Genomic DNA, 56,133 nt, shown 5'->3' with positions numbered 1-56,133 from the left:
ATGCGGGCGACGAGCTCCTGCGGCTTGAACGGCTTGGTGATGTAGTCGTCCGCGCCGGACTCGAGCCCGAGGACCACGTCGACGGTGTCCGTCTTCGCGGTGAGCATGACGATCGGCACGGTCGAGGTCTCGCGGATCGCCCGGCAGATGTCGATGCCGTTGATGCCCGGGAGCATCAGGTCGAGCAGGATCAGGTCCGGGTCCTCACGCTCGAAGGCGGGCACGGCCTCGGAGCCGTCCATGACGGCCACGGGGTCGAAACCCTCGCCCTCGAGCACGAGCGTGAGCATCTCGGAGATGGCCGGGTCGTCATCGACGACGAGGATCTTCGGCACGGTGAGCCACTCCCTGCTGTCTGGGGCCGCCGGCGGGCCGTGACGGGCCCTCCGGTGCGGCGCGCGGATAAGTCTGTGTTTGCGCTGATGGTCCGCGCCGCCGGGCGCTCGGTCAGCCCAGGCCCGCGGCGGCGAGGATCTTCGCCGGATCCGACGTTACCAGCCAGGGCCCGCCCCACCGGCGATCGGCGAGGCGCAGGTAGGCCTGCCACGTGCGCTCCTGCAACCCGGAGTCGCGCTCATAGCGGTCCCGGGTGCGCGAGGCGTCGGCGGCCTCCCGGCCGCGGGCCCGCTCGGCGGCGGTGGCCGGGTCGGTGTCCAGCAGGACGGTCAGGTCCGGCCGCGGCAGGCCGAGGCGGGAGAACTCGAGGTCCTCGACCCAGTCGACCACCGCCTCGTCGCCGGTGCGCGCCCAGGAGTAGGCGGCGTTGGAGGCGACGTAGCGGTCGCAGATGAGCACGCCGCCGGCGGCGGTCGCGGCCGGGGCGGTGCCGGCGGCGGTCGCGGTCGGGGCGGTGCCGGCGGCGGGGTGCCCCGACGCCGCGCGGAGCCGGTCGAGGGCGCCGTGGCGGTCCAGCGCGAACAGCGTGGCCATCGCGTAGGCGGAGTCGGTCAGGTCCCCCATCCGCCCGTGCAGGGCCTCGGCGGCCAGCTGGGCGTGCACGGACTCCCCGTAGCGGGGGAAGGCGAGCACGTCCGCGCCGGTGGCCTCGACCAGCCCGCGCACGAGCGTGTTCTTGCCGGCCCCGTCGAGGCCCTCGACTGCGATCAGCATCTGCCCGGTCTCCTCCGCGGGATCAGTAGCGGTAGTGCTCGGGCTTGAACGGGCCGGCGACGTCGACGCCGATGTACTCGGCCTGCTCCTTGGTCAGCTCGGTCAGCTCGCCGCCGAGGGCCTCGACGTGGATGCGCGCGACCTTCTCGTCGAGGATCTTCGGCAGGCGGTAGACCTCGTTGCCGTAGTCGTCCGGGTGGGTGAACAGCTCGATCTGGGCGATCGTCTGGTCGGCGAAGGAGTTCGACATCACGAAGCTGGGGTGGCCGGTGGCGTTGCCCAGGTTGAGCAGGCGGCCCATGGACAGCACGATGATCGCGCGGCCGTTGGGCAGGTGGAACTCGTCGACCTGCGGCTTGATGTTGGTGCGGGTGACGTCGTCGCGGTGGATCAGGCTGGCCATGTCGATCTCGTTGTCGAAGTGGCCGATGTTGCCCAGCACCGCGTGGTCCTTCATCTTGAGCATGTCGTCGAAGGAGATGATGCCCAGGTTGCCGGTGGCGGTGACGACGATGTCGGCCTCGGCGATGGCGTCCTCGACGGTGACCACGGGGAAGCCCTCCATCAGGGCCTGCAGGGCGTTGATCGGGTCGGCCTCGGTGACCTTCACGCGCGCACCCTGGCCCTTCATGGCCTCGGCGCAGCCCTTGCCCACGTCGCCGTAGCCGCAGATGAGCACGTTCTTGCCGCCGATGAGCATGTCGGTGGCGCGGTTGATGCCGTCGATGAGGCTGTGGCGGGTGCCGTACTTGTTGTCGAACTTGCTCTTGGTGACGGCGTCGTTGACGTTCATCGCCGGGAAGGGCAGCAGGTTCTCCTGCGCGAAGTGGTAGAGGCGGTGCACGCCGGTGGTGGTCTCCTCGGTGACGCCGCGGATCTCGGCGGCGGCCCGGCGCCAGCGCTCGCCGTCCTTCTCCAGGGCGCCGCGCAGCATGTCCTTGAAGGCGATCTCCTCGTCGGAGTCGGTGGCGTCGGCCGGCGGCACGGCGCCGGCCTGCTCGAACTCGACGCCCTTGATCACGGCCATGGTCGCGTCGCCGCCGTCGTCGAGAATCATGTTCGGCTCCACGCCGTCACCCCAGGTGAAGACGTTGAGCAGGCAGTCCCAGTACTCCTCGAGGGTCTCGCCCTTCCAGGCGAAGACGGGCGCGCCCTGCGGGTCCTCCGGGGTGCCCTCGCCGACGACGACGGCGGCGGCCGCGGCGTCGTCGGTGGAGAAGATGTTGCAGGAGGCCCAGCGGACCTCGGCGCCGAGCTCGAGGAGGGTCTCGATGAGCACGGCGGTCTGCACGGTCATGTGGATCGAGCCGGCGATCCGGGCGCCGGCGAGCGGCTTCTCCTGGCCGTACTCCTCGCGCAGGGCCATCAGGCCGGGCATCTCGTGCTCGGCCAGACGGATCTGGTGGCGGCCGGCCTCGGCGAGCGAGATGTCGGCGATCTTGTAGTCACTGACCGTGGTCATCAGGCGGTTCAACTCCTCGGGATTCGTTCGGGGTGTTCAGGCTTCCCCCAACCATAACCCCGCCCCCGGTCGCCCGCCCGTGCCCGGCGTGCGGCGGCGTCCGTCGACGCGCCGCCGCCGTGGCGGATCGGCGGCCGGCGCGGCCGGTCGGTGCGCCGCGCGGCCGTCGCTGCCGGTCGGTGCGCCGCGCGGCCGTCGCTGCCGGTCGGTGCGCCGCGCGGCCGGAGGGTCAGCGGATCAGCTGAGCGCCTCGAGGTAGACCTCGAGGTCCTCCTCGACCTCGGCGGCCTCGAGCACCGCACCGGCGGCCTCGGAGAGCTCCTCGGAGTCGGTGCCGATCAGGCGGCGGATGAAGGGGTGCTCGTCGGCGATCGCCCCGGCCGAGAACGGCGCGCCGGCCCAGATGGCGGCGACCGTGGCCGCGGCCCGGCCGTTGATGATCTCCTCCTCGGAGGCCTCCTCGGACCCCGCGAGCACGCAGGCGTCCCGGACGGCCTCCACGACCTCGTCGTCGTCGAGGTCGTTCAGCTCATCGAGGAACTCCTCGTTGACGTCGTCTCCGAGAATCTTCACGTCCCAGGCACCCATGGGGCCCCACCTCTCCGGTCGATGCCCGCCGGGGAGGCGCAAGCATAGCGTCTACCCCTTGCCCCGACGGCGATTTCTGATATGTTCGTTACCACGTTGTGACCTTAGGCGGTCACAAGAGAACCCGGAGCGTCCGGCGGCGCACCGCCGCCGGGGAGCTCGAGGCCCTGTACAAGGCCCGTTATACCTGGAGACAATGGGAAGCGAAAGTGGTGCGTCTGTGAGAGGCGAGACGAAGAAGGTGATCACCTTCATCGGACTGGGCATCGTCGCCGCCTTGGCCGTCGGCCTGCTCGTCTGGCAGTTCAACACGCCGTTCTCCAACAGCTCCGCCGAATCCGGCTACGACACCACCAACGGGCACCTGACCGCCGCCAGCGAAGAGGTGCGCGACGAGGACGAGCCCACCGAGGCCGAGTCCGGCGCCGACACCGAGGGCGGCCAGACCGCCCACGCCGAGGCCGAGCACCAGCCCGTCGCCCCGACCAACGACCCGCTGCTGCCCCCGCACGCGGTCTCCCCGGACCGGGGCGCCCAGGCCGCCGTCCCGACGCGCTACTACCGCCCGACCAACGTCGAGGAGCCGACGCGCGCGCCGCAGAGCGGCCCCGTCGGCACCGTCGCCGAGCCGACCCCGAGCACGGCGACCCCGACCCCGCAGTCCACCCCGGCCTCCCCCTCGACCTCGCTGAACCCGGGCTCCGGCCAGGACCAGGGCGACATGGGCATCCACCGCACCGAGCAGCCGGCCGAGCCGACGGGCGAGACCTCCGGGCCGGGCGACATGCCGGATCCGGTGCCGTCCTGGTCGGCGCCGACCGAGGGCCTGGACTCGATGGATTTCCCGCGCATCGACGAGTGGTCCCTGCCCCCGCAGCGCTGACCCCCTCCTCCGGAGCTCCGCCCCGGGACAGCCCCCGCAGGCGACCAGGCAATTGAGACGTGAGAAGGGGCGCGGCCGAAGCCGCGCCCCTTTCTGCTGCGCTGAGCCGCGCCGTCGTCTCCGACGACGGACTAGCAGCGCACCCAGACCAGCTGGCCGGGGCCGGTGACGGTGACCTCCGGGTCCTCGGCGGCCAGCCACAGCGCGTCGCCGGCGCTGAGCTTCTTGTCCGCGACCTCGAGGTGGCCGTTGGTGCACAGCAGGATCGCCGGGGCGTCCTGGTCGATGCGCCAGCCGTCGGCCGGCGGGTGGCCGACGGTGATGACGAAGTCGGACACCGGCACCGGGTAGTCCACGGAGCCGGCCGGGCCCTCCTCGCTGGGCACGGGCACCACGCGCGGGTCGGCCAGCGGGGTGAAGTCGAGGACGCGCACCAGCTCGGGGACGTCGACGTACTTGGAGGTCAGTCCGCCGCGCAGCACGTTGTCGGAGTTGGCCTGGATCTCCACGCCCATGCCCTGCACGTAGGCGTGCAGCTGCCCGGCGTCGAGGTAGATGGCCTCGCCGGGGCGCAGGGTGACGTGGTTGAGCAGCAGGGCACCGAGGACGCCGACGTCGCCGGGGTAGCGCTGGTTGAGATCGACGACGGTGCGCAGCACGTCGCCGATCCAGTCGTCCCGCCTGCCGCGCACACGGGCCCTGGCGACGATCGCGTCGATGAGCTCGCGGCGGGTCTCGCCCGGGATGGTGATCCAGGTGGTGAACAGCCCGCGCAGGTCGGTCTCACCGTCCGGGCCCGGGTCCAGCATGGTCAGGTAGCGGTCGCACTCGGGGCAGTCGAGCTCGGCGAAGAGCTCGCGGGTGGCCTCGACGGGGCGGAAGCCGGCCATCGCGCGGAACTCGGTCAGCGCGATCATGATCTCCGGCTTGTGGTGCGCGTCGCGGTAGTTGCGGTTCGGCGCGTCGACGGGCACCCCGGCCGCGTTCTCCCGGGCGAAGCCGGCCTCGGCCTGCTCCGGCGAGGGGTGGGCCTGCAGGGACAGCGGCTGGTCGGCGGCGAGGATCTTGACCAGGAAGGGCAGCTGACCGTCGTGGGCGTCGGCCACGCGCCCGCCGAGCGTGGCGCGCGGGTCGGCGGCCACCGCGGCGTCGAGAAGCGTCCCGGAGCCCGCCAGTTCAGACGGCGAGGCGGGGTGCGCGCCGTACCAGAGCTCGGCCTCGGGGCGCTCGGAGGGCACCTGCCGGCCACAGAGCGCGGGCAGCAGCGTGCGCGAACCCCACGGGTACGCACGGATGGTTCCGTTGAGCAGATCCATTGTGTACTCGATTACCTCCGGTGGAACGCGGTGGCGGCGAAACCGCGGGTGATCAGGCGCAGAGCGCGCGCCGCCGGGCCCGCGGCCGCGTCCTCGGGCGCGTCCTGGGCCACGGCGTCGGGCAGGCCGGCTTCTTCGGCCGCCCATACGACGACCCTCAAAGGTATCACCCCGTCGTCGCCGTCGATCAGCGGGTCGTGGAAGATGTCGCGCACCGGGGCGGTGGCGGCCAGCTCGGCGGGACCGGCCACGCCCGAGTAGACGCCGCGGGCGGACCACAGCGCGGCGACCACGCCGGCGACGGCGCGGCCGGTGCGGTCGAGGCCGGTGTGCATCACGCGGTGGCCCTCGACGGCGGCGGCCAGGTTGCGGGCGGGGTTGACCACCTCGTCGCGCTCGGGCACGAGCGACTGCAGCTCCTCGTCGACGAGGTCCGCGGTCATGGTCAGCGCCTCGGCCACGGGCGCGGCGTCGCGGTACAGCAGCTCGAGCACGGTGTGCACGGTGCCGAAGGCGCGCGCGGGAGAGTCGCCCGAGGCGCCGGCCGGCGGCTCGAGCACCACGGCCGACTCCGGGGCGTCCTCGATCAGCGGCCCGTCGGCGGGGCCGGCGAGGATGATCGGGCAGCCGCGGCGCGCGGCGACGGCGCAGGACTCCTCCAGGGCGACGACGGCCTCCGGGTCGGGTTCGCCGAGCACGACGACGAGGTCGAGCGGTCCGGCGTAGGCCGGTAGCTCGCGGGTGACCACGACGGGCACCCGCAGCGGGGCGTGCAGGTCCGCGGCCGCGCCCGCACAGCGGGCGGCCAGCTCGTCGGCGGCGACCACGATGACGCTGCGCGGATCGAGTCCGCGCAGGTCCACGCGATGGGCGAGGGTGACCAACGTGCGCACCTGCGCCCCCTCGTAGGCGGCAGGCAGAAACAGCCGCGACTCATCCGCGGCCGGGTCTGGGAGATTCATGGCAACCAGGATAGCGGTGCCGCGTGACAGTACGGTGGGAGATACCGTGGTGCCGGCTGATGAAATCAGCCGCGCACGATGCCGAGGATCTCCTCGACGAGCGCGTCCACCTCGGCGGTGGTCGGCGCCTCGACGTTGAGGCGCAGCAGCGGCTCGGTGTTGCTCGCACGCAGGTTGAACCAGGCCTTCGAGTCCTTCAGGTCCACGGTCACCCCGTCGAGGCGGTCGATGTTCGCGGTGCGGTCGGCGAAGGCCTCGAGCACCGCGTCGGTGGCGGCGGCCTGGTCCTCGACGGTGGAGTTGATCTCGCCGCTGGCCGCGTAGCGGTTGTACTTCTTCATCAGCTCGGACAGCGGCTTGTCCTGCTCGCCGAGCGCCTTGAGCACGTGCAGGGCGGCCAGCAGGCCGGAGTCGGCGTTGAAGAACTCGGTGAAGTAGTAGTGCGCGGAGTGCTCGCCGCCGAAGACGGCGTTCTTCTCGGCCATGGTGGCCTTGATGTACGAGTGGCCCACGCGGGTGCGCACCGGCGTGCCGCCGTTGTCCTCGACCAGCTCGGGCACGGCGCGCGAGGTGATCAGGTTGTGGATGATCGTCGCGCCCGGGTGCTCGGCCAGGTAGTTCTCCGCGATGACGGCGCAGATCGCCGAGGGCGAGACGGCCTCGCCACGCTCGTCGACGACGAAGCAGCGGTCGGCGTCGCCGTCGAAGGCCAGGCCGATGTCGGCGCCCTGCTCGACGACGAAGCGGCGCAGGTCCTCGAGGTTCTTCGGGTCCAGCGGGTTGGCCTCGTGGTTGGGGAAGGTGCCGTCGAGCTCGAAGTAGAGGTCGCGCACGTCCAGCTCGGCGCGGTCGAGCACGGCCGGCACCGTCAACCCGCCCATGCCGTTGGCGGCGTCGACGGCCACGGTCAGGTTGCGGATGCCGTCGAGGTCCACCAGCCCGTTGAGGAAGGCGGAGTAGTCGGCGAGCACGTCGCGCTCGGTGATCTCGCCGGCCCCGCCGTCGAAGGCGGGCACGCCGTTGATGAGGTCCTCGGTGATCACGGCCAGGCCGGAGTCCTGGCTGACCGGGCGGGCGCCGGCCCGGCAGAGCTTGATGCCGTTGTAGCGGGCCGGGTTGTGGCTGGCGGTGAACATCGCACCGGCGCAGTTCAGGGAGCCGGAGGCGAAGTAGAGCTCGTCGGTCGAGGTCAGCCCGAGGAGGATGACGTCGATGCCCTGGGAGGTCGCGCCCTCGGCGAAGGCGCGGGAGAGCTCCGGGGAGGACGGGCGCATGTCGCGGCCGACGGCCAGCGTGGTCTCGCCCTCCTCGCGCAGAATCCGGGCGTAGGAGGCTCCGACGTCGCGGACGAAGTCCTCGTCGATGTCCTCGCCGACGACCCCGCGGACGTCGTAGGCCTTGATCACGGAGGTGACCGCGTCGCGTGTGCGCATCTGCTGCCTTCTTCCTGCTCGCCCGGGCCTACGGTTCCCGGCCCGGGTAACGGTGACGCGCCCCGCGGTGCGGGGCGCTGCTGGGGGAAATGTTACGGCAGCGATGCGGCGGGGACGAACTCCGCTTTCCGACGTCGCGTCGCACGCCGTCGGCGTGCACGTGCGGGTGGGCGGGGGTCAGTGCCGCTCGTCGTCGTCGGCGTCGTCGTCCGGGTCGGGCACGACGTGCAGGTGGGCGCGGCGGCGCGTCTTCTCCTCGGCCACGCGGCGCGAGCGGTGCACCGGGTGGTTGGAGGTGACCGGGTCGAGCGCGGAGTCGTCGGTGTCGGAGGGGTCCTGCGGGGCGACGAGCCCGCTGGTGACCTGGCCGGCCTCGCGGACGGCCTCGGCGAGTGCGGTGATGTCCTCGTCCTCGTCGATCTCGATGTCCTTGACGTGCAGCATCTCCCAGCCGAGCGGGGCGGTGAGGTTGTCCGCGTGGCGGGCGCAGAGGTCCCAGCTGTGCGGCTCGGCGGTGGGCGCGAGCGGGCCGACCACGGCGGTGGACTCGGCGTAGGCGTAGGTCAGCGTGGCCACGGCGGGTCGGCCGCAGCCGGGGCGGGAACAACGTCGGAACTCACTCACGCCGTCAAAGTCTAGACCTGTGGTCGAGATTCCGACACCCCTGGAGTCCCCTGGGACGTTCCGCACCGGGTGGGACGGGGTCGGCTCCGGTCGCGGCACCGCGGGTCCGCGGCCCGCTCCGGCGCCGGGCCGGGCCGTCTACGGCGTGGGTCCCCGGCTCGGCGCGGGCGCCGGGCTAGCGTTGTGACCATGCGTATGAGGGTGCACCGCGACCGTCGCGGACGAGGCGCGCGGGGACCGCTGCTGCCCGCCGGTGTTCCGGCCCACCGCACGCGCCGGCGGCGTTTCGACGTCGCCGTGCTGGCGGCCTACGCCCCGCTGGCGGCGCAGTACCCGGAGGAGCTCGCGGGTCTCGACGTCGCCGTGGACACGGTGCCGCGGATGCGGCTGCGCGCGGACATGACCGTGCTGCCCGACGAGATCGTCGCCGACGGCCCGGTGCCGCTGGGCCGCGTGATCCCCGCGGGCGTGGACTCCACCGGCGCGCCGACGCGGGCACGCATCGTGATCTTCCGAATGCCCGTCGAGGAGCGCTGCTCGACGCCGGCGCAGCGCCAGGAGCTGCTCACGGTGGTGCTCACCGCGCTGGTGGCCAACTACCTGAACCTGGACCCGCGCGACATCGACCCGAACTTCCCCTGGTAGAGCACACAGAGCCCCACCCATGGCGGGTGGCGCCCACTATGGGCGCCGCGTCCGGACAACCTCTGTCGGACATTGCCGTGCCCGCCACTTTCTTGCCGGGCGCTCCCCCGCCGGACATTCCCCTTGCCGGACACTCCCCTACCCGGCCCCGAGACGAAAAAACCGGCCCGAGGGCCGGATGAGGACGCGGTCGGTCACCCGCGGGTGCCGCGGGGCCGCCGTCAGCCGATGTCGCGTTTGAGGCGGCGCCGCTCACGGTCGGAGAGCCCGCCCCAGATGCCGAAGCGCTCGTCGTTCTCGAGTGCGAACTCGAGACACTCGTCACGCACGGCGCACGCCTGACAGATCCTCTTCGCCTCTCGCGTGGAGCCGCCCTTCTCCGGGAAGAAGGCCTCCGGGTCCGTCTGGGCGCACAGTGCCTGGTCCTGCCACTCCTGCTCGACCGCACCGAAGAGGTCGTCGAGGTTGAGGCGGGCGGCCGAGCCGCGGTGGAATGTGGCGTCGTCTGCCATGTTCTCCACGCCACCATCCCTTCTGCCGTTGACGTCTTTGATGTGAAAGGTGCTTACACCGATGAAATTCAACACGGATCACAAGATGTCGTCAACCTGAATCCGACGCTTTCGGGGAGCATTTCCCGAAACCGCACGTCGACCACCACAGAATTCACACGAGTCACACACCTGCCCCGCGGGGGTGGGATTCCGGGGGTAGCACATGTAGTGGTAGGCCAAAAACCTGGCAACTACCCCGGCCGCGACACAGGTCACAGGCAGGTTCCGGGGCCTAGCCGCACGCACCCGCGGAGGGGCCGCGACACGCCGGGCGGACCTCCGGGGCCCGCGTCAGGCGGCAGAGCGGGCGGGGTCCCGGCACGCCGAGCGGGCCTCCGGTCCCCGCGCCAGGCGGCAGAGCGGGCAGGGCCCCGGCACGCCGGGCGGGCCTCCGGTCCCCGCGGCGTCCCCGGTCGGCGACTAGGCGTCCGGGGAGAAGCGCACGCCCGAGTCCGGGATGACCACGCCGGGCCACACGCGCATGCCACCGCGCAGCTCGCAGCGGGCGCCGATCTGCGCGCCGTCGCCGATGACGCAGCCGCTGAGGCGGGCGTTGGCCCCGATGCGCGCGCCCGACGCGATGATGGAGTCCTCCACCACCGCGCCCGGCTCGATGGTCACGCCGTCGAAGACGACCGAGTCGTCGAGGCGGCAGCCCGCACCGATCTCGGTGCCGCGCCCCACGGCGGTGCCGCCGAGCAGGATCACGCCGTCGCGCACGCCGGCGGACTCGTCGACGTAGGACTCACCGGTGTTGCCGCGCAGCAGCGGCGAGGGCGCGATGCCGCGCACCAGGTCCGAGGAGCCGCGCACGAAGTCGTCCGGGCGGCCCATGTCGCGCCAGTAGCTGGAGTCGACGTGGCCGAAGACGCGGCGCCCCTCCTCGAGCAGCTGCGGGAAGGTCTCGCGCTCGACAGAGACCACACGGCCGGCGGGGATCTCGGCGATCACGTCGCGGCGGAAGACGTAGCAGCCGGCGTTGACCTGGTTGGTCGGCGGATCCTCGGTCTTCTCGAGGAACTCGAGCACACGGCCGTCCGGGCCGGTGGGCACGCAGCCGAAGGAGCGCGGGTCGCTCACGCGCACCAGGTGCAGGGTGACGTCGGCCTCGTTGCGCTCGTGGGTGTCCAGCAGCGCGCCGAGGTCGTTGCCGGAGAGGATGTCGCCGTTGAAGACCATCACCGTGTCGTGGCGCAGCTTCTCGTGGACGTTGCGGATGCCGCCGCCGGTGCCGAGCGCCTGCTCCTCGACGACGTACTCGATCTCGAGACCGAAGTCGGAGCCGTCGCCGAAGTAGCTCTCGAAGACCTCCGCCTTGTAGGAGGTGCCCAGCACCACGTGCGTCATGCCGGCGTCGCGGATGCGGGCCAGGAGGTGCTGCAGGAAGGGGAAGCCGGCGGTCGGCAGCATCGGCTTCGGGGTGTTGACCGTCAACGGGCGCAGGCGGGTGCCCTTGCCTCCGACGAGGATGACGGCGTCCGTGTTCTCGGGATGCGGCATGAAAACAGTCTCTTTCATTTCCGTGTCGTGTCGGTCAGGCGCGCCGCGGCCGTCGCGACGCACCGGCGCACCGCGAGCCCGGCGCGCAGGGCCAGCCGCAGCGGGGCCTGCAGCGGTCCCGGGTGGCGGTCGGCCAGGTAGGCGTAGGCGCTGTGGTGGTGCGCCGCGGAGGTGACCGTGCGGTGCGCGTTGGCGGCGTGTCCCTGGTCGTGGACCACGCCCGCGTCCACGCACAGCACCGAGGACCAGCCGGCGCGCGCCAGCCGGTCGCCGAGGTCGACGTCCTCCAGGTACATGAAGTAGCGCTCGTCGAAGCCGCCGATCTGCTCGAGGGCCTCGCGGCGCAGCAGCAGGCAGGATCCGGAGAGCCAGCCGGCGGCCCGCTCCCGGGACATGTCGCTGCCCGCCCGGTAGGCGCGGGTGAACGGGTTGTCCGGCCAGATCCCGGCGAGCACGGCGTGGCCGGCCCCGTGGACCAGGTCCGGCAGCTCGCGCGCCGAGGGGTAGACCGCACCGGCCGGGTCGTGGATGAGCGGACCAATCGCGCCGGCCTCCGGGTGGCGGCGGGCGCACTCGATCATCGCGTCGATTGCACCGGGCTCGAAGACGACGTCCGGGTTGACCACCACGAGAAACTCGGTGTCCACCGTGGCGTCCCCCGCGGTGTCCCCGGCGCCACCGTCTACGGCGCCACCGTCTACGACGTCACCGACTGCGGGGTCACCGGCCCCGGCACCACGGTCCAGGTGCCGCCAGGCGGCGTTGATCGCCGCGCCGTAGCCGATGTTGCCCCCGGTGTCGAGGAACTCGACGTCGTCACGGGCGGCGGCCTCGGCCTGCGGGACCCCGTCGGTGCTGCCGTTGTCGGCGAGCACCGTGCGGGTACCCCGGACCGTGGCTTCGGGCAGCGACTCGAGGAGCGCGCGCAGATGACGCCCCGGCGAATAGGTCACGGTGATCACGGGTACCGGGGCGTGAGCGTTGTCGTTCACGGTCTTCAGAGTCTAGCGGCCACCGCCCGGGCGACCCCGGTCCGCCACTCCGGCAGCTCCAGGTCAGGGGCGAGCACCGACCAGCGCGGCCGCTTAGCCCTGGTGGGGTAACCGGCCGTGTCCACCGGCGAGACCCGGTCCGGGTCGAAGCCGGCGGCCGCGAAGACCTCGCGGGCGAGCAGGTACCAGCTCGTCCAGCCGGCGCCGACACCGTGCAGCACCCGGCCGGCGGTGTCGGTGTCCGTGCCGGCGTGCGCGGCACCCACCGCATCCGCCGCGGCGGCCGCGGCAGCGCCGCCGCCTTCGAGCACGAGCCGCCACAGCGCACGCGCCAGGTCGGGCGCGAAGGTCGGGCTGCCGAACTGGTCGTCGACGACCTTCGGGTCCACTCCCCCGCGCGCCAGGCGCAGCATCGTGGAGACGAAGTCCTTGTGCTCCGGCAGCGTGTCGCCCGAGTAGACCCACGCGGTGCGCACGACCGTCGTCTGCGGGCAGGCCGCCAGCGCGGCGCGCTCCCCGGCCAGCTTCGTGCGCCCGTAGACGGTCTGCGGGCTCGTGGGGTCCCCCGGCAGCAGCGGGCGCGCGCCCGCGGGCACCGCGGCGCCGGAACCGGCGACGCCCTCGGAACCGGCGACGCCCTCGGAACCGGCGACGCCTCCGGGCGCGGCGTCGTCAAGCACGGGGCGGGAACCGGCCGCGTCCGCATGCGCGGCGTCGTCAAGCACGGCGTCGCCGAAGACGTAGTCGGTGGACACGTGCACCAGGCGCGCACCTTCCTCCGCGCAGCGGCGGGCGATGAGCCCGGGCGCGGTGGCGTTGGCGGCCTCGGCCGAGGTGCGCCCCGGCTCCTCCTCGGCGCCGTCGACGTCGGTGAACGCCGCGCAGTTGAGCACCACGTCCGCACCGGCGAGCGCGGGCGAGGCGGCGACGGCGGCGGGGTCGGTGACGTCGAGAAGCGAGCGGTCGGCCCAGACGACGTCGCCGTCGAGCCCCGGCGGACAGGTCAGCGCGAGGCTGCGGCCCAGCTGACCGCGCGCGCCGGTGACGACGACTCTCATGGGCGGAGGCCTCCTTGCAGTACGATGGGTGCACTTGAGCCCGGCGACCGCCCGGGCACCCCCAACAGTACGTCGAAGGAAACCCACCGCAGTGAGTGAGCACTACCGCCAGGTCAGGGCCATCCAGCCGGCCCCGGACTCGGACACCCGCATCCGGCAGGCAGGCCCGGGCGGCCTCAAGGGCGTCATCGCCGTGCTCTCCGTCCTCGTGCTCGTCTTCGCCGGTGTCGGCTATCTCACCGTCGGGCGGCTGGGCAACGAGGTCGCCTCGGCCGGCAACCTCTCCCTCGGCGGCGGCCAGGGCATGAAGAAGGCCCCCGACGGCGCCACCGACATCCTGCTGGTCGGCTCCGACTCGCGCACGGACGCGCAGGGCAACCCGCTGAGCCAGGAGGAGCTGGCCTCGCTCAACGCCGGCGTCGAGGAGGGCGAGCACAACACGGACACCATCATGGTCATCCGCGTGCCCAACGACGGCTCCTCGGCCACGGCCGTGTCCATCCCGCGCGACACCTACGTCAAGGACGACGAGCTGGGCAACATGAAGATCAACGGCGTCTTCGCCGCGCACGCCGCCGAGCGCCGCTCCGAGCTGGAGGCCGAGGGCGCCGACGAGCAGCGCATCGCCCGCGAGGAGCTCGCCGCCGGCCGCGAGGGCCTGGTCACTACCGTCGCCGAGCTGACCGGCATCGAGGTCGACCACTACGCGGAGATCGGCCTGCTCGGCTTCGTCCTGCTCACCGACGCCGTCGGCGGCGTGGACGTCTGCCTCAACGAGCCGGTCCAGGACGAGTTCTCCGGCGCCGACTTCCCCGCCGGCCGCCAGACGCTCGACGGCGTGGAGGCCCTGAAGTTCGTCCGCCAGCGCCACGGCCTGCCCCGCGGCGACCTCGACCGCGTGACCCGCCAGCAGGCCTTCATGGCCTCGATGGTGCAGAAGCTGCTCTCCGCCGGCACCCTGACCAACCCGGGACGCCTCAACGACCTGCGCGGCGCCGTCGAGCGCTCCGTGGTCATCGACGAGGACTGGGACGTGATGAGCTTCGCCGCCCAGCTGTCCAACCTCGCCGGCGGCAACGTCACCTTCACCACCATCCCCGTGACCTCGCTCGACGGCGTGGGCGACTACGGCGAGTCCATCGTCACCGTCGACCCGGACCAGGTGCGCGGCTTCATGGACGACCTCCTCGGCGCCGAGGAGGAGGAGGGACAGCCCGAGGACGGCGGGGACCAGCCGTCCGGCGAGCCCGCCGCCGCGGCCTCCGACGCCGAGCTGCACGTGCTCAACGCCGGGTCCGTCTCCGGGCTGGCCGGCTCGGTCGGCGGCTGGCTCGAGGAGCACGGTTACAACGTCGCCGAGGTCTCCAACGCCCTGGAGGGCATCTACACCGAGTCCCAGGTCGTCACCGGGGACGCCGACAGCGAGGCCGCCAAGGCCGTCGCCGAGGAGCTCGGCGGGCTGCCCGTGACCGTCAACGAGGGCCTGGACGCCGACACGCTGGTCGTGGTCACCCACGACGACTACGCCGGCCCGCAGGGCGAACAGATGGCCGAGGCGCCCAGCGGCGACGGCTCCGTCGGTGAGCCCGGCGCCGACTTCGGCACCGAGCCCGAGGCCTCCCCCGAGATCGACGCCGGCGGCGACGGTCCGCGCTGCGTGAACTGACGCGCCGATTGACGACGTCGCGCCCCACGGCGTGGGCGGTGCCCGGCGGCGTCCTGTGGGCGGCGCCCGCCGCCCGCGGCGCGCGGGCGCGCGCCTACCTACGATCGGGTCCATGGAACTGCTGCGCCACCTCCTCGACGCCGACCCCGCCGGCCCGCGCCTGACCGTCTACGACGAGCACACCGGCGCCCGCCTGGACTTCTCCGCCACCACCCTGGACAACTGGGCGGCCAAGGTCGCCACGATGCTGCTCGAGGAGCTCGACCTCGACGCCGACTCCCGCATCCTCATCGACCTGCCCGTCGGCTGGCAGGCCGCCGCGATCGCCCTCGGCGCGATGGCCGCCGGCGTGGACCACACCCTGGACCCCGGCGCCCCGGCGGCCGACCCCGACGACCTCGACGTCGTCTTCACCTCCCCCGGGCGCGCCGGCGACCACCCCGGCCCCGACCTGGTGCTGGTCACCGACGACCCCTTCGGCCGCGGGGTGGCCGAGACCGGCGGCACCCTGCCGCCCGGCGCGGTCGACTTCGGGCCGACCGTGCGCTTCTACCCCGACGTCTTCCCCGCCCCGACGATGAGCCTGGCCGACCTCGCCGAGACCACCGACATCCCCGCCGGCGCCCGCGTGCTGGCCACCGGCTGGACCGACGACGCCTCCTTCACCCGCCAGGTCCTCGAGCCGCTGGCCGTCGGCGGCTCGACGGTGGTCGTCTCCGGCTTCGCCGAGGCCGCCCGCCTCGACGCGATCGCGGCCGCCGAGAAGGTCACTCTGCGCCTCTGAGGCGGCGCACGCTGCTAGCCTGAGTTCCCATGGCACCGGTCACCTACGACAACGTCACCGTCCGCTACCCCGGGGCGGACCACCCCTCGGTCACCGACTTCAACCTCGAGATCGCCGACGGCGAGTTCCTGGTGCTCGTCGGCCCCTCCGGCTGCGGCAAGTCGACCACGCTGCGCGCGCTGGCCGGCCTCGAGCCGGTCGAGTCCGGCCGCATCCTCATCGGCGACGACGACGTCACCGACTCCGACCCGGCCGCCCGCGACGTGGCCATGGTCTTCCAGAACTACGCGCTCTACCCGCACCTGTCGGTGCGCAAGAACATGTCGTTCGCCCTGGACCTGCGCAAGGTGCCCCGCGACGAGGCGGACACCCGGGTGGCCGAGGCCGCCGAGATCCTGGGGCTGACCGACTTCCTCGACCGCAAGCCCAAGGACCTCTCGGGCGGCCAGCGCCAGCGCGTGGCCATGGGCCGGGCGATCGTGCGCAACCCGCGGGTCTTCCTCATGGACGAGCCGCTGAGCAACCTCGACGCCAAGCTGCGCGTGTCCACCCGCTCCGAGATCGCCGCACTCCAGCGCCGCCTCGGGGTGACCACCGTCTACGTCACCCACGACCAGGTCGAGGCGATGACGATGGGCGACCGGGTCGCCGTGCTCGACCGCGGCGTGCTCCAGCAGGTCGCCCCGCCGCGCGAGCTCTACCGCGACCCGGTCAACCTCTTCGTCGCCGGGTTCATCGGCTCGCCGTCGATGAACCTCTTCCACGACGACGTCCCCGGCGCCGGCGACGTCACCTTCGGCGTGCGCCCCGAGCACATGCGCCTGCTCGGCGCCGGCGAGGCCTGCCCGGCAGGCTTCCGCGAGCTGACCGGGCCGGTCGACATCGTCGAGGAGCTCGGCGCCGAGTCCTACGTCTACGCCCACCGCGACGGCGGACGCCTGGTCGCCCGGCTTCTCGACGCCCCCGCCCCCGAGCGCGGCGCCGAGGTGCGCATGGCCTACGACCCGGCCGCCGCGCTGCGCTTCGGGCCGGACGGGTCGCGGGCTGACGCCCGCGACTGAACGGCGACGGACGCCCGGCACCTGGTGGAGGGGCGGGCGTGCGCGACCACGCACGGACGGTGAGTGCGGGCGCGGCGTCGGCAAGCGAACCCTAAAAGTCGGGCCGAACAGTTCCTGATTACCACCTGTCTTTCCCCTCTCACGGGGGTGATTTGCGCCGTAGCGCGCCGTCGGGGCTCGCCGCGCAATTAACTTGGGGTTCACCGCGCATCCACGACTGAAAGGTTTCGAACCATGCGCTTCACCTCTCTGCGCCGCGTCGGCGCCGTCCTCGCCGCCACCGCCGTGGCCGGCGCCACCCTCACCGCGTGCGGCTCCGACGACTCCTCCGTCCCCGAGGCGGAGAACACCGACGGCCGTGGCCCCATCACCTTCGCGATGGGCAAGAACGACACCGACAAGATCATCCCGATCATCGACCGGTGGAACAAGGAGCACCCGGACGAGGAGGTCACCCTCTCCGAGCTCGCCGGCGAGGCCGACGCCCAGCGTGAGACCCTCGTGCAGTCCCTGCAGGCCGGGAACACCGACTACGACGTCATGGCCCTCGACGTCGTGTGGACCGCGCAGTTCGCCGCCAACCAGTGGCTCGCCCCGCTGACCGGCGACCTCGAGGTCGACACCTCCGGGCTGCTCGACGCCACCGTCGAGTCCGCCACCTACAACGACACCCTCTACGCGCTGCCGCAGAACACCAACGGCCAGCTGCTCTTCCGCAACACCGAGATCATCCCCGAGGCGCCCACCGACTGGGACGGCCTCAAGGAGTCCTGCAAGCAGGCCGAGGAGGCCCAGGTCGACTGCCTGACCCTGCAGCTCAAGCAGTACGAGGGCCTGACCGTCAACACCGCCGGCTTCATGGCCGGCTGGGGCGGCTCCGTGCTCGAGGACGACGGCACGACCCCGGCCGTCGACTCCGACGCCTCGAAGGAGGGCCTGCAGGCCCTCGTCGACGGCTACGAGGACGGCACCGTGGCCAAGGACTCCACCGCCGCGACCGAGGAGGAGACCAACCTGGCCTTCACCGAGGGCAAGACCGCCTACGCGGTGAACTGGCCGTACATGTACGCCAACTCCGAGGAGGACGGCTCCGCCGTCGCCGGCAAGGTCGAGGTCCAGCCCCTGGTGGGCAAGGACGGCGTCGGCGTCTCCACCCTCGGCGGCTACAACAACGGCATCAACATCAACTCCGAGCACAAGGCCACCGCGCGCGACTTCATCGAGTACGTCGTCAGCGAGGAGAGCCAGCGGTCCTTCGCCGAGGCCTCCTTCCCGCCGGTGCTCGCCTCCATCTACGACGACCAGGAGCTGATCGCCGAGCAGCCCTACCTGCCGGCGCTCAAGGAGTCGCTGGAGAACGCCAAGCCGCGCCCGGTCAGCCCGTTCTACGACGCCATCTCGAAGGCCATCCAGGACAACGCCTACGCCGCCGTCAACGGTGACGTCGACGTGGACAAGGCCACCGCGGACATGAAGGCCGCGATCGAGAACGCCTCGGCGGAGTAACCGAGCGTGTCCGGATCGACAGCCGTACCGCACGGTGCCGGGGACGGGCGTGCCGGTGGTGCCGACGGTTCCGCCGGTGGTGCCGGTGTTGCCGCAGCCGGCGTGACCACCGCGGAGCGCCCCTCCCCCACCGGAACCCGTGAGTCCGGCCGGACCGGCGCGCGCCGCCAGGCCCGCGTCCAGGCGCGCAACGCCGCCTGGCTGATCGCCCCGGCCATGATCGTGCTGGCCGTGGTCATCGGCTACCCGATCGTGCGCGCGGTCTGGCTGTCGTTCCAGGCCGACAAGGGGCTCGACCCCGAGACCGGCCTGTTCACCGAGGGCGGCTTCGCCGGCCTCGACCACTACCTCTACTGGCTGACCCAGCGCTGCTCCGCCGGGGTCTGCCCGCCCGGCGTCATCGCCACCGACTTCTGGCCGGCGGTGCGCATCACGCTGTTCTTCACCGTGGTCACCGTGGCCCTCGAGACGGTCCTCGGCGTGATCATGGCGCTGGTGATGAACCGCGAGTTCCGCGGCCGCGGCCTGGTCCGCGCCGCCGTGCTCGTGCCCTGGGCCATCCCGACGGCCGTCACTGCCAAGCTCTGGCAGTTCATGTTCGCCCCCGACGGCGTGGTCAACGCGACCCTGGGCACGGACATCGCCTGGACCACCGACCCGTGGGCCGCCCGCACCGCCGTGATCATCGCCGACGTCTGGAAGACCACGCCCTTCATGGCGCTGCTCATCCTCGCCGGCCTGCAGATGATCCCCAAGGAGCTCTACGAGGCCGCACGCGTCGACGGTGCCTCGGCCTGGCAGCGCTTCACCCGCATCACCCTGCCGCTGGTGCGCCCGGCACTGATGGTCGCCGTGCTCTTCCGCACCCTCGACGCGCTGCGCATGTACGACCTGCCGGTGATCATGATCTCCGGGTCCTCCAACTCGCCGACAGCCACCGTCTCCCAGCTGGTGGTCGAGGACATGCGCCAGGGCCACTTCAACTCGGCCTCCGCGCTGTCCACCCTGATCTTCCTGCTCATCTTCGCCGTGGCGTTCATCATGATCCGCTTCCTCGGCGCGGACGTCTCCGGCACCCGCAACCTGCCCGGCGGCAAGAGCCGGGCCCGGGGCCTGCGCGGGCTGCGCGAGCGGTTCGGCCGCGGGCGCGGTCGCGCAGGCGAGACCGGGACCGCCGCGCCGGCCGCGGTCGGCGCGGGGGCGTCCCACGGTGACGCCGCACGCGACGGCGACCCACGCGGCGTCGGCAAGCGCGGCGTAGGCAAGCGGGGCAACCACGACGCGGAAGGCGGTGCGCGATGAGCAAGACGCGTTCGTTCATCGGCAACTACCTGGGTCTGATCCTCATCCTGATCTGGGGGCTCGCACCCTTCTACTGGATGGTCGTCACCGCGCTGCGCGACCCGTCGCACACCTTCGACACCACGCCGTGGCCGACGCACGTCACGCTGGACAACTTCCGCGACGCGCTGGCCACGGACAAGGGCAACGACTTTTTGGGCGCGATCGGCAACTCGCTGCTGATCTCCGCGACGACGACCGCGCTGGCCGTGGCCGTGGGCGTGTTCACCGCCTACGCGCTGGCCCGGCTGGACTTCCCCGGCAAGGGCATCGTCACCGGCATCATCCTGGCCGCCTCGATGTTCCCGGGCATCGCGCTGGTCACCCCGCTGTTCCAGCTCTTCGGCGATCTCGGGTGGATCGGCACCTACCAGGCGCTGATCATCCCGAACATCTCCTTCGCGCTGCCGCTGACCGTCTACACGCTCGTGTCCTTCTTCCGCACCCTGCCCTGGGAACTCGAGGAGGCCGCGCGCGTCGACGGCGCCAGCCGCGGGCAGGCCTTCCGCAAGGTGCTGCTGCCGCTGGCCGCCCCGGCGCTGTTCACCACGGCGATCCTGGCGTTCATCGCGACCTGGAACGAGTTCATGCTCGCCCGGCAGCTGTCGACCACCGACACCGAGCCGGTGACCGTGGCGATCGCCCGCTTCTCCGGGCCGACCGCCTTCGAGTACCCGTACACCTCGATCATGGCCGCCGGCGCGCTGGTGACGATCCCGCTGGTGATCATGGTGCTGTTCTTCCAGCGCCGGATCGTCTCGGGGCTGACCGCCGGCGGGGTCAAGGCGTGAGTCCAGGGGATCAGACCGGGCCCGGGGGTGGACCCGGTTCCGGGGGTGGGCCCGGTTCCGGGGGTGGGCCCGGTTCCGGGGGTGGGCCCGGTTCCGGGGGTGGGCCCGGGTCCGGGCCAGGCGCCGGCCCTGGTGCCTCAGAGAGCCGGCGGCGCGGCCTGGTCTGGGACACCGCCTTAGGCTTCGTCGGTTTCCTGACCGCGCTGGCCGTCCTGCAGGCCGTGCTCAACGTGTTCCGGCCCGAGCCTGCGATCTGGCCGGGGCTCTTCGCGCTGGTGATGGTGGTGGCCACCTGGCTGGTCTGGAAGGGCCGGGCCCGGTACTCGGGGTGAGGGCGTGGGGCTCGGTCGAAGGCTGGATAGATGCCGGATTGAGCCCCGAGCCGGTCCCAGACCAAGTCCGGATCGGCCCCGGAACGGTCCCGGGCCAAGGCCGGCCAACCTGCGCGGGAGCTTTTACCGGGTCCCGGTCGGTAAAGCTGATTTGGCCATCGCAAAACCGCAGGTCGCGGGACCGGCCAAAATCGACTACCGACCTGTGGTCGGTAAATCCGTGCGGCCCAGCGCCAACCACGCCCCGAAAACCGTCGTTCCGGGACCAACTGCTCCTCTACCGAGACCCGATCACCCGGTGCTCCGGGCCCGGCACTCCCCTACCCAAGCCCGATCACCCGGCGTTCCGGGCCCGGATCCGGTCTATGTAGCCGGCCAGATCCGCCGACCACCTCTCGGGCTCGTGAAGCATGCCGGCGGTGAGCACGATGACCGTCCAACCGGCGCTCTGGATCTGGTGACGGCGAGCGAAATCCTTGTCGCGCTGGCTGCGCTTCAGATGGTGCTCGCCGTCGTAGAAGATCGCAATCTTGAGCTCCGCGCAACCGACGTCGGCGACCGAGATCAACCGACCGTCGATCCGGATCCCCAACTGCGTCGTCCAGGTGCAGCCCTTCTCCTTGAAGACCGTTGCGGCCTGCAGCCGAGTCGTGGTCTCGGGCACTGACTCCGCGCCGGCATCGGCCAACCGCAGCACCGGTTCGAGTTTGCCGGCGGCGATGAGCGGGGTCGCGCAACTGCGAAACTCTTCGGGACCGACCTGCCACCGGTTCATGAACCGGTCCGCGACCTGGACCGCACGCACCAGGTCCGGGTCCAGTCCCGGCACCGCTGGCACAGGCCAACGATGGGTGCCGAGCAGCGCCGACCGGATGCAGTGCAGGGCGGTCATCATCGGCGGAGTGACCTGTACGTGCAGGTCCCACAGCGTTGTCTGCCACGTCAGCCCCCTCGTGTCCCGCCGAAGGACCGTGGACTCGAGGCTGTGTCTGGCCACACGCTTGTCGCCGCCGCGGTTGAAGAGGACGGTGTCGGCTGAGTCGCTGAACTCATCCACGCCCCAGAGCATGGCCGCGCTCCACACCGCGGCGACCGCACGCGGGCGGACGGACAGGTGGGCGTAGAGCCGGTCGACGGCGGAGACCCAGTATCGGATCCGGCGCGGATGGACGTCGCCCTGCAGCATCACCAACTTTTCGTTACGGGCGGACTCGGCCGGAACGCACAGGTCCGGGGACACGAGCCGAAAACGCCGAGCGAACTCATCCGCCGGTTCCGCGGGGAACATCAGTGCCTGAAAGGCGGCTTCCACGACCTTTCCGCGACACGGCACGGGTGCCGGCCGGCGCCGGTCGGCACCACGCAGATGGTGGGAAAGACGTTTGTCGATCTCGGTGCCGCGGTAATCCACGACGACGGTCCTCTCGCTCGGCGTACTCGTCTCAACCTGTTGGACCGACCGGAGTGGTGAATTGGTTCCCCGAGTACCCCTCAAGCGCAGGGGAAACACCTGTCCCCGCGGGCGGGTGTACCCCCGCCGACCCATTAGATACACATTCATTATCCAGGTAGCTATTATCTTGCGTTAAGTTCTCAGCCGTGCCACATCACAGGAGCCAGAATGAAGTTCCGCATGAACCGGAGGACCGCCGTCGCGGCCGCCACCGCCGCCGTGACCGCCTCCACCCTCCTCGTCGCCCCGCAGGCCAACGCCGCCGAGGTGACCTACCACAAGGACGCCCAGCGCTGCACGATCGTCTATGACCAGGCCGACCACGACCGCTACGCCGAGCTCGAGGGCAAGCGCTACCAGGCCCTGGCCAACGTCTTCTACGACGCTGTGCCGGGCCTCGAGGAGATCGTGCGTCCCGCCGCCGAGGAAAACCGCAAGACGCTCCGCCTCGGCGACTACGACAAAGTCCTGGCGATGCTCGTGGACAACGGCTACAAGTACGATCCGCTGATCCCCACCGCCGTGCTGCGGCTGCAGCGCGAGGCGAACAAGGAGCAGACCTCCTCCCTCGAGAAGGGTTAGTGGGGTGTGGACAAGACCAACATCGCCCTGGAGCTGACCGGGCTGAGCGACGTCCTCAAGGGCAACATCGAGGACTTCAACGCCACGGTCAACACCACCGACCCGCAGCTACAAAATCGCCTGGTCATCGCCTACCGCACCGCGACCGTCGAGCTCGACGGCCCGCGCAAGGACGCCCTGCGCAAGTGCGCCTCCGCCGGTTCGGAGAGCGGCGACGCGCTGCTCAGCGCCGCGAGCATCTCCTCCGGCGGCGAGAACAGCAAGCTCGACGAGGGGCTGGACAAGGCCAAGAAGATCGGCATCGGCGTGGGCGTCGGCGCCGCCCTCTACGCGCTGCTTCTGCTCATCGGTTCCTTCTCCCCGATCTGGTACCCGGAGCTGCAGAAGGCCATGAGCCGCTGACTGACCCCTGAAACGTCGGCCACGGCCGGCGGCCACCGGCGGCACCCGCACACGCGGGGCCGCCGATTTTTCGTATTCACCCGCCCTGCGTTCCGGCAGCGGCGCCCCGACACCTCCCCCACGCCCACCGGGTCCCTTGCCCCGCATACCCCCGCCCCACCCCCGACTCCCACCGTCGGACCTGTGATGCTGCTAACTTCGGGCGCAGTGACACGGGGTGCTTTCCCCTCCCGGGGAAGGCTGAGATGACACCCGTCGAACCTGATCCAGTCAACACTGGCGAAGGGATGTCCGGTCCTCGCACGCGGGCGACGGGCCCACGCGGAGGACACGCACCCGGGTGTGACGCGCGCCCGTCGGCAATGTCAGTGCACCGACGGGTGGGCACCGCGCACGGGCGACGCGACGCAACCGCAGCGCCGGGGCCGCGCCTTTCGCCACCGCACCTGAAAGGCCGCACCAATGAATGCCCTGAACACGCCCGTCTCCGAACGGCTCGTCCTCGTCACGGGCGGCGCCCGCGGGCTCGGCAAGGCGCTCAGCGAGGCGTTCCTGCGCGAGGGCGCCCGCGTGATCGTCAACTACCACACCAGCTCCGAGGCCGCCGAGGCCATCGTCGCAGAGCACCCCGACCGCGCCCTGGCCGTCCAGGCCGACGTCCGCGACCGTGAGCAGGTCCAGGCGCTCTTCGACGCCGCCCACGAGCACTTCGACGCCCCGGTGACCACCGTGGTCAACAACGCGCTGGTCTCCTTCTCCTTCGACGGCGACGCCCGCCCGAAGGCCGAGGACATCACCGCCGGACACTTCGACGAGCAGTTCTCCGGCGCCGTCCACGGCGCGCTCAACACCATCCAGCTGGCCGTGCCCGACTTCGAGAAGGCCGGCTTCGGCCGCGTGGTCAACATCGGCACCGACCTCTTCCAGGCGCCCTCGGTGCCCTACCACGACTACACCGCCGCCAAGGCCGCGCTGCTGTCGCTGACGCGCACCTTCTCCAAGGACCTCGGTCCGAAGCACGTGACCGTCAACATGGTCTCCGGCGGCCTGCTGCGCACCACCGACGCCTCGGCGGCCACCCCCAAGGAGGTCTTCGACATGATCGCCGCCGGCACCCCGCTGGGCTCGGTGACCACGCCCGAGGAGTTCGCCGACACCGCCGTCTTCTTCGCCTCGCCGCTCTCGCGCGCGGTGACCGGCCAGAACCTGCTGGTCGACGGCGGGCTGGTGATGGGCTGATGGCACGCGAGGTCCACCTCAACCTCTTCGCCTTCGGCGCCGGGCACCACTCGGCGGCCTGGCGCGCGCCCGGCTCCTCGGCCGAGCGCCTCGGCGAGATCGACTACTGGCAGCAGCTGGCCCAGACCGCCGAGCGTGGGCTGTTCGACGCGTTCTTCCTCGCCGACGGCCAGGCCGCCGGCATCGGCGGGCTGTCCCGCTCGCCGGGCTGGTACCTCGAGCCGGTGACCACCCTGACCGCCCTGGCCCGGGCGACCCGGCACATCGGCCTGGTCACCACGATATCGGCGACGTTCTGGGACCCCTTCCACGCCGCGCGGCTGCTCGGCAGTCTGGACCACATCTCCGGCGGGCGCGCGGGCATCAACGTGGTGACCTCCATGACCGACGACGAGGCGCGCAACCACGCCATGGCCGCGCTGCCTGCCCACGCCGAGCGCTACGCGCGGGCCGAGGAGTTCATCGACGTGATCGAGCGGCTGTGGGACTCGTGGCCGGCCAGTGCCGTGCGCGCCGAGCGCGACGGCGTCTACGTCGACGAGTCGCAGCTGAAGTCCCTGAACCACCACGGCCGCTTCTTCGACGTCGCCGGGCCGCTGAACCTGCCCTCCCCGCCGCAGGGCCGCCCGGTGCTCTTCCAGGCCGGCGCCTCGGAGCCGGGGCGCAACCTCGCCGCTCGTGCGGCCGAGGGCATTTACGCGGTGGCCTGGGACCTGGAGATGGCCCGCGACTACCGCGGCGACATCCGCCGGCGCGCCGCCGAGTTCGGCCGCGACCCCGACGGCATCGCCGTGATGCCGGGACTGGTGACCTACGTCGGCGCCACCGAGGCCGAGGCGTACGAGAAGAAGGCCGCGCTCGACGCGCTGCTGCCGATCGACGACGCCCTGGATCAGCTGGCGTTCTTCGTCGGCCAGGACACCTCCGGCTGGGAGCTCGACGCGCCCGTTCCGGAGCTGCCGCCGGTCGAGGAGTTCACCGGGCCGAAGGGCCGCTACCTGACGGTGCTGCGCATCATCGAGACGAAGCGGCCGACCGTGCGCGAGCTGCTCGGCTACCTGGCCGCCGGCGGCGGGCACGCGACCTTCATCGGCACGCCCGAGCAGATCGCCGACGAGATCGAGCGCTGGGTCGACGGCGGCGGCGCCGACGGGTTCAACCTGATGCCGCCGGCGCTGCCCGCGAGCATCGACGACTTCGTCGACCAGGTCGTGCCCGTGCTGCAGGAGCGCGGCCGGTTCCGCACGGGTTACGACGCCGCGACGTTGCGCGGGAACCTCGGTCTGCCGGCGCCGGACCCGCTGCGCAGGTAGTGCGGGGCTGACGGGCGCTGCGCCGGGCACGGCGGACGCGGCGCCCGGTGCGGCGGTTGCCAAGGCCCGGTGACACCCGGCGCGCCCGGGGCGGGCCCGCTACCGCCCGAGGCGGGCGACGAGGCGGCGCCAGGCGATGCGCGCGGCCGAGTGCGGCAGCGCGAGGACCTCGCGCAGGTAGGTGTCTCGGCGCTGGGCCCGCGGCGTCGGCGCCGGGATCACCTCGACGGGGATGCCCAGGTGCCAGGCCCACAGGCGGGCGCGGCGGGCGTGGTAGTTGCTCGTGACCACGATGAAGCCGCCCGCGTCCGGGAAGAGCCGGCGGGCGTGCTCGAGGTTCTCGTTGGTGGAGGTCGCCAGCGGCTCAGCGACGATGCGTGCCGGATCCACCCCGGCCTGACGCAGGTCGCGGGCCATGACGTCGGCCTCGCCGCGGCCGGAGACCACGACGGGCACGCCGAGGCGCCTGCCCGCCACCGCGGCGGCGGTGCGCAGGCGGGCGGCCAGCACGGGCTGGGCCCGGCCGTCGTCGGTCTTGGAGCCGAGCACCAGGATCGGCCAAGCGCCGGACATCCCCGTGCGGCGGTCACGATCGCCGCGGACGGTCCGCGGATTTCCCGAGTCAGGCACGCCGTCGATCCTACCGCGGCGTCCGGGAAAGCTGACAGCGAGAGCGCGGCCCAAGGCATCGCATGCCGTCCCTACTACGCCGTTAAAAAATATTTCCAGAACGGTGTACAACACAGAGCTTTTCTGCCTACCATATGCATGCCGCTTCAAAACGAGATGAAAGGTACCCCGATGAAGCGACCAACTTTAGCCGCAGCTGTTACAGCGTCACTCACGATCACGGGGTGAGTACACCGAGCACGGCTAACGCCGACTCGGTCGACACCACCTCTGGCGACGTTAGAGTTTCAATGCCGGAGACTCAATCTCAATCCGGGAAGGCCTCGGAGCCGAGGTTGAACTGATATCTCCCAGCGAACAGGCTACGACCCGTGCGGTCGGCGATCAAGCACCACAGTGCGTCTACGCGTACCGGGAGAAGGGGGCCATCCAGGTCCAGAACGATTGTCCCGACGGATGGCGCGTCAAGGTCGTGCTGCGTTTTGCTCCAGACACTGGCTGTAAATGGGTCGAGCCGGGAACCCGAACAAACATCGGGATCAACCCGATAGCCCCCATTGACCGAATTGAGCTGTGCTGATGCAACGTATCAAAGCCACACACTCCAGGCTGCTGACCGCGATAGCTGCAGGACTTGCAATCATCACAGCCGCCATCGGTCTACCGGCGATAACGTTCGACGACACACCAACCCGGTCGAATCTGGCCTTCGCAGACTACATCGACCCAGGAAAGGTACTCGGGTCAGCCCCGTCCCAGCGGGAATGCCGGACGATGCGAGACCGGAAAGCTCCTTATTATCCGGGCTGGCACCTGTACTGCATACACGACAACACCAACAACTCCTGGGTTCTCACCTATGACGAATAGGAGCAGGCATTCTCCCCGGGTGCAAACCAAAGAGCAGACCATCGAAAGGAAACCAGCATGGACCTCGAGAAGTCGATGAGCTTTGAGGGACGCGAAAAGCACCTCATCGCCGAGCTGGAGAGCGCCGGCCGGCAGCTCGTGGAGAGATGGCACTCCAAGCCTCCCACGATGGCCCTACTCAGCGACGAAGGCTTCTGGAGCTTCGACAACCTCACGAGGGTGGCACAGTCGCCCCGGGTTAGCGACCGGGAGAAGTTCCTCTACGTCGCGGAAGGCCTGCTGCGCGGTACCGGCGGGCACTGGGCGCTCTACCCCATGCTCCAGGACGACCGGATCATCTACGTCAACATGCTGATCTGGTGCCCGAACCTGGGCAACGTGGTCAATGTCAACGCCGCCGCCGACTACCTCCACACCGAACCGATGCACACGTTCGTCTCCAGGGTCATGTCGGGAGAGGATCTGACCGAGACCACGCCCGGAGAAATCTGGCGGGGCGACGAGGACTGACCGGATAGGCCGAGCCTGCCATGCCGCCGGGCCGAGCAGGCCTCCGGGCCGGGCGGTAGCTCGTCGGGCACCGGCTGTGTACCCGTCCGTACCCGCACAACCCGCCCCTGGGGCACGCCTAGTCGCCGCCGAGCAGCCGCTTCTTCAGCGCGGCGTCCTTTTCCAGCACGCCGTCGGCCATCTCCTGCTGGTAGGCCTCCATCTTCTCGGCCAGGGCCTCGTCGCCCACGCCGAGGATGCGCACGGCCAGCAGCCCCGCGTTCTTCGCACCGTCGACGGAGACGGTGGCCACCGGCACGCCGCCGGGCATCTGGACGATAGACAGCAGCGAGTCCAGCCCGTCCAGGTTCTTCAGCGCGCGCGGGATGCCGATGACCGGCAGCGGGGTCGCGGCGGCGACCATACCCGGCAGGTGGGCGGCCCCGCCGGCGCAGGCGAGAATGACCTTCAGCCCGCGCTCGCGGGCGGTCTTGGCGTACTCCAGCATGCGGTCCGGGGTGCGGTGGGCGGAGACGACCCCGACCTCGAAGGGCACGCCGAACTGGGCGAGCACCTCGGCGGCGGGCTGGACGGTGTCCCAGTCGGAGTCCGAGCCCATGATCAGGCCGACGACAGGTTGCATGGTGAAGGTTCCTTCCTTCGGGGTTCAGCGGTCAGTTTCGGGGGCGGGGCTCAGGCCTCGCGGTAGCCGTCGGCCCACACGGCGTGCACCAGAAAGTGCGCGGCCAGCTGGGCCTCGCGGCGCACGGCGCGGAGGTCGGAGCCGGTGACGTTGACGTGGCCGAGCTTGCGCCCGGGCCGGTGCGACTTGCCGTAGAGGTGGATCTTGGCGTGCGGGAAGCGGCGCCACACGGCGTTGACGCGCTCGGTCAGCGGCATTTCGGGCGACTCGTCGGCGCCGAGGGTGTTGACCATGACGGTGTGCGGGGCGGCCAGCTCGGTCGAGCCGAGCGGCATGTTGAGCACGGCGCGCAGGTGCTGCTCGAACTGGCTGGTCACGCAGCCGTCCTGGGTCCAGTGGCCGGTGTTGTGCGGGCGCATGGCCAGCTCGTTGACCACCACGCGCGGCTCGCCCCCGGGGCCGTCGGCCTCGAAGAGCTCGACGGCCAGCACGCCGGTGACGTCCAGCTCGCGGGCGATGGTCTCGGCCAGGGTGCGGGTGCCGCGCTCGATGTCGACGGGCAGCCCGGGCGCCGGGGCGACGGCCTCATGGCAGATGCCGTCGGCCTGCACGGACTCGACGACGGGCCAGGCGACGCACTCGCCGCGGCGGTTGCGCGCGACCATCGCGGACAGCTCGCGGGTGAAGGGCACCTTCTCCTCGGCCATCAGCGGGACCTCGTCGCCCAGCAGCTTCTCCACCAGCTTCTTCAGGTCCTCGAGGTCCTCGGGGAACCACACGCCGTGGCCGTCGTAGCCGCCGCGGGTCGCCTTCAGGCAGACGGCGCCGTTGACGCGCTCGAAGAACTCCACGGCGTCGTCAATCGACTCGACGGCCGCGAACGGCGGCACGGGCAGGCCGAGCTCGTGGAGGCGGCGGCGCTGCTCGAGCTTGTCCTGGGCGTAGATGAGCGCCTCGGGGCGCGGCTCGACGACGACGCCGCGGTCGAGCAGGGTGCGCAGGTGCCGGTTGGGCACGTGCTCGTGGTCGAAGGTGACGGCGTCGGCCCCCTCGACGGCGCGCTCGAGGTCGACGAGCTCGTGGTAGTCGCCCTGGACGCAGTCGGCTGCTACCTGGGCGGCGGAGGCGTCGGGGGCGCCGGCGAGCAGGCGCACAGACTGGCCGAGCTCGATGGCCGCGGTCTGCATCATGCGCGCGAGCTGACCGTCGCCGATGACGGCGACGGTGGGCGTTCCGGGGGCGTGGGCGTGGGGGTTTCCGGAGTCAGTCACGGTGCTCATCCTAGTGCGCGGCCCGATTGCCGACGCCGCCCCTCCCCCACGTGGGCGAACCACGTGCGGCGTGGGTGCGCTGCGGCGTCGGCGAGGGTGCGACGGCGGCGGGCACCGTGTTCGCCGGGTCCGCCGGCCGCAGGGCTCAGCGCAGGCGCTCGCGGATCAGCCCGACGACCTTGCGTGTGTGGGCGACCCGCTCGAAGACCAGGGGGCGGTCGTAGCCGCGCACCATGAGCGAGACGGTGCCGCGGCGGCGCCGGTTGGCGTCGAGGACGTCCGCGAGGCGGATGGTGCCGGTGCGCGCGGTCAACTTGGCCGGGCGCACGCGGATGCGCCGGTCGGTCAGCTGGAAGAGCTGGTGGCGGGCGCGCAGCAGCGGCAGCAGGAGCCGCCAGGCCAGCAGGACCGCCCACACGCCGACGACGCCGTTGCGCACGTCGACGCTGACCATCCCGGCGCCCGGGCCGTCGAGGTAGCCGATCGCGATCCAGGCCACGGCCGTGATCAGGACGCACTCGAGCACGGCGAAGGTCAGCGAGCCCAGCGGGGCGCTCAGGTCGACGATGAGCCGCTCGGGGCGCCGCGCGCGGGGTGCCGGCGCGGCGTGCGGGTCGCGGCCGGGGCTCACTGCCCGGGCCGCCAGGGTCGCAGGTGGGTGACGTCGCCGGCCGAGAGCGTGCGGTGGATGCCCTGGTCGTCGACGACGACGAGCTCGCCGTCGTCGGCGATGTCCTCGGCCACGCCGTAGATGGCCCCCGACGGGGTCTCCACGCGCACGGCCTGGCCGATGGTGCCGCTGGCGGCGCGGTAGTCGGTGAGCAGCTGCGGCGAACCGGATTCCCACTGGCGCACGCGGCGCTCCAGGGCGGTGAGCACGGCGACGGCGACGGCCTCCATGCCCTCACCCGCCAGGGGGTCGTCCTCGATGGCCAGCGAGGTCGCGGTGGGCACCGGCAGGTCCTCGGGCGCGATGGAGACGTTGAGGCCGCAGCCGAGCACGATGCGCGGGTGGGCCTCGCCCAGGCCGTCGGCCTCGGCGAGGATGCCGCAGACCTTCTTGCCGCGCACCAGCACGTCATTGGGCCACTTCAGCTTCGAACCGGCCACGACGTCGGAGAACGCCAGGCCCGCAGTCAGCGGGAGCAGGCCGAGGCGGTCGAGGACCTCGGAGACGGAGCCGGCGAAGACCTCCGCGGCCGGGCGGTAGACCACGGAGAAGATCAGCTGGGTGCCGGGCGAGGCGGTGAAGCTGCGGCCCTTGCGCCCGCGGCCGGCGGACTGGTGCCCGGCCAGCAGCACGGTGCGGTCGACGGGGTCGGCGGCGTCGAGGAGGTCGGCGTTGGTCGAACCGGTCTCCTCGACGTACTCGATGGACGGGTAGAGCTCCGCGAGGGCCTCGCGCACGGTGGTGATGTTCACGCCGACCAGAGTAGGTGGAGCGAATAATTTTCCGCCAACCTTCGGTACCGTAACCAGGGGCGACGCAGGTGGCGCGGCAAATCCCGATCGCTTCGGTCTTGAAACATTTGCCCGGGATGGTTACTATCGCCGAACATGACTGATCCCTCATCTTCGGCGGTACTCACCGCCCCGCCGACGACGGCCGAGCGCAACGACGACCTGCGCCGGCGGCGCGCCGAGGCCCGCCTCCCGATGGGCCAGGCCGCCGTGGACAAGGTGCACGGCAAAGGCCGGCTGACCGCCCGCGAGCGCCTGGACGTCCTGCTCGACGAGGGCAGCTTCGTCGAGATCGACGAGCTGGCCCGCCACCGCACCCACGCCTTCGGGATGGACAAGCGCCGCCCGGTCACCGACGGCATCATCTGCGGCTGGGGCACCATCGACGGCCGCGAGGTCTGCGTGTTCTCCCAGGACGGCACCGTCTTCGGCGGCGCCCTCGGCGAGGTCTACGGCGAGAAGATGACCAAGCTCCAGCAGCTGGCCTGCGAGACCGGCCGCCCGCTGATCGGCCTCTACGAGGGCGCCGGCGCGCGCATCCAGGACGGCGTGGTCTCGCTCGACTTCATCGCGCAGACCTTCTACCACAACGTGCGCGCCTCGGGCGTTGTCCCGCAGATCTCCGTGATCATGGGCGCCTGCGCCGGCGGCAACGCCTACTCGCCGGCCCTGACCGACTTCGTGGTCATGGTCCGCGACTCGGCGAAGATGTTCGTCACCGGCCCCGACGTGATCACCACCGTCACCGGCGAGAAGATCACCCAGGCCGAGCTCGGCGGCGCGGACGTGCACATGGCCACCGCCGGCAACTCCCACTACACCGCCGCCGACGACACCGACGCCCTCGAGTGGGTCCAGGAGCTGGTCAGCTACCTGCCCGGCAACAACCGCGAGCTCGCCCCCGTCGAGCCCGCCGAGGTCGAGGAGGGCACGATCGCGGACTCGCTGACCGAGACCGACCTGGCCCTCGACTCGATCATCCCGGACTCGCCGAGCACCCCGTACGACGTGCGCGACGTGGTCGCCGCCGTGGCCGACGACGGCGAGTTCCTCGAGATCCAGGCCGAGCGCGCCGAGAACGTCGTCTGCGCCTTCGGCCGCGTCGAGGGCTCCACGGTGGGCTTCGTGGCCAACCAGCCGACCCACTTCGCCGGCTGCCTGGACATCGACGCCGCCGAGAAGGCCGCCCGCTTCGTGCGCACCTGCGACGCCTTCAACATCCCGGTGGTCATGCTCGTCGACGTCCCGGGCTTCCTGCCCGGCGCCGACCAGGAGCACCAGGGCATCCTGCGCCGCGGCGCGAAGCTGCTCTACGCCTACGCCGAGGCCACCGTCCCGAAGATCACGGTGACCATGCGCAAGGCCTACGGCGGCGCCTACTGCGTCATGGGTTCCAAGGGGCTCGGCGCCGACCTCAACCTGGCCTGGCCCACCGCGCAGATCGCGGTGATGGGCGCGGCCGGCGCGGTCGGCTTCATCCACCGCCGCAAGCTGAAGGCCGCCGAGGCCGAGGCCGTGGCGAACCACTCCCCCGAGGACGCGGAGGCCGAGGTCGCCGCGCTGCGCGCCCGGCTCGAGCGCGAGTACGACGACTACATCCTCAACCCCTACCTGGCCGCCGAGCGCGGCCTCGTCGACGCGGTGATCCTGCCCAGCGAGACCCGCGGCGAGATCGCCCGCGCGCTGCGCCTGCTGGCCACCAAGCGGGAGACCCGCCCGGCGCGCAAGCACGGCAACATGCCGCTCTGACCCACCGCCCGCCGCAACCGCCCCGACGACCACCCCACCCAGGCACCACCCCACCGATACCCGGAAGGAAAAAGATGTCCCCCCTCTTCACCGTCACCAAGGGCTCCCCGACCGCCGACGAGCTGGCCGCGCTGGCCACCGTCGTCGCCGTCGGCCGCAACGCCGCCACCGCCGCCGTCGGCACCCCGGGGCGCGGGCGCGCCGCCGCCCGCCGCGGCGGATCGTGCCCGGCGGGGCGAAACGGTTGGGCCACCCCGGGCGATATGTTCTCGGGAATCTCCTCCGCCCCGCTGCCCGGCGTCTCCTACGTATAGATCCCCCGCGGGCGCACACCGCCCGCGACCACGGGCGCTGAGCGCGCCCCACCGCGGGTGCCGCCCGCGCGGCACGGGCTCCGCGGGCACGCGGCGGGCGGAGGCGGTCCCGGCACCAGACCGCTGACGATCTAGAATCGAAGCCCATGACTGATCTTTCCACCACCGCCGGAAAGTTGGCCGGACTCCAGCAGCGTCTCGAGGAGGCCCACGCCCCGCGCGGCGAGAAGGCCGTCGAGGCGACCCACGAGGCCGGGCGGCTGACCGCCCGGGAGCGGGTCGAGCACCTGCTGGACCACGACTCCTTCGTCGAGATCGACGCCCTGGCCCGCCACCGCGTGGAGGCGCACGGCCTGGACGCCGACCGCCCCGCCACCGACGGCGTCGTCGCCGGTTACGGCACCGTGGACGGCCGCAAGATCTGCGTGTTCGCCCAGGACCGCGACATCTTCGACGGCCGCCTCGGCGAGGTCTACGGCGAGAAGATCACCAAGGTCCAGAAGCTGGCCGCCACCACCGGCGTGCCGCTGGTCGCCTTCCTCGAGGGCTCCGGCGCGCGTGCGGCCGAGAACGTCGCCGCGATGGCCTTCTACTCCACGATCATCGCCGGGCAGGCCAAGGCCTCCGGTGTGGTCCCGCAGATCAGCGTCGTCACCGGCGAACTGACCGGCCCGCACGCGCTGCTGGCCTCCCTGGCCGACTTCACGGTCATGGTCGAGGGCGGCGCCGCGGTGAGCCTGACCCCGCCGGAGATCATCACCACCGTCACCGGCGCCGAGGTCGACCCGGCCGCCGACCTCGGCGCGCAGGCGCACGCGGCGACCTCCGGCACCGCGCACCTGACCGCCGCCGACGACGCCTCCGCGGTCACGGCCGTCGCCGAGCTGCTCGGCGTGCTGCCGGCCAACAACCGCGCCGAGGCCCCGCGTGACCTGGACGCGCGCGTGACCGGCCCGATCAGCGAGAACATCACCGACCGCGACCGCGAGCTCGACGCCGTCATCCCGGACGACCCCGCGGTCCCCTACGACGTCCACGACGTCATCGGGCGCGTCGTCGACAACGGCTGGTTCCTCGAGCTGCAGGCCGCCTACGCCGACAACGTCGTCACCGGCTTCGGCCGCATCGAGGGCCGCGCGGTGGCCGTCGTGGCCAACCAGCCGGTCGCCCTGGCCGGCTGCCTGAGCGCGGCCGCCGCCGAGAAGGCCGCCCGCTTCATCCGCGTCGCCGACTCCTTCAACATCCCGGTGGTCACCTTCGTCGACGTGCCGGGTTTCCTGCCGGACACCGGCGAGGAGCTCGCAGGTGTGGTGCGCCGCACCGGCAAGCTGGCCGCCGCCTACGCGGAGGCCGCCGTCGGCACGCTGACCGTGGTCACCCGCAAGGCGATGGGCGCCGCGGCCATGGTCATGGGCGCCAAGCACCTGGGCGCGGACCTCGTCTTCGCCTGGCCGACCGCCGAGATCGCCGCGGTGGCCGCGGACGTCGCCGTCCCGGAGATCCACGCCGCGGAGCTGGCCAAGGCCGAGCGCCGCCGCAAGGACACCGCCGCGATGCGCGAGAAGTTCACCGCCGAGTACGAGGCCGAGGCGCTCACCCCGTACCTGGCCGCCGAGCGCGGCCTGGTCGACGCCGTGATCCCGCCGAACCAGACGCGCGGCCAGCTCGTCGAGGGCCTGCGCCTGCTCGACCGCAAGGTCATCTACCCGCCGGCCAAGAAGCACCCGAACACCCCGCTGTAAGGAGGAACGATGACCACTGCGCAACCGATGTTCACCGTCCTGAGCGGGCACCCGGATGACGTCGAGGTCGCCGCCCTGGACAAGGTGCTCCACGACGTCGCCCGCCGCTCCTCCGGACCGCAGGAGCGCGAGCGCAACGACTGGGGCCGCGCCTCCGCCCGCCGCCTGCACGTGGCCGGCTTCAACCCGGCCGCCTTCCGCACGCTGACCTACCGCTGAGTGCGCCCGTGTCCGAACCCGTGCGCCTGATCCTGGCCTCCCGCTCCCCCTCGCGCGCCGCGCTGCTGCACGCCGGCGGCTGCGAGCCGGAGCTCATCCCCGCCGACGTCGACGAGGACGCCATCCGCTCCTCGCTTGACGACGCCGCGCCCGCCGACGTCGTCGCCGCCCTCGCCGTGGCCAAGGCGCGCGCGGTGCGCGCGCGCCTTTCCGGCGACGCGCCCGCGACCGTCATCGGCTGCGACTCGATGCTGCTGCTCGACGGCGAGCTGCAGGGCAAGCCGCACACCGCCGAGCGCGTGGTGGAGCGCTGGCGCGCCCAGGCCGGCAAGGCCGCGGACCTGTTGACCGGGCACTGCGTGATCGGCCCCGACGGCCGCGAGATCGTCGAGACGGCCGGCACGCGCGTCTTCTTCGCCGACGCCCGCGAGGACGAGATCGCCGCCTACGCGACCTCGGGTGAGCCGCTCGAGTGCGCCGGTGCCTTCACCCTGGAGGCGCTCGGCGGCTGGTTCATCGACCGCATCGAGGGTGACCCCTCCTCGGTGATCGGTCTGTCGCTGCCGCTGGTGCGCCGGGCGCTGAACTCCTTCGGCTTCCCGGTCAGCGCCTTCTGGGCCCGCTGAGGCCCGCTGCCCCGGCTCAGTAGCCGTAGCCGTTGTAGCTGTCGTAGCCGCCGTAAGCCGGCGGGGCGTAGCCCTGCCCCTGTTGGTTTCCGTAGCCGGAGCCGTTCCCGGTGCCGTAGTTGCTGCCGTACCCGCCGGTGCCGTAGCCCGCGCCCGCGGACGGCCCCGTGCCGTTGCCGTAGGTGTCCGGGTCACGCTGCGGCTGCGACGTCTGCCCCGCGCCGCCCGGGCCGCCCGCGCCCTGCGCCGGGCGGCGCCCGGTCGTGGTCGCCTCGCCGGAGGTGCCCGCCTCGTCGGCGGGCGCGGCGTCGTCAAGCAGTCCGTCGGCCGCGGGCGGCAGGAGCTTGCGCAGCTGCTCCCACAACAGGTCCTGCAGCGAGAGGGCGAAGTCATCGGACATGTGGTTGCCGTCGCGCCACATGTAGATGTTGCCCATCTCCGCGCCGCAGAAACCGTTCGGGCAGAACCAGCCGGAGGTGTCCACCGCGAGCATGCCGGGGCGGGCCTCCAGGTAGGGCCGGGCCGGGTCGGAGTCGGCGTAGACGTCCTCGCGCGGGCGGCCGCAGTCGTAGAAGTCGTTGCCCTCCTCGAGGCACTGCGAGACCATGTCGGGCCCGCCGTCCTCGAGGAGGAACCAGGGGTTGTCGCGCAGGCCGACGAACGGGATGCCCTCGGCGGCCAGGAAGTCCCACAGGGTGATGTAGGACTGCGGCACCGAGTCGATGGTCTGGCCGATCTCCAGCAGCGGGCGCGTGGAGTTCGAGACCACGAGGTCCGGCTGCTGCTCCTCGATGCGCTCGATGACGCGCTGGTTGAAGATCTGGCAGCCCTCGTCGAAGACGCCGTCGAGCTCGGTGACGAATGCCGGGCAGGACTGGCGCACCAGCGGCACGACCTTGAAGCCGTGCTTCTTGCCCAGCTCGTCCATCGGGGCCATCCACTGCTCGGCGTGCGAGCCGCCGACCAGGTAGACCTCGACCTCGGCGTCCTTGTCGCCGAAGATGCAGTGGTCGGCCTCCTCGCCGGTGTAACGGTCGATGACCAGCTCGTCCGGGTCGTCCTCGAAGGTCGACATGCAGCCGGCGGCCCACGCCGGCGAGACGGTGTCCGCCAGCACGTAGGGGTCCGGGCCGGGTTGGACGCCCTCCGGGGCCTTCGCGCCGGTGAGCACGCGCGCGCCCGGGTGGTCGGCCGGGTCCAGGGTGCCGTCCTCGACCTGGCTCACGCTGGACTGCCAGGCCGCGGGCACCGACAGCAGGCCGGAGGCGACCAGGGCGACGGTCAGGCCGCCGGCGGCGCGCAGCAGCGCCGGGGTCTCGTCGACCACCTTGCGCGCGGCGTCGACCGTGCGGTTCTCCGCACGCGTCGGGCGCTTGGCCTTCTGCTGCAGCGGACTCTCGATGAATCGGTGGGTCAGGTCGGCCAGCAGCAGGGAGCCGGCGATGACGAGCACGCCCAGCCAGGCCGGCGGGCGGGTCATGCCCAGCATCACGGTCGACAGGATCAGGATCGGCCAGTGCCACAGGTAGAGCGCGTAGGCGATGCCGCCGAGCCAGCGCGCGAAACGGCTCGCCAGCACGGAGGCCACCCGGCCGCCGCCGAGGATGACCAGCACGGCCCCGCCCAGCGGGTAGAGCGTCCACGGGCCCGGGAAGTAGGCGGCGCCGTCGAAGAGCAGACCGGTGGTGACCACCATGGCCAGGCCGACGACGGTGCAGAGCTCGCGGGCCCAGCGCGCCAGGTGGATGCGCGAACCGTAGAGCAGCAGGACCGCGCCGAGGGTCAGCTCCCACATGCGCGAGAACGTCGAGTAGTAGTTCAGCGCCTGGTCCACCCGGTGCAGGTACACCGCGTAGCAGAAGGAGAGCACCGTGGCGACGATGAGCACCGGTCCGGCGATGCGGGCGGCCGGGGTCGTCCGCTCGCGCCCGGAGCGGCGCTGGCGGCGCAGGATCACCGCGATGATCCAGCCGAGGAGCACGGCGCAGACGTAGAACTGCCCCTGCACCGACATCGACCAGATGTGCTGCAGCGGGCTGGTCGTCGCCGAGGCCGCGCCGTAGGCCTGGCCCTGGTTCGCCAGCTCCCAGTTCTGGTAGTAGAACAGGCTGGCCACGAGTTGATTGGCGACGTCGAGCTGGCGCAGCGCCGGCACGAACCACGCCACGGCGAGCGTGGTCACCGTGAGCACGAGGACCAGCGAGGGCAGGAGTCTGCGGGCGGTGCGCCAGATCGGCCACCACATGTTCAGGGAGGCGTCGGGGCGCTCGGCGTAGCGCAGCTGCGAGCCGAGGAAGAAGTAGCCCGACAGCAGCAGGAAGACGTCGACGCCGCCGGAGACGCGGCCGACGAAGACGTGGAAGATGACGACGAAGGCGATGGCGATGCCGCGCAGCCCGTCGAGGTCGTAGCGGTATTTCGCGGTGCCGAGACCACCCGGGTGCCCGGAGTTGTCCACGCTCGTGCTCACCTCAGAACCAGCGGTCCTCTTCCCCGTCCCGTCGTCGTCCGCGAGCGCGGTGGACGGACCGCGCGCGCCGTGCCCGGGGCGGGCGGGCGCCCCACGGCGCCGGCCCCGGACCGGGCGATAGCCGCGTGGAATTGTATCAGCAGGTGGGCAGGCCCCGGCGCACGCGGCTCAGGGCGGGTTAGGGTGGGCGCCATGGAGATCAACGACATGCTCGCCCCGCCCCCGGTCCACCTGCCCGCCGACCCGGCCGCCGACGCCGGTGACCCGCAGACCCCGGCCACCGCCATCGCGCACCCGGACAGCCCGCTGGTGTGGGCCGCCCGCGCCGAGCAGGCCCTCGACGCCCTCGAGGCCGCCGGGGCCGACGCCGCCGACGAGGACAAGCTCGTCGCCTACGCCTTCGCGCGCACCGGCTACCACCGCAGCCTGGACCGCCTGCGCCACAACGGCTGGAAGGGCTGGGGCCCGGTGCCCTTCTCGCACGAGCCGAACCAGGGCGTGCTGCGCGCCATCGCCGCGCTCGCGCGGGCCGCGAAGCTGATCGGCGAGGACGACGAGTACGACCGCTGCCGCCAGATGCTCTCCGACGCCGACCCGGGCTGCGTGGCCACGCTGCTCGACAAGTGAGCCGACGCCGGCGTTCGCCGGCGCGACGCCGGGCCACACCGGCCGGCGACGGGGCGCGACGGGCGGCGGCGGGGCGCGCGCCGCTGTGACGTGAGCTGCGTCATGACGTGTGCGCCTGCGTGACCGTGGGGCCCCGCGGCGGTATCGTGGGGGTACAAATATACGTCGTCCCCGCCGATCCCGGCGTGCGGGCGACGAAGCAGTCCCGGCAGCAGAAAGGTCACCATCGTGCCAGTGCCGTTTGATCCGCACCCGCCCTTCCAGCAGTACGCCCACCCGGAGCGGCTGGTCACCGCCGCGTGGCTCTCCGCCCGCCTCGGCGTCAAGGGGCTGCGGGTCGTCGAGTCCGACGAGGACGCGCTCCTCTACGACATCGGGCACATCCCCGGCGCCGTGCGCATCGACTGGCAGCGCGACCTCAACGACCCGGTCACCCGCGACTTCATCGACGGCGAGGCCTTCGCCCGCCTGATGCGCGAGAAGGGCATCGCCCGCGACGACACCGTGGTCATCTACGGCGACAAGTCCAACTGGTGGGCCGCCTACACGCTGTGGGTCTTCGAGCTGTTCGGCCACGAGGACGTCCGCCTCCTCGACGGCGGCCGCGACGCCTGGATGGCCGAGGAGCGCGACACCTCCTTCGCCGTGCCCGAGTACCCGGCCACCGACTACCCCGTCGTCGAGCGCGACGACTCCTCCGCCCGCGTCTTCGTCGACGAGGTCCTGGCCGCCGCCCGCGGCGAGAACGGTCTCTCGCTGGTCGACGTCCGCGACATCGACGAGTACACCGGCAAGGCCTCCGACCAGAACTACGCGCCGAAGTCGGTCGAGCGCTCCGGCCACATCCCGGGTGCCGTGCACGCCCCGTGGCGCTCCGCGGTGCACTTCAACAACAACTTCCGCCCGGTCGAGGAGCTGCGCGAGAACTACTCCGCACTCGACCCGGACGCCCCCACGGTCACCTACTGCCAGCTCGGCGACCGCTCCGCGCACGCGTGGTTCGTGCTGAAGTACCTGCTCGGCTTCGACAACGTGCGCAACTACGACGGCTCGTGGTCCGAGTGGGGCAACATGATCCGCATGCCGATCCGCACCGGCGAGGAGCCCTAGACCGCTCCCCTCCCCAACGGGTGCCGCGCGTCCGCGTGGCACCCGTTTTTCACGCCGGCACCGCGCGGGCACGCGCGCCGGAGCGACCCCGGCGGCACCGGCGCGCCGCCGGCGGCACCCCGTGCAATGCCGCCGCTTTTATAGCTCCAGCACAACAAATGCGCCGCCCGTCGGCGCGGCACCCCCGTAACTGAGACCGCAGACGGTGCGATAGACGGGGCGTCGGAAAGCGGCGCGCCGAAACATGAGGATTCGCTCAATTTTTGTCGCGTGCCCTAGACTGGCGTAAGTTACGGTGCCGAAACAAGCACCCGTCCACGCCCCAACCGAGCCCAGGAGAGTGACAGTGGCCGTCGAATCCCGGAAGATCAGCAAGGTCCTCGTGGCCAACCGCGGAGAGATCGCCGTGCGCGTCATCCGCGCCGCCAAGGACGCGGGAATCGCCTCCGTGGCCGTCTACGCCGAACCGGACGCCGACGCCCCCTTCGTCGAGATGGCCGACGAGGCCTTCGCGCTGGGCGGCTCGACGGCCGCCGAGACCTACCTGGACATCGAGAAGATCGTCGCGGCCGCCGGCAAGTCCGGCGCCAACGCGGTCCACCCCGGCTACGGCTTCCTCGCCGAGAACGCCGACTTCGCCCGCGCGGTCATCGACGCCGGGCTGATCTGGATCGGGCCCTCGCCGGAGTCCATCGCCGCCCTCGGCGACAAGGTCACCGCCCGCCACATCGCCGAGCGTGCCGACGCCCCGATGGTGCCCGGCACCCAGGACCCCGTCGCCGACGCCGACGAGGTCGTCGCCTTCGCCGAGAAGCACGGCCTGCCCATCGCCATCAAGGCCGCCTTCGGCGGCGGCGGGCGCGGCATGAAGGTCGCCCACGAGCTCGACGAGGTCGCCGAGCTCTACGAGTCCGCCACCCGCGAGGCCACGGCCGCCTTCGGCCGCGGCGAGTGCTTCGTCGAGCGCTATCTCGACCGCGCCCGCCACGTCGAGGCCCAGGTCCTCGCCGACCAGCACGGCAACGTCATCGTCGTGGGCACCCGCGACTGCTCGCTGCAGCGACGCTTCCAGAAGCTCGTCGAGGAGGCCCCGGCGCCCTACCTGACCGACGAGCAGCGCGAGCTGATCCACTCCTCGGCCAAGCGCATCTGCCGCGAGGCCGGCTACTACGGCGCCGGCACCGTCGAGTACCTCGTCGGCTCCGACGGCCTGGTCTCCTTCCTGGAGGTCAACACCCGCCTGCAGGTCGAGCACCCCGTCACCGAGATGACCACCGGCATCGACCTGGTCCGCGAGCAGTTCCGCATCGCCGAGGGCGAGCAGCTGCGCTTCACCGAGGACCCGACCCCGCGCGGGCACGCCTTCGAGTTCCGGATCAACGGCGAGGACGCCGGCTCCAACTTCATGCCGACGCCGGGCACCGTCACCGGCTACCACGAGCCGTCCGGCCCGGGTGTGCGCGTCGACTCCGGCGTGCGCGAGGGCTCCGTGGTCGGCGGCCAGTTCGACTCCATGCTGGCCAAGCTGATCGTCTACGGCGAGGACCGCACCGAGGCCCTCGAGCGCTCCCGGCGCGCCCTGGACGAGTACAAGGTCGAGGGCATGCCGACCGTGCTGCCCTTCCACCGCCTGATCGTCTCCGACCCGGCCTTCATCGGTGACGGGGACGGCTTCTCGGTCTACACCAAGTGGATCGAGGAGGAGTGGGACAACCCGATCGAGCCGTTCACCGACCCGACCGAGACCGCCGACGAGGACGGCACCGACCCGAACCACAAGGTCGTCGTCGAGATCAACGGCCGCCGCGTCGAGATCGCGCTGCCCTCCTCGCTCTCCCTGGGCGGGTTCACCCCGCGGCGCAAGACCCGCAAGCGCCGCGCCACCGGCAAGGCGTCCGCCGCCTCCGGCGACGCCGTGATCGCCCCGATGCAGGGCACCGTGATCAAGGTCAACGTCTCCGAGGGCGACGAGGTCGCCGAGGGTGACGTGGTGGCCGTGCTCGAGGCGATGAAGATGGAGAACCCCGTCAAGGCCCACAAGGCCGGCAAGGTCACCGGGCTCGCCGCCGAGGAGGGCGCCGGAGTGACCAAGGGCGAGCAGCTCCTCGAGATCAAGTAGCCCGCGCGGGCGTGCCGGGGGGACATGCCGCAGCCGCGGCGTGCACGGGGCGTCGTACCGCAGAGGCACGGCGACCGGGCGTATCGAAGCCGTAACGATCGGGCTCAGGGCCGTGCCACCGGCGTGACCCTCCCCTACCCTCGGCGGACATGTCCACCACCGCGAAAGTCGTCGCCACGGCCTGCGCCGTCGCCGTGATCGTCGCCTGCGCGCTCGTCGTCACCGTCAACCGCTTCAACGCGGCGGAGATCGAGTCGCTGCGCGAGGGCGCGGACGCGCGTGGGCAGAGCTACGAGCTGGAGATCCACGACCCCGTGTTCAACACCTACTCGTTCCGCGTCACCGAGAGCTAAATGCGGAGAGGCGCCGCCCGGCGGGGAGAGTCATCCCGCCGGGCGGCGCCGCTGTCCGGGCCGGGCGCCTCAGCGGCCGGACCGGGCCGTCGGGCGCGCGCCGACGCTAGGCGATCTCGACGATCAGGTCACCGCCCTCGACCTTGGTGGCCTGCTTGATCACCACGCGCTCGACGGTGCCGTCGACCGTGGCGGAGATCGAGGCCTCCATCTTCATCGCCTCGATCACGGCGACCTGGTCGCCGGCCTTGACCTCGTCGCCCTGCTCGACGGTCACCGTGACCACGCCGGCGAACGGCGCGGGCACCTGGCCCTCGACGGACGGGTCGGCCTTCTCCACCGAGGAGGTCACCGACTCGACCGAGTGGTCGCGCACGCGCAGCGGGCGGACCTGGCCGTTGACGGTGCAGACGACCGAGCGCATGCCCTTCGCGTCGGGCTCGCCCACGGCGTCGAGACGCACGGTCATGCGCCGCGAGGAGTCCGGGATCTGGATGACGCGTTCGACGCCCTCCTCCAGGCCGTAGAAGAACTCGCGGTCCTCCAGGCGGGAGACGTTGCCGTAGCGCTGGCGGTGCTCGGCGAATTCCTTGGCCGGCTTCGGGAAGAGCAGGCGGTCCAGCGTCTTGCGGCGCGTGGTGCGGTCCTTCGAGTGCAGCGCCTCGGAGTCCTCCGGCTCGAGGTCCTGGAGCGGGTCCGGGCTCTCCTTGCGGCCGGCCAGGGCCTTCTCGCGCAGCTCCTCGGGCCAGCCGCCGGGCGGGGTGCCCAGCTCGCCGCGCAGGAAGGCGATCACCGAGTCCGGGATGTCGTGGGCCTTCGGGTCCTCGGCGAACTCCGCGACGGTGACGCCGCTGCCCACCAGGGCGAGCGCCAGGTCACCGACGACCTTCGAGGACGGGGTGACCTTGGTCGGCCGACCGAGCAGCTCGTTGACGTCCGCGTAGGTGTCCTCGATGAGCTCGAAGCGGTCGGCCAGGCCCAGCGCCGTGGCCTGCGCACGCAGGTTGGACAGCTGGCCGCCCGGGATCTCGTGGTGGTAGACACGCCCGGTCGGGCCGGGCACGCCGGCCTCGAAGGGCTTGTACAGGGCGCGCACGGCCTCCCAGTACGGCTCCAGGTCGCAGACGGCCTGCAGGTCCACGCCGGTGTCGCGCCAGGTGTTGGCGAAGGCGGCCACCACGGCGGACAGCGAGGGCTGCGAGGTGGTGCCCGACATCGGGGCGCTGGCCGCGTCGACGGCGTCCGCACCGGCGTCGGCGGCGGCGAGGTAGGTCGCCAGCGAGCCGCCGGCGGTGTCGTGGGTGTGCACGTGCACCGGCAGGTCGAATTCGTGGCGCAGCGCCTTGACCAGCTTCTTGGCCGCGGCCGGGCGCATCAGGCCGGCCATGTCCTTGATGGCCAGGATGTGCGCGCCGGACTTGACGATCTGCTCGGCCAGGCGCAGGTAGTAGTCCAGCGTGTAGAGGTCCTCGTTCGGGTCGGTCAAGTCACCGGAGTAGGCCATGGCGACCTCGGCGACCGTGGTGCCCGTCTCGAGGACGGCGTCGATGGCCGGACGCATCTGCGAGATGTCGTTCAACGCGTCGAAGATGCGGAAGACGTCGACGCCGCTGTCGGCGGCCTCCTGGACGAAGGCCTTGCAGACCTCGTCCGGGTAGGGCGTGTAGCCGACCGTGTTGCGCCCGCGCAGCAGCATCTGGATGTTGACGTTGGGCATCGCCTGGCGCAGGTCGTCCAGGCGCACCCACGGGTCCTCGTGCAGGAAGCGCATGGCGACGTCGTAGGTCGCCCCGCCCCAGGCCTCGACGCTGAACAGGTTCGGCGTCATCCGGGAGACGGCGCGCGCCGCCGGGATGAGCGCCTCGCCGCGCACGCGGGTGGCCAGCAGCGACTGGTGGGCGTCGCGGAAGGTGGTGTCGGTCAGCTTCAGCGCGTCGGACTTGCGCAGCCTGCGGGCGAACTCCTCCGGGCCGTACTGCAGCAGCTCGTCGCGGGAACCGCGCGGCAGCGCGGCGGTCTCGTCGAGCTCGGGCAGCTTCAGCCGCGGGCGCACGGCTTCGAAGGGCTCGCCGTGCGGGCGGTTGACGGTGACCTCGGCGAGGTACTCGAGGATGCGGCTGGGCTCGTCGTCGACCGGCGGGGCCTGCAGCAGCCAGGAGTGGTCCGCGATGAAGGAGGTCGAGATCCGGTTGTGCTGGAAGTCGTCCTCGTGCAGCAGCGCGCGCAGGAAGCCGATGTTCGTGGTCACGCCGGAGACGTCGAACTCGGCGAGCGCGCGCTGGGCACGCGCCACGGCGGTGGCGAAGTTCGGCCCGCGGCAGGTCATCTTGACCAGCATGGAGTCGAAGTTCGGGGTGATCTCGCCGCCGAGCTGGGCCGCGCCGTCGAGGCGCACGCCGGCGCCGCCCGGCGAGCGGTAGGAGGTGATCGTGCCGGTGTCGGGGCGGAAGCCGTTGTTCGGGTCCTCGGTGGTGATGCGGCACTGCAGGGCCGCGCCCGAGGTGTGGATGTCCTCCTGGCGCAGGCCCAGCTCCTTGAGGGTGGCCCCCGCGGCAATCTGCATCTGCGACTTGACCAGGTCGACCTGGGTGACCTCCTCGGTCACGGTGTGCTCGACCTGGATGCGCGGGTTCATCTCGATGAAGACGTGGCGGCCCTCGCGGTCGACGAGGAACTCGACGGTGCCGGCGCCCTGGTAGCCGATGTGCTCGCAGAAGCGCACGGCGTCGGCGCAGATCTGCTCGCGCAGCTCCGGGTCGAGGTGCTGGCCCGGGGCGATCTCGACGACCTTCTGATGGCGCCGCTGCAGGGAGCAGTCGCGCTCGTAGAGGTGGATGACGTCACCGGTGGCGTCGCCGAGGATCTGGACCTCGATGTGCTGCGGGTCGATCACGGCGCGCTCGACGTAGACCTCGCCGGAGCCGAAGGCGGCGGCCGCCTCGCGGGAGGCCTCCGCGGCCAGCTCGCGCAGCTTGTCGGGGCTCTCGACGAAGCGCATGCCGCGTCCGCCGCCGCCGGCGACGGCCTTGACGAACAGCGGGTACTCGCGACCCTCGGCGTACTCGACGATGGTGTCGATGTCGTCGGAGGCCGGCGAGTCGTCGAGGATCGGCAGGCCGGCCTCGGCGGCGGCCTCGACGGCGGCCGCCTTGTCGCCGGTCAGGTCCAGGACCTCCGGCGGCGGGCCGATGAAGGTGATGCCGTTGTCCGCACACGCGCGCGCCAGCGCGGCGTTCTCGGAGAGGAAGCCGTAGCCGGGGTAGACCGCATCGGCGCCGGTCTTCTTGGCGGCGCGGATGATCTCCTTGATGTTCAGGTACGCCTTGACCGGCGAGTCGTCGCGCCCGATGCGCACGGCCTCGTTGGCGAAGGAGCGGTGGAAGGAGTTGCGGTCCTCCGCCGGGTAGACCGCCACCGTGGAGGCGCCGACCTCGTAGGCCGCGCGGAACGCACGTACGGCGATCTCCCCGCGGTTGGCCACGAGGATCTTCTCAAAACTGGGGGTGTTCTCGGATACCACGGGGCATCGGTCCTTTCTCCGTGAGCCCGGCGCGCAGGGCCCGACCGCGCGCCTGCAGGATGTGCGCGTGGATACGCGTACGCCCAAAAGTGTAACCAAACACTCTGAAAGGCCGGAATCGGGTACCCCTCACACGACGTCGCCCGTGGTGCGCGCACGGGCGCGCACCACGGGCGTCGGCAATCGCCGGGTGGGCGAACTAGCGGTCGGCGTCCGCGACGGCGCGCTGCTCGGGGCCGTTGTAGGCGGACAGCGGGCGGATCAGCGAGTTGTTCTCGAACTGCTCGACGATGTGCGCGGTCCAGCCGGCCAGGCGGGCGACCACGAAGATCGGGGTGAAGAAGTCCGTGGGGAAGCCCAGGATGTGGTACGCGGGGCCGGCCGGGAAGTCCAGGTTGGGCTTGATGCCGGTGCGCGCGTCCATGGCCTCCTGCATGTTCTCGTACATCTCGACCCACTTCTCCTGGTCGTGACGGCGCGCCAGCTCGCGGAAGGCCTTCTCCATGCTGGGCACGCGCGAGTCGCCGCGCTTGTAGACGCGGTGGCCGAAGCCCATGATCAGGTCCTTGGCGTCCAGACGCGCGTTGACCCAGTCGGCGGCCTTGGCCGGGTCGTCGATCTCCGCCATGGCGTGCATGACGAACTCGTTGGCGCCGCCGTGCAGTGGGCCCTTGAGGGCACCCACGGCGCCGGTGATCGCGGAGTAGGCGTCCGAGCGCGTCGAGGTGATCACGCGCGCGGTGAAGGTCGAGGCGTTGAAGGAGTGCTCGGCGTAGAGGATCAGGGACTGCTCGAAGGCGCGGATGTCCTCCGGGTCCGCCGCCGGCGAGCCCTCCTCGGTGCCGAAGACCATGGTCAGGAAGTTCTCGGCGACCCCCTTGTCCGGGTCCGGGGCGATCACGCCCTTGCCGGCGCGGCGGCGGATGTCCAGGGCGATGGCCATGGGCAGCTGGGCCTGCAGGTGGTGGCCGACCAGGCGGATGTGGTCGGAGTCCGGGGTGAACAGCTCGGGGTCCTTGGTGCCCAGGTAGCTCACGGCGGTGCGCACGACGTCCATCGGGTGGCAGGTCTCCGGCAGGGAGTGCACGGCGGCGACCAGGCCCGGGTCGAGCTCGCGGTAGGAGCGCCCGGCGGCGTTGTGCTCGGCGAGCTGCTCGGCGGTGGGCAGCTCCCCGTTCCACAGCAGGTAGGTGACCTCCTCGTAGGAGCAGTTCTCCACGAGGTCCTGGACGGGGTAGCCGCGGTAGGTCAGGGAGTTCGTCTCGGGCATCACCTTGGAGACGGCGGTGTAGTCGGCCAGCACGCCGGCCAGGCCCTTGTAGATCTTCGGCTCGTTCTGCTCGGTCATGGTCGTGGTTCCTCTCGTGTTCTGCCGGCCGGGCGGCCGGGGTGACCGGCCGGGGCGGCCGGGCGGGTGTGGTTCCTGGTTCTTCCTGTCAGCGGTCTCAGTTGTCGGGGTCGTAGTTCTCGCGGGAGTAGGTGAACACCGACTGGTCGAAGTCGTTGTACTCGGCGTAGCGCAACAGCTCGTAGAGCCGGGCGCGGTGCTGCATGCGCTCGAGCCAGCCGGTCTGCGTGCCGGTCTCCGCGATCTCGCCGAGGGCCTCCTCGACCTGGCCCATGGCGATGCGCAGCGTGGTCACCGGGTAGATCACGGCGTCGTAGCCGAGCTCCTCGAGACGGCCGGCGGGCAGCAGTCGGGTCTTGCCGAACTCGGTCATGTTGGCCAGCAGCGGCACGTCCGGCACGGCCTCGCGGAAGCGGGCGAACTCGTCCTCGGTGTGCAGCGCCTCGGTGAAGATCAGGTCGGCGCCGGCGTCGCGATAGGCCTTGGCCCGCTCGATGGCGGAGTCGATGCCCTCGACACCGGCGGCGTCGGTGCGCGCGCAGATGACGAACTCGCTGTCGCGGCGCTCGCGCACGGCCGCGGACAGCCGGCGGACCATCAGGTCGGCGGGCACGACCTCCTTGCCGTCCAGGTGGCCGCAGCGCTTGGGGTTGACCTGGTCCTCGAAGTGGCAGCCGGCCACGCCCGCGTCCTCGAGCTCGGAGACGGTGCGCGCGGCGGACATCGGCTCGCCGAAGCCGGTGTCGGCGTCGACGAGCACGGGCAGGTCGGTGGCCCGGGCGATCTGGCGGGAGCGGGCGGCGACCTCGGTCAGGGTGGTCAGGCCGATGTCCGGCAGGGCGAGGTCGGCGGCGACGACGGCGCCGGAGACGTAGACGCCCTCGAAGCCGGCCTCCCCGATCGCGCGGGCGACCAGCGGGGAGAACGCGCCGGGCAGCCGGGCGATGGACGGGCCCGTCAGGGCCTCACGCAGGCGGCGGCGCCGCTCGGTGGGGGTGATCTCGGAGGAGTAGAGGCCGGCCATCAGAACACCCCCGCCGGGGTCTCGGGGGCCTCGGCGAGCTTCTCGGCGCTCAGCTCGATGTTGAGCGCGCCGAGGTCGTCGAGCTCGGGCAGGGCCTGGGCGGCCTCGAGGAAGCGGTCCTGCTCGGCATCGTCGACCACGCCCTCGGCCAGGGTGCGGAACTTCGCGATGTACTGCTCGCGGGCGAAGGGCCGGTTGCCGCCCGGGTGGGCGTCGGCGAGCGCCAGCTCGTCCTCGATGACGGTGCCGTCGGCGAGCGTGACCACGGCGCGGGCGCCGAACGCCTTCTCGTCCGGGTCGGTCGAGTGGTAGCGGCGGGTCCACTCCGGGTCCTCGACGGTGGAGATCTTGCGCCACAGCTCGACGGTCTCCGGCCGGTGGGCGCGCTCGGGGGCGTAGGAGCGCTCGTGGTGCCAGTCGCCGTCCTCGAGGGCGACGGCGAAGATGTACATGATCGAGTGGTCGAGGGTCTCGCGCGAGGCGTCCGGGTCGAACTTCTGCGGGTCGTTCGAGCCGGTGCCGATGACGTAGTGGGTGTGGTGGCTGGTGTGCAGCACGATCGACTCGACCTTGGCGAAATCGCCGCCGGTGGCGTCGAGGACGCGCTCGCGCATGCGCCGGGCCAGGTCGATGGGCGCCTGGGACTGGTACTCGGCGGAGTGCTCCTTGGTGAAGGTGTCCAGGATCGCGCGCTTCTCCTCGCCCTCGGCGGGCAGCGGCACCGTGTACTCGGCGTCGGGGCCGGAGAGCAGCCAGGCGATCACGCCGTCCTCGCCCTCCCAGATCGGGGCGGGCGCGCCCTCGCCGCGCATGGCCCGGTCGGTGGCCTCGATGGCCATCTTGCCGGCGAAGGCGGGAGCGAAGGCCTTCCAGGAGGAGATCAGGCCCTTGCGGGACTGGCGGGTGGCGGTGGTGGTGTGCAGCGCCTGGCCGATGGCCTGGTAGATGGTGTCGACGTCGAGGTGCAGCAGGGTGCCCAGGCCGGCGGCCACCGAGGGGCCGAGGTGGGCGACGTGGTCGATCTTGTGCTCGTGCAGGCAGATGCCGCGCACGAGGTCGACCTGGATCTCGTAGCCGGTGGCGATGCCGCGGATCAGGTCGCGGCCGCTGGCACCGGAGTGCTGGGCGACCGCCACGATCGGCGGGATGTTGTCGCCGGGGTGGGAGTACTCGGCGGCGAGGAAGGTGTCGTGGAAGTCGAGCTCGCGTACCGCCGTGCCGTTGGCCAGCGCGGCCCACTCGGCGGAGAAGCGGCCGGGTACACCGAAGACGGCGGCGCCGCGCTCGGCGACGGGGTGGCCCTCGGCCTGGCGACGGGCCACGGTGACCGGGCGGCGCAGCACGGAGGCCGCGCTGACGGCGGCGTTGTCGATGATGCGGTTGACGATCATCTCGGCCGTCTCCGCGGGCACCTCGACCGGGTCGGCGGCGACGCGCGCGATCTTGTGGGCCAGGTGCTCCTCGTAGGGGAAGTCCTCCGCGGAGCGGTGGGATCGGACGGTGTGCTCGATCATGTCGTGGCGACTCCTCGCTTCGTGTCGGGCGGTGCGCCGCCGGCTGCCCGACGCCGCACCGCGGTGTGTGGTGCAGCTCATGCTAAAGGATTAGTTATGCCACCGCTCACTTTCGGCTAAATAGTTTTCTTCGATTGCCGACGCCGCGCCCGTCCCCCGTGCGCGCACGGGTGACGCACCCGGCGCGCGGGCGCCGTGCGCCCGCGAACGGGGGTGACGGGACCGCGCACCGGCACCACCGGGGCGTCGTCAATCCCGCCCCGGAGACACGAAAAACGCCGACCCCGCCGGGGCGGCGGGATCGGCGTTCGGGTGCCGGAACGCTAGTCCAGGTCGTCGTGGGCGACGAGGCGGCGGGCGGCCTCGGTGATGGAGCCCGACAGCGACGGGTAGACCGAGAAGGTCTCGGAGAGGTCGGCGACCGTGAGGTTCTTGCTCACGGCGAGGGCCACCGGCAGGATCAGCTCGGAGGCGGTCGGGGCGACGATCACGCCGCCGATGACGATGCCGGAGTGGCGCCGGCAGAACAGCTTGACGAAGCCGTGGCGCAGCGAGCGCATCTTCGCGCGCGGGTTGGTCTGCAGCGGCAGGGTGATGGTGCGCGCGGAGATCTCACCGGACTCGACCTGGGCCTGGCTGACGCCCACGGCGGCGATCTCGGGGCGGGTGAACACGGCGTTGGCCACCGTCTTCATGCGCATCGGGGTCACGCCCTCGCCGAGCGCGTGGTACATCGCGATGCGGCCCTGCATGGCGGCCACGGAGGCCAGCGGGAAGAGGTCGGTGCAGTCGCCGGCGGCGTAGATGCCCGGCACGTTGGTGCGCGAGACGCGGTCGACGTGGATGTGGCCGGACTTCGTCAGCTGCACGCCGACGCCCTCCAGGCCCATGCCCTCGGTGTTCGGGATGGAGCCGACGGTCATCAGGGCGTGCGAGCCCTCGATCTCGCGGCCGTCGGTGGTGCGCACGATGACGCCGTCGCCGGTGTTCTCGGCGGACTCGACGCGGCCGTGCTTGACCAGGTGGACGTTGCGCTCGGACAGGACGGTCTCGAGGACGTCGGCGGCGTCGGCGTCGTCGTGCGGCAGGATGCGGTCGCGGGAGGCGACCATGGTCACCTTCACGCCGAGCTCGGCGAAGGCGGAGACGAACTCGGCGCCGGTGACACCGGAGCCGACGACGATGAGGTGCTCGGGCAGCTCCTTGAGGTTGTAGACGTCGCGCCAGGTCAGCACGCGCTCGCCGTCCGGCTGGGCGCCCGGCAGGATGCGCGGGTGGGCGCCGGTGGCCACCAGCACCAGGTCACACTCGAAGGTCTTCTCCGCGCCGTCGGCGTGCTCGACGCGCACGTAGTGGGTGGCCAGCTTGCCGGTGCGCGACTCGAACTTCGCGTGGCCGTCGATGACGGTCACCCCGGCGCGGCGCATCTGGGCGTAGATGTCGGCCGACTGCTTGCGGGCGAGCTGGCGGACGCGGTTGTTCAGGGCGTCGACATGGAAAGGGGCCTCCGCCGCTTTCTGGCTGAGGCCCATGTCTTCGGCGCGCCGCAGGTCGGTGAGGATGTTCGCGCCCGCGATGAAGGACTTGGAGGGCACGCAGTCGAGCACCACGGCCGAGCCGCCCATGCCGCGATCCTCGATGAGGGTGATATCGGCGCCGTACTTGGCGCCGGCGAGGGCCGCCTCGTAGCCGGCCGGCCCTCCGCCGATGATGACGATGCGCTTGGACAACGGGTTCTCCTCCGCAGTGGTTTCAGACATACCGTTTGGGGCACGACACAATTGTGCGCGTGCCTGGAGTGCTTCACAGTGATGGCAGTACGCGACCAAGCTTAACGGAGGCCCCCACCGACCGCCGGGCTGGGGGCATTCGAAATACGGAACTCCGGGGGTGCGGGCCCCACCCCCTCCCCCGCCGGCGGCGGGCCGGCGTGGCTGCTGGGCCGGCGTGGCTGCTGCGGCGGAGTGGCGGCGGCCGGCGGGGCTACTCGGAGGCCGCGGAGCCGGCCGTCGCCGGCGGCTCGGCGCGGTGGTAGCGGTCCACGGTGGCGGCGAAGAGCCGCACGCCGACGGCCAGGGCGCGCTCGTCGACGACCAGGTCGTCCTGGTGGAGGTCCTGCATGCGACCCTCGCCGGACCAGCAGCCCAGGCGGGCCATGGAGCCCGGCACGTGCTCGAGGTACCAGGAGAAGTCCTCGCCGCCGCTGGACTGCGGGGCCTGGACCACGGCGTGCGGGTCCAGGGAGGTCACGGCCTCGGCGAGCATCGAGGTGGCCACGTCGTCGTTGAGCACCGGCGGTACCCCGCGGGTGTAGTGGACGTGTGCCTCGCACCCGGTCGGGGCGACGACCTGGTGGACCAGCTCGGTGAACTGCCCCTCGATCTCCCGCCAGACCCCCATGTCCGCGGTGCGCAGCGTGCCGGTGACGTTGCCCTGCCGCGGGATGGCGTTGGGCGCGTAGCCGGCGTTGACGGTGCCGAAGACGAGCACGGTGCCGGTGCGCGGGTCGACGCGGCGGGAGAGCAGGCCGGGCAGGTCGGTGACCAGGCGGCTGAGGGCGTAGACGACGTCGCCGGTCATGTGCGGGCGCGAGGTGTGGCCGCCCGGGCCGGTGACCTTGATGTCGACCAGGTCGGTCGCCGAGGTGATCGCCCCGGTGCGCAGGCCGACGCGGCCGACCTTGAGCTTCGGCTCGGCGTGCACGGCGTAGATGGCGGCCACCCGGTCGAGCGCGCCGAAGCCGATGACCTCGGGCGCGCCGCCGTCGAGGACCTCCTCGGCCGGCTGGAAGATCACGCGCACCCCGGTGCGCAGCTGGTCGGCGCAGTCGGCCAGCGCACAGGCCAGCGCCAGCGCGATGGTGGTGTGGGCGTCGTGGCCGCAGGCGTGGCAGACCCCGGTGTTCTCCGAGGCGAAGGGCAGGCCCGTGCGCTCGGTGATCGGCAGGGCGTCGATGTCGGCGCGGAACGCCAGGCGCTCGCCCTCGGCGGGCCCGATGTCCACCATCAGGCCGGTGCCCGGGAACCTCTTCGGCTCCAGCCCGTGCTCCTCGAGGCGGTCGACCAGGAACTGGGTCGTGTCCTCCTCCATGTGGGAGAGCTCGGGGTGGGCGTGGAAATGCCGGCGCCAGGAGACCACCTCGTCGTGGTGTTCACGCAGCCAGGAGTCCACTGAGTCGATGATGCGCACGTGCTTCGCGCTGCCTTCCTACTCTCCGCGGGCCGGGGTTGCGGCTGCCCGTCCGTCCGGGCACAAATACTCCCCCGATACTAGTACCCGGCCACTTCACCCCGGGCCGTTACGGTGCGGGTTCCGCTCACTCGTCCCGGCCGGGCTCGTCCCTGCCGGGTCGGTTCGAACCGGACCCGTCCGTGCCGGGCCGGTTCGAGCCGGACCCGTCCGTGCCGGGCACCCCGCGGCCGCCGGGGCGCGGGAAGCGGCCGGGGCGCTTCACCCCGGCCCTGCCGCGCACGCCGCGCACGCCGCGGGCCCTCCGTGACTCCCGGGTCTCGCGGGCCCGGGTGTTCCCGGCGGTCCCGGGGGTCTCGCGGGACCCGCGGTCGGCCCGGCTGTCCCGTAGCCCGCGGCCCTCACGCCCGTCCCTCTTCGTTCTCACCCCACGTGCCCCGCGCGCCTCCCGGACGCCGAGGAGCTCGCGCTCGCGGAAGGTCAGGGTGTCGCCCTGGGCGGCGGGCCAGCGCATGTCGATGTCGAGCACGCCGCTGTCGGTGGAGCGCGGCCCCGGCGTGTGCGTGGCGTCGGGGATGAGCACCGCCGGCGGCACGTCGAGGGCGCGGGCGACGGCGTAGACGTTCGACAGGGTCGGGTCGCTCGCGCCCTTGCGGTTGGTCTCGTTGCGCTCCCACATGCTGATGGTGTTGCGCGACAGCCCGGAGGCCTCGGCGAGCTCCTGCTGGGTCAGCCCGCGCATCGCGCGCAGCCGGCGGACCCGGGTGCCCAGGGCGAGCGCAAAGCTGCGCCAATGAGGCTCCGAAGTTTTCTCCATGACTCCAACTCTGCCCACCGCGGCGAGCATTGTCCGCCAACCATGGTGGTCACGGAGACGATTGGGAGGCGACGCACGCGGGAGCGTGCACCGCGGGTCCGGTCACATGTGGTCCAGGTCCATGTTCCGCGGGCCGTAGAGGCGGTCGCCGGCGTCGCCGAGGCCCGGCACGATGTAGGCGTCCTCGTTGAGCGAGGGGTCGATCGCGGCCGTGATCAGGCGCACCGGCAGCCCGGACTCGGAGAGGGCCTTCACTCCCGGCTCGGCGGAGACCATGCACACGGCGGTGATGTCGGTGGCGCCGTGGGCGACCAGCAGGTTGATGGCGTGCAGCAGCGAGCCGCCGGTGGCCAGCATCGGGTCGACGACGAAGACGGGCCGGCCGGAGAGGTCCTCGGGCAGCGCCTCGAGGTAGGGCACGGGCTCGTGGGTCTCCTCGTCGCGGGCCAGGCCGATGAAGCCGACCTGGGCGTCCGGGATCATGGAGAGCGCCGGGTCGATCATGCCGAGCCCGGCACGGATGACCGGCACCACGATCGGCGGCTCCTTCAGGCGGGTGCCCTCCGCGGTGGCCACGGGGGTGACGGTGTCGAAGTGCTCGACCTCGAGGTCGCGGGAGGCCTCGTAGATCAGCATCGCGCCCAGGTCCGCCAGGGCGGCCCGGAAGGCGGCGTTGTCGCTGCGCGCGTCGCGCATGAGGGTCAGCCGCGAGGCGGCCAGGGGATGATCGACCACGGTGATGTCCATGTGGACAATCCTAGGTTCTCCACGGAACCGCCGAGGGGTGCGGTCGGGTCAAAGAAGGTATGGAGAAACTCACGTCCCCGCCTGACACCCTCGACCTGGACACCGGCCACGCCCGGGTGCTCGCCGCCGACCTCGCCGCCGGAGCGCGCGCCACCCGCCCGCTGGCGCCGGTGCTGCCCGACATACCCGCCTACGCCCTCTACCGCCGGGCCCTCGAGCGCGCGGTCGACACTCTCGGCGAGGCCGGCGAACGCCTGGCCGAGCGCGCCGGCCGGCTCGCCGCCGACAGCCTGCGCGCCGTGGACGCCATGGAGATTGACGACGCCGCGCTGGGCGCCGCTCTGCCCCACGACCGGCTCGGCGCGTCCCCCGGCGCGCCGTCGCAGCCCGCGCCCGCGGGCCTTGCGGGTCTTGCGGGCGGTGAGCCGCGATGATCGACCTCGCCTCCGCCATCGCCCCGCTGGTCGCCGCGCGCCCGCCGCAGCTGCCGGCCGTCGAGACTCCCCTGCTGCCCGACCTCGCCGCGGCCGGTGCGCTGGGCCCGCTGCTCGGCGGGGACCCCGAGCCCTTCCTGCGCGCCGGTTCAGCCCTCGAGGAGGAACGCGGGGAGCTCGCCGGGGTGGCGGCCGACGCCGGCGCGCTGGCCGAGGGTGCGCGCCACGACCTGACCGCGCTGGTCGCCGAGACCCTCGACCGGCTGGTCCGCACCGCACTGCCCATGGCCGTCCCCGGCAACCCGGCCGTACCCGCGGCGATGGCCGAGGCCGTCGGCATTCTCTCCGACGCCCGCCTGCGCGCCGAGGAGCGCCTGGAGCGCCTAGCCGCGGAACTCGCCCCGCTGGCCGCCCGCCTGGAGGCGGTGGCCGCCCGGGCCGCGGAGGCCTCCGGGGCCGTGCCGGAGGGCACCTTCACCGAGCCGGCGGGCCGCGACGGAACGCCCGCCGGAGCGGGCGCCGCCGAGCACGGGGCCGCCGCACCCGGCGCGGGCGCCGGTGCCGCAGGCGACGGTGAGCCCCACGACGCCGACGCGGTGGCCACGACGCCGGACGGCGGGGCGTCGGAAAGCGGCTCCGCCCAGGGCGAGGAGGCCGTGGCGGCCGCACGCACGCAGCTGGGCACGCCCTATGTCTGGGGCGGCACGCAACCGGGCGGCTTCGACTGCTCGGGGCTGACCCAGTGGGCCTACCGGCAGGCCGGGGTGGAGATCCCGCGCACGGCCGAGGAGCAGGCGGTGGGCCGGTCGGTCAGCGCCGAGGAGCTGCAGCCGGGCGATCTGGCCGTCTGGGACGGGCACGTGGCGATGTACGCCGGCGACGGGCAGATGATCGAGGCCGGCGACCCGGTGCAGACCAACCCGGTGCGCACCTCGAACATGGGCATGGCCTTCAAGGGCTTCTACCGGCCGACGGGCTGACCGAGCGGCGGGTGACCGGCGGGTCACGGGGTAGACTGTGCGCCCATGAGTAGCTCGACAGCCATCACGCCGGTGAAAATCTCGCTGACCGGCGGTGACTACTACACCCTGTGGGCGCCCCAGTGGCGCGAGCACGGCTCGGAGTGGCAGGCCTTCCTCGGCGACGACACCTCCGTGTTCGTCTTCGACACGCCCGCCGAGATGCTCGTGTTCCTCGAGTCCGGCGCGGACCACGACCTGACGGCGCACCCGAAGTGGGAGAGCTTCGCC

General features: G+C 71.8%; 52 protein-coding genes and 1 riboswitch (2 of these 53 only partly in view). Of the genes, 25 read left to right on the top strand and 27 right to left on the bottom strand.

Annotation, left to right across the window (positions count from 1 at the left end; translation table 11 throughout):
• The 4 genes from mtrA to CFRA_RS02935 all read right to left on the bottom strand — a co-directional run.
• A protein-coding gene (mtrA, locus tag CFRA_RS02950) for an MtrAB system response regulator MtrA (protein ID WP_075663392.1) crosses the window boundary here: on the bottom strand, positions 1-335 show its 5' end (the start). It extends 346 nt beyond the left edge of the window; only the first 335 of its 681 coding nucleotides appear in the window; the start codon lies at positions 333-335; its stop codon lies beyond the left edge, outside the window.
• Between the two features lie 112 nt (positions 336-447).
• On the bottom strand, positions 448-1,110 hold the full coding sequence (locus tag CFRA_RS02945) for a dTMP kinase (protein ID WP_075663391.1): 663 nt from the start codon (positions 1,108-1,110) through the stop codon (positions 448-450).
• Between the two features lie 22 nt (positions 1,111-1,132).
• Entirely contained in the window at positions 1,133-2,572 is a 1,440-nt protein-coding gene (gene ahcY / locus CFRA_RS02940) for an adenosylhomocysteinase (RefSeq protein ID WP_075664826.1), read from the bottom strand.
• Positions 2,573-2,809: 237 nt separating this feature from the next.
• A complete protein-coding gene (locus CFRA_RS02935) occupies positions 2,810-3,160 on the bottom strand; it encodes a hypothetical protein (protein ID WP_075663390.1) in 351 nt (116 codons plus the stop codon).
• A 220-nt stretch (positions 3,161-3,380) separates the two neighbouring features.
• On the opposite strand from CFRA_RS02935, the gene CFRA_RS02930 reads away from it, so the two are divergent.
• The gene (locus CFRA_RS02930; RefSeq protein WP_156887949.1) at positions 3,381-4,043 is read left to right on the top strand and encodes a hypothetical protein; all 663 of its coding nucleotides are present in this window, start codon (positions 3,381-3,383) and stop codon (positions 4,041-4,043) included.
• Between the two features lie 131 nt (positions 4,044-4,174).
• Here the strand turns inward: CFRA_RS02930 and manA are convergent, their stop codons facing one another.
• The 4 genes from manA to CFRA_RS02910 all read right to left on the bottom strand — a co-directional run bounded on the left by manA (position 4,175) and on the right by CFRA_RS02910 (position 8,378).
• Positions 4,175-5,359, bottom strand: a complete 1,185-nt coding sequence (manA, locus tag CFRA_RS02925) for a mannose-6-phosphate isomerase, class I (protein ID WP_075663388.1) — start codon at positions 5,357-5,359, stop codon at positions 4,175-4,177.
• Positions 5,360-5,370: 11 nt separating this feature from the next.
• Complete coding sequence (locus tag CFRA_RS02920; protein WP_075663387.1) at positions 5,371-6,321, bottom strand: hypothetical protein; 951 nt, start codon at positions 6,319-6,321, stop codon at positions 5,371-5,373.
• A gap of 65 nt (positions 6,322-6,386) precedes the next feature.
• Positions 6,387-7,754 (bottom strand): phosphomannomutase/phosphoglucomutase, encoded by a 1,368-nt coding sequence (locus tag CFRA_RS02915; protein ID WP_075663386.1) that lies wholly within the window; start codon positions 7,752-7,754, stop codon positions 6,387-6,389.
• 177 nt (positions 7,755-7,931) lie between these two features.
• Complete coding sequence (locus tag CFRA_RS02910) at positions 7,932-8,378, bottom strand: DUF3499 domain-containing protein (RefSeq protein ID WP_075663385.1); 447 nt, start codon at positions 8,376-8,378, stop codon at positions 7,932-7,934.
• Between the two features lie 189 nt (positions 8,379-8,567).
• Between CFRA_RS02910 and CFRA_RS02905 the strand changes: the two genes are divergently transcribed.
• Positions 8,568-9,023 carry a metallopeptidase family protein gene (locus tag CFRA_RS02905; protein ID WP_075664825.1) on the top strand — a complete coding sequence of 152 codons (456 nt, stop codon included), beginning with the start codon at positions 8,568-8,570 and terminating at the stop codon, positions 9,021-9,023.
• A 221-nt stretch (positions 9,024-9,244) separates the two neighbouring features.
• Here CFRA_RS02905 and CFRA_RS02900 read toward each other — a convergent pair whose 3' ends face one another.
• From CFRA_RS02900 to CFRA_RS02885, 4 genes are all read right to left on the bottom strand, one after another.
• Entirely contained in the window at positions 9,245-9,535 is a 291-nt protein-coding gene (locus tag CFRA_RS02900; RefSeq protein WP_211272344.1) for a WhiB family transcriptional regulator, read from the bottom strand.
• Between the two features lie 462 nt (positions 9,536-9,997).
• Positions 9,998-11,077 carry a mannose-1-phosphate guanylyltransferase gene (manB, locus tag CFRA_RS02895; protein WP_156887948.1) on the bottom strand — a complete coding sequence of 360 codons (1,080 nt, stop codon included), beginning with the start codon at positions 11,075-11,077 and terminating at the stop codon, positions 9,998-10,000.
• Between the two features lie 14 nt (positions 11,078-11,091).
• Entirely contained in the window at positions 11,092-12,078 is a 987-nt protein-coding gene (locus CFRA_RS02890; protein WP_075663382.1) for a glycosyltransferase family 2 protein, read from the bottom strand.
• A complete protein-coding gene (locus CFRA_RS02885) occupies positions 12,075-13,127 on the bottom strand; it encodes an SDR family oxidoreductase (RefSeq protein ID WP_075663381.1) in 1,053 nt (350 codons plus the stop codon). The genes CFRA_RS02890 and CFRA_RS02885 overlap by 4 nt, the downstream gene beginning before the upstream one ends.
• Before the next feature lie 91 nt (positions 13,128-13,218).
• Here CFRA_RS02885 and CFRA_RS02880 point away from each other — a divergent pair, with 91 nt between their 5' ends.
• From CFRA_RS02880 to CFRA_RS02855, 6 genes are all read left to right on the top strand, one after another.
• Positions 13,219-14,793 carry an LCP family protein gene (locus CFRA_RS02880; RefSeq protein WP_075663380.1) on the top strand — a complete coding sequence of 525 codons (1,575 nt, stop codon included), beginning with the start codon at positions 13,219-13,221 and terminating at the stop codon, positions 14,791-14,793.
• Between the two features lie 112 nt (positions 14,794-14,905).
• Entirely contained in the window at positions 14,906-15,577 is a 672-nt protein-coding gene (locus CFRA_RS02875) for a TIGR03089 family protein (protein WP_075663379.1), read from the top strand.
• Positions 15,578-15,606: 29 nt separating this feature from the next.
• A complete protein-coding gene (locus tag CFRA_RS02870; protein ID WP_075663378.1) occupies positions 15,607-16,638 on the top strand; it encodes an ABC transporter ATP-binding protein in 1,032 nt (343 codons plus the stop codon).
• A gap of 234 nt (positions 16,639-16,872) precedes the next feature.
• Complete coding sequence (locus tag CFRA_RS02865) at positions 16,873-18,144, top strand: ABC transporter substrate-binding protein (protein WP_075663377.1); 1,272 nt, start codon at positions 16,873-16,875, stop codon at positions 18,142-18,144.
• A gap of 216 nt (positions 18,145-18,360) precedes the next feature.
• Positions 18,361-19,446: a carbohydrate ABC transporter permease gene (locus CFRA_RS02860; RefSeq protein WP_083667008.1), complete on the top strand. Its 1,086-nt coding sequence runs from the start codon at positions 18,361-18,363 to the stop codon at positions 19,444-19,446.
• On the top strand, positions 19,443-20,276 hold the full coding sequence (locus tag CFRA_RS02855; RefSeq protein WP_075663376.1) for a carbohydrate ABC transporter permease: 834 nt from the start codon (positions 19,443-19,445) through the stop codon (positions 20,274-20,276). Before CFRA_RS02860 ends, CFRA_RS02855 begins: the two co-directional genes overlap by 4 nt.
• 666 nt (positions 20,277-20,942) lie before the next feature.
• Here CFRA_RS02855 and CFRA_RS02845 read toward each other — a convergent pair.
• On the bottom strand, positions 20,943-22,019 hold the full coding sequence (locus tag CFRA_RS02845; RefSeq protein ID WP_156887947.1) for a PDDEXK family nuclease: 1,077 nt from the start codon (positions 22,017-22,019) through the stop codon (positions 20,943-20,945).
• 222 nt (positions 22,020-22,241) lie between these two features.
• Between CFRA_RS02845 and CFRA_RS02840 the strand changes: the two genes are divergently transcribed.
• The 4 genes from CFRA_RS02840 to CFRA_RS02825 all read left to right on the top strand — a co-directional run bounded on the left by CFRA_RS02840 (position 22,242) and on the right by CFRA_RS02825 (position 25,597).
• Positions 22,242-22,643: a hypothetical protein gene (locus CFRA_RS02840; RefSeq protein ID WP_156887946.1), complete on the top strand. Its 402-nt coding sequence runs from the start codon at positions 22,242-22,244 to the stop codon at positions 22,641-22,643.
• Between the two features lie 6 nt (positions 22,644-22,649).
• Positions 22,650-23,045: a hypothetical protein gene (locus CFRA_RS02835; protein WP_075663373.1), complete on the top strand. Its 396-nt coding sequence runs from the start codon at positions 22,650-22,652 to the stop codon at positions 23,043-23,045.
• A gap of 203 nt (positions 23,046-23,248) precedes the next feature.
• Positions 23,249-23,350: riboswitch (TPP riboswitch) on the top strand.
• Positions 23,351-23,507: 157 nt separating this feature from the next.
• Complete coding sequence (locus CFRA_RS02830; protein ID WP_075663372.1) at positions 23,508-24,284, top strand: 3-oxoacyl-ACP reductase; 777 nt, start codon at positions 23,508-23,510, stop codon at positions 24,282-24,284.
• Positions 24,284-25,597, top strand: coding sequence for an LLM class flavin-dependent oxidoreductase (locus tag CFRA_RS02825; RefSeq protein WP_075663371.1), 1,314 nt, complete (start codon positions 24,284-24,286; stop codon positions 25,595-25,597). Before CFRA_RS02830 ends, CFRA_RS02825 begins: the two co-directional genes overlap by 1 nt.
• A 99-nt stretch (positions 25,598-25,696) precedes the next feature.
• Here CFRA_RS02825 and CFRA_RS02820 read toward each other — a convergent pair whose 3' ends face one another.
• A complete protein-coding gene (locus tag CFRA_RS02820) occupies positions 25,697-26,170 on the bottom strand; it encodes a YdcF family protein (RefSeq protein ID WP_075663370.1) in 474 nt (157 codons plus the stop codon).
• Positions 26,171-27,154: 984 nt separating this feature from the next.
• Between CFRA_RS02820 and CFRA_RS02815 the strand changes: the two genes are divergently transcribed.
• Positions 27,155-27,607 (top strand): hypothetical protein, encoded by a 453-nt coding sequence (locus CFRA_RS02815; RefSeq protein WP_075663369.1) that lies wholly within the window; start codon positions 27,155-27,157, stop codon positions 27,605-27,607.
• A 118-nt stretch (positions 27,608-27,725) separates the two neighbouring features.
• On the opposite strand, the gene purE is transcribed toward CFRA_RS02815, so the two are convergent.
• The 4 genes from purE to CFRA_RS02795 all read right to left on the bottom strand — a co-directional run bounded on the left by purE (position 27,726) and on the right by CFRA_RS02795 (position 30,922).
• Positions 27,726-28,229: a 5-(carboxyamino)imidazole ribonucleotide mutase gene (gene purE / locus CFRA_RS02810; RefSeq protein ID WP_075663368.1), complete on the bottom strand. Its 504-nt coding sequence runs from the start codon at positions 28,227-28,229 to the stop codon at positions 27,726-27,728.
• A gap of 50 nt (positions 28,230-28,279) precedes the next feature.
• Complete coding sequence (locus CFRA_RS02805; RefSeq protein ID WP_156887945.1) at positions 28,280-29,509, bottom strand: 5-(carboxyamino)imidazole ribonucleotide synthase; 1,230 nt, start codon at positions 29,507-29,509, stop codon at positions 28,280-28,282.
• Positions 29,510-29,645: 136 nt separating this feature from the next.
• Positions 29,646-30,131: a hypothetical protein gene (locus CFRA_RS02800; RefSeq protein WP_245797643.1), complete on the bottom strand. Its 486-nt coding sequence runs from the start codon at positions 30,129-30,131 to the stop codon at positions 29,646-29,648.
• Entirely contained in the window at positions 30,128-30,922 is a 795-nt protein-coding gene (locus CFRA_RS02795) for a biotin--[acetyl-CoA-carboxylase] ligase (RefSeq protein WP_075663366.1), read from the bottom strand. Before CFRA_RS02795 ends, CFRA_RS02800 begins: the two co-directional genes overlap by 4 nt.
• Positions 30,923-31,057: 135 nt before the next feature.
• Between CFRA_RS02795 and CFRA_RS02790 the strand changes: the two genes are divergently transcribed.
• The 5 genes from CFRA_RS02790 to CFRA_RS02770 all read left to right on the top strand — a co-directional run bounded on the left by CFRA_RS02790 (position 31,058) and on the right by CFRA_RS02770 (position 35,611).
• Positions 31,058-32,710: an acyl-CoA carboxylase subunit beta gene (locus CFRA_RS02790; RefSeq protein WP_075663365.1), complete on the top strand. Its 1,653-nt coding sequence runs from the start codon at positions 31,058-31,060 to the stop codon at positions 32,708-32,710.
• 74 nt (positions 32,711-32,784) lie between these two features.
• Positions 32,785-33,024, top strand: a complete 240-nt coding sequence (locus CFRA_RS02785; protein WP_075663364.1) for an acyl-CoA carboxylase subunit epsilon — start codon at positions 32,785-32,787, stop codon at positions 33,022-33,024.
• Positions 33,025-33,170: 146 nt separating this feature from the next.
• Complete coding sequence (locus tag CFRA_RS02780) at positions 33,171-34,766, top strand: acyl-CoA carboxylase subunit beta (protein WP_075663363.1); 1,596 nt, start codon at positions 33,171-33,173, stop codon at positions 34,764-34,766.
• A gap of 9 nt (positions 34,767-34,775) precedes the next feature.
• The gene (locus tag CFRA_RS02775) at positions 34,776-34,985 is read left to right on the top strand and encodes an acyl-CoA carboxylase subunit epsilon (protein ID WP_075663362.1); all 210 of its coding nucleotides are present in this window, start codon (positions 34,776-34,778) and stop codon (positions 34,983-34,985) included.
• Between the two features lie 20 nt (positions 34,986-35,005).
• Entirely contained in the window at positions 35,006-35,611 is a 606-nt protein-coding gene (locus tag CFRA_RS02770) for a Maf family protein (protein WP_075664823.1), read from the top strand.
• 16 nt (positions 35,612-35,627) lie between these two features.
• On the opposite strand, the gene CFRA_RS02765 is transcribed toward CFRA_RS02770, so the two are convergent.
• On the bottom strand, positions 35,628-38,081 hold the full coding sequence (locus CFRA_RS02765; RefSeq protein WP_245797641.1) for an acyltransferase family protein: 2,454 nt from the start codon (positions 38,079-38,081) through the stop codon (positions 35,628-35,630).
• Between the two features lie 192 nt (positions 38,082-38,273).
• Here CFRA_RS02765 and CFRA_RS02760 point away from each other — a divergent pair, with 192 nt between their 5' ends.
• From CFRA_RS02760 to CFRA_RS02745, 4 genes are all read left to right on the top strand, one after another.
• A complete protein-coding gene (locus CFRA_RS02760; protein WP_075663360.1) occupies positions 38,274-38,708 on the top strand; it encodes a DUF3151 domain-containing protein in 435 nt (144 codons plus the stop codon).
• A gap of 228 nt (positions 38,709-38,936) precedes the next feature.
• Entirely contained in the window at positions 38,937-39,818 is an 882-nt protein-coding gene (locus CFRA_RS02755; protein ID WP_075663359.1) for a sulfurtransferase, read from the top strand.
• Positions 39,819-40,164: 346 nt separating this feature from the next.
• Positions 40,165-41,937: an acetyl/propionyl/methylcrotonyl-CoA carboxylase subunit alpha gene (locus tag CFRA_RS02750; protein ID WP_075663358.1), complete on the top strand. Its 1,773-nt coding sequence runs from the start codon at positions 40,165-40,167 to the stop codon at positions 41,935-41,937.
• A 149-nt stretch (positions 41,938-42,086) separates the two neighbouring features.
• A complete protein-coding gene (locus CFRA_RS02745; protein WP_075663357.1) occupies positions 42,087-42,290 on the top strand; it encodes a hypothetical protein in 204 nt (67 codons plus the stop codon).
• Between the two features lie 106 nt (positions 42,291-42,396).
• On the opposite strand, the gene CFRA_RS02740 is transcribed toward CFRA_RS02745, so the two are convergent.
• From CFRA_RS02740 to upp, 8 genes are all read right to left on the bottom strand, one after another.
• Positions 42,397-45,810 carry a pyruvate carboxylase gene (locus tag CFRA_RS02740; RefSeq protein ID WP_075663356.1) on the bottom strand — a complete coding sequence of 1,138 codons (3,414 nt, stop codon included), beginning with the start codon at positions 45,808-45,810 and terminating at the stop codon, positions 42,397-42,399.
• Positions 45,811-46,009: 199 nt separating this feature from the next.
• Positions 46,010-47,158, bottom strand: a complete 1,149-nt coding sequence (locus CFRA_RS02735; RefSeq protein WP_075663355.1) for a bifunctional 2-methylcitrate synthase/citrate synthase — start codon at positions 47,156-47,158, stop codon at positions 46,010-46,012.
• Positions 47,159-47,255: 97 nt separating this feature from the next.
• The gene (prpB, locus tag CFRA_RS02730) at positions 47,256-48,182 is read right to left on the bottom strand and encodes a methylisocitrate lyase (protein WP_075663354.1); all 927 of its coding nucleotides are present in this window, start codon (positions 48,180-48,182) and stop codon (positions 47,256-47,258) included.
• Positions 48,182-49,696 carry a 2-methylcitrate dehydratase PrpD gene (gene prpD, locus CFRA_RS02725; protein ID WP_075663353.1) on the bottom strand — a complete coding sequence of 505 codons (1,515 nt, stop codon included), beginning with the start codon at positions 49,694-49,696 and terminating at the stop codon, positions 48,182-48,184. Before prpD ends, prpB begins: the two co-directional genes overlap by 1 nt.
• Before the next feature lie 323 nt (positions 49,697-50,019).
• Positions 50,020-51,456 (bottom strand): NAD(P)H-quinone dehydrogenase, encoded by a 1,437-nt coding sequence (locus CFRA_RS02720; RefSeq protein WP_075663352.1) that lies wholly within the window; start codon positions 51,454-51,456, stop codon positions 50,020-50,022.
• A 223-nt stretch (positions 51,457-51,679) separates the two neighbouring features.
• Positions 51,680-52,885 (bottom strand): amidohydrolase, encoded by a 1,206-nt coding sequence (locus CFRA_RS02715; protein WP_075663351.1) that lies wholly within the window; start codon positions 52,883-52,885, stop codon positions 51,680-51,682.
• 127 nt (positions 52,886-53,012) lie between these two features.
• Entirely contained in the window at positions 53,013-53,702 is a 690-nt protein-coding gene (locus CFRA_RS02710) for a helix-turn-helix transcriptional regulator (RefSeq protein WP_169842160.1), read from the bottom strand.
• Between the two features lie 102 nt (positions 53,703-53,804).
• Complete coding sequence (gene upp / locus CFRA_RS02705) at positions 53,805-54,449, bottom strand: uracil phosphoribosyltransferase (RefSeq protein WP_075663349.1); 645 nt, start codon at positions 54,447-54,449, stop codon at positions 53,805-53,807.
• A gap of 59 nt (positions 54,450-54,508) precedes the next feature.
• On the opposite strand from upp, the gene CFRA_RS02700 reads away from it, so the two are divergent.
• The 3 genes in view from CFRA_RS02700 to CFRA_RS02690 are tightly spaced (at most 45 nt apart) and all read left to right on the top strand, a layout consistent with a single transcriptional unit that may run on beyond the window.
• The gene (locus CFRA_RS02700) at positions 54,509-54,883 is read left to right on the top strand and encodes a hypothetical protein (protein WP_075663348.1); all 375 of its coding nucleotides are present in this window, start codon (positions 54,509-54,511) and stop codon (positions 54,881-54,883) included.
• Positions 54,880-55,863, top strand: a complete 984-nt coding sequence (locus CFRA_RS02695; RefSeq protein WP_075663347.1) for a C40 family peptidase — start codon at positions 54,880-54,882, stop codon at positions 55,861-55,863. Before CFRA_RS02700 ends, CFRA_RS02695 begins: the two co-directional genes overlap by 4 nt.
• Before the next feature lie 45 nt (positions 55,864-55,908).
• Positions 55,909-56,133: the 5' portion of a hypothetical protein gene (locus tag CFRA_RS02690; RefSeq protein WP_075663346.1), read on the top strand. The gene runs 1,008 nt beyond the window's last position; only the first 225 of its 1,233 coding nucleotides appear in the window; its start codon is at positions 55,909-55,911; the stop codon falls past the right edge of the window.

The sequence above is a fragment of the Corynebacterium frankenforstense DSM 45800 genome (assembly GCF_001941485.1).
GTDB lineage: Bacteria > Actinomycetota > Actinomycetes > Mycobacteriales > Mycobacteriaceae > Corynebacterium > Corynebacterium frankenforstense.
The sequence above is the reverse complement of the archived record's forward strand: the minus strand, read 5'-3'. Positions and strand labels throughout refer to the sequence as shown.

What these genes read in the sequence shown, in the direction of transcription:
- CFRA_RS02875 (WP_075663379.1), top strand. Translation starts at nt 14,906, where the DNA reads ATGGAACTGCTGCGCCACCTCCTCGACGCCGACCCCGCCGGCCCGCGC.
- CFRA_RS02710 (WP_169842160.1), bottom strand. Translation starts at nt 53,702, where the DNA reads ATGGAGAAAACTTCGGAGCCTCATTGGCGCAGCTTTGCGCTCGCCCTG.
- CFRA_RS02905 (WP_075664825.1), top strand. Translation starts at nt 8,568, where the DNA reads ATGCGTATGAGGGTGCACCGCGACCGTCGCGGACGAGGCGCGCGGGGA.
- CFRA_RS02815 (WP_075663369.1), top strand. Translation starts at nt 27,155, where the DNA reads ATGGACCTCGAGAAGTCGATGAGCTTTGAGGGACGCGAAAAGCACCTC.
- CFRA_RS02785 (WP_075663364.1), top strand. Translation starts at nt 32,785, where the DNA reads ATGTCCCCCCTCTTCACCGTCACCAAGGGCTCCCCGACCGCCGACGAG.
- CFRA_RS02900 (WP_211272344.1), bottom strand. Translation starts at nt 9,535, where the DNA reads ATGGCAGACGACGCCACATTCCACCGCGGCTCGGCCGCCCGCCTCAAC.
- CFRA_RS02805 (WP_156887945.1), bottom strand. Translation starts at nt 29,509, where the DNA reads ATGAGCACCGTGACTGACTCCGGAAACCCCCACGCCCACGCCCCCGGA.
- manA (WP_075663388.1), bottom strand. Translation starts at nt 5,359, where the DNA reads ATGGATCTGCTCAACGGAACCATCCGTGCGTACCCGTGGGGTTCGCGC.
- CFRA_RS02885 (WP_075663381.1), bottom strand. Translation starts at nt 13,127, where the DNA reads ATGAGAGTCGTCGTCACCGGCGCGCGCGGTCAGCTGGGCCGCAGCCTC.
- CFRA_RS02920 (WP_075663387.1), bottom strand. Translation starts at nt 6,321, where the DNA reads ATGAATCTCCCAGACCCGGCCGCGGATGAGTCGCGGCTGTTTCTGCCT.
- CFRA_RS02935 (WP_075663390.1), bottom strand. Translation starts at nt 3,160, where the DNA reads ATGGGTGCCTGGGACGTGAAGATTCTCGGAGACGACGTCAACGAGGAG.
- CFRA_RS02820 (WP_075663370.1), bottom strand. Translation starts at nt 26,170, where the DNA reads ATGTCCGGCGCTTGGCCGATCCTGGTGCTCGGCTCCAAGACCGACGAC.
- CFRA_RS02700 (WP_075663348.1), top strand. Translation starts at nt 54,509, where the DNA reads ATGGAGAAACTCACGTCCCCGCCTGACACCCTCGACCTGGACACCGGC.
- ahcY (WP_075664826.1), bottom strand. Translation starts at nt 2,572, where the DNA reads ATGACCACGGTCAGTGACTACAAGATCGCCGACATCTCGCTCGCCGAG.
- CFRA_RS02860 (WP_083667008.1), top strand. Translation starts at nt 18,361, where the DNA reads ATGATCGTGCTGGCCGTGGTCATCGGCTACCCGATCGTGCGCGCGGTC.
- CFRA_RS02695 (WP_075663347.1), top strand. Translation starts at nt 54,880, where the DNA reads ATGATCGACCTCGCCTCCGCCATCGCCCCGCTGGTCGCCGCGCGCCCG.
- CFRA_RS02865 (WP_075663377.1), top strand. Translation starts at nt 16,873, where the DNA reads ATGCGCTTCACCTCTCTGCGCCGCGTCGGCGCCGTCCTCGCCGCCACC.
- CFRA_RS02870 (WP_075663378.1), top strand. Translation starts at nt 15,607, where the DNA reads ATGGCACCGGTCACCTACGACAACGTCACCGTCCGCTACCCCGGGGCG.
- CFRA_RS02720 (WP_075663352.1), bottom strand. Translation starts at nt 51,456, where the DNA reads ATGTCTGAAACCACTGCGGAGGAGAACCCGTTGTCCAAGCGCATCGTC.
- CFRA_RS02775 (WP_075663362.1), top strand. Translation starts at nt 34,776, where the DNA reads ATGACCACTGCGCAACCGATGTTCACCGTCCTGAGCGGGCACCCGGAT.
- CFRA_RS02790 (WP_075663365.1), top strand. Translation starts at nt 31,058, where the DNA reads ATGACTGATCCCTCATCTTCGGCGGTACTCACCGCCCCGCCGACGACG.
- CFRA_RS02760 (WP_075663360.1), top strand. Translation starts at nt 38,274, where the DNA reads ATGGAGATCAACGACATGCTCGCCCCGCCCCCGGTCCACCTGCCCGCC.
- CFRA_RS02780 (WP_075663363.1), top strand. Translation starts at nt 33,171, where the DNA reads ATGACTGATCTTTCCACCACCGCCGGAAAGTTGGCCGGACTCCAGCAG.
- upp (WP_075663349.1), bottom strand. Translation starts at nt 54,449, where the DNA reads ATGGACATCACCGTGGTCGATCATCCCCTGGCCGCCTCGCGGCTGACC.
- prpD (WP_075663353.1), bottom strand. Translation starts at nt 49,696, where the DNA reads ATGATCGAGCACACCGTCCGATCCCACCGCTCCGCGGAGGACTTCCCC.
- CFRA_RS02915 (WP_075663386.1), bottom strand. Translation starts at nt 7,754, where the DNA reads ATGCGCACACGCGACGCGGTCACCTCCGTGATCAAGGCCTACGACGTC.
- CFRA_RS02840 (WP_156887946.1), top strand. Translation starts at nt 22,242, where the DNA reads ATGAACCGGAGGACCGCCGTCGCGGCCGCCACCGCCGCCGTGACCGCC.
- purE (WP_075663368.1), bottom strand. Translation starts at nt 28,229, where the DNA reads ATGCAACCTGTCGTCGGCCTGATCATGGGCTCGGACTCCGACTGGGAC.
- CFRA_RS02945 (WP_075663391.1), bottom strand. Translation starts at nt 1,110, where the DNA reads ATGCTGATCGCAGTCGAGGGCCTCGACGGGGCCGGCAAGAACACGCTC.
- CFRA_RS02825 (WP_075663371.1), top strand. Translation starts at nt 24,284, where the DNA reads ATGGCACGCGAGGTCCACCTCAACCTCTTCGCCTTCGGCGCCGGGCAC.
- manB (WP_156887948.1), bottom strand. Translation starts at nt 11,077, where the DNA reads ATGCCGCATCCCGAGAACACGGACGCCGTCATCCTCGTCGGAGGCAAG.
- CFRA_RS02735 (WP_075663355.1), bottom strand. Translation starts at nt 47,158, where the DNA reads ATGACCGAGCAGAACGAGCCGAAGATCTACAAGGGCCTGGCCGGCGTG.
- CFRA_RS02830 (WP_075663372.1), top strand. Translation starts at nt 23,508, where the DNA reads ATGAATGCCCTGAACACGCCCGTCTCCGAACGGCTCGTCCTCGTCACG.
- prpB (WP_075663354.1), bottom strand. Translation starts at nt 48,182, where the DNA reads ATGGCCGGCCTCTACTCCTCCGAGATCACCCCCACCGAGCGGCGCCGC.
- CFRA_RS02855 (WP_075663376.1), top strand. Translation starts at nt 19,443, where the DNA reads ATGAGCAAGACGCGTTCGTTCATCGGCAACTACCTGGGTCTGATCCTC.
- CFRA_RS02745 (WP_075663357.1), top strand. Translation starts at nt 42,087, where the DNA reads ATGTCCACCACCGCGAAAGTCGTCGCCACGGCCTGCGCCGTCGCCGTG.